This window comes from Amycolatopsis sp. NPDC004079, from assembly GCF_040610415.1.
Taxonomy (GTDB): Bacteria; Actinomycetota; Actinomycetes; order Mycobacteriales; family Pseudonocardiaceae; genus Amycolatopsis; species Amycolatopsis halotolerans.
The window spans coordinates 91,632-149,302 of the sequence record NZ_JBEXMH010000013.1; the positions used below are offsets into that span (position 1 = coordinate 91,632).

The 57,671-nt window shown below is 69.5% G+C and carries 46 protein-coding genes and 1 pseudogene (1 of these 47 only partly in view); 19 read left to right on the forward strand and 28 right to left on the reverse strand.

All coding sequences use genetic code 11. From position 1 onward, the window contains the following. Window positions 1-1,312 (forward strand): annotated as a pseudogene (locus ABZX37_RS16445) (hypothetical protein); the annotation flags it as partial. A gap of 4 nt (window positions 1,313-1,316) precedes the next feature. Here the strand turns inward: ABZX37_RS16445 and ilvA are convergent. Continuing rightward, window positions 1,317-2,522 (reverse strand): threonine ammonia-lyase, encoded by a 1,206-nt coding sequence (ilvA, locus tag ABZX37_RS16450; protein WP_354740213.1) that lies wholly within the window; start codon window positions 2,520-2,522, stop codon window positions 1,317-1,319. A gap of 95 nt (window positions 2,523-2,617) precedes the next feature. Between ilvA and ABZX37_RS16455 the strand changes: the two genes are divergently transcribed. Then, window positions 2,618-2,893: a hypothetical protein gene (locus tag ABZX37_RS16455; RefSeq protein WP_354740215.1), complete on the forward strand. Its 276-nt coding sequence runs from the start codon at window positions 2,618-2,620 to the stop codon at window positions 2,891-2,893. A 717-nt stretch (window positions 2,894-3,610) separates the two neighbouring features. Here ABZX37_RS16455 and ABZX37_RS16460 read toward each other — a convergent pair. From ABZX37_RS16460 to ABZX37_RS16485, 6 genes are all read right to left on the reverse strand, one after another. Further along, window positions 3,611-4,768: a cystathionine gamma-synthase gene (locus tag ABZX37_RS16460; protein WP_354740217.1), complete on the reverse strand. Its 1,158-nt coding sequence runs from the start codon at window positions 4,766-4,768 to the stop codon at window positions 3,611-3,613. Between the two features lie 103 nt (window positions 4,769-4,871). Continuing rightward, window positions 4,872-5,537: a hypothetical protein gene (locus ABZX37_RS16465; RefSeq protein ID WP_354740219.1), complete on the reverse strand. Its 666-nt coding sequence runs from the start codon at window positions 5,535-5,537 to the stop codon at window positions 4,872-4,874. An 85-nt stretch (window positions 5,538-5,622) separates the two neighbouring features. Further along, the gene (locus tag ABZX37_RS16470) at window positions 5,623-6,168 is read right to left on the reverse strand and encodes a hypothetical protein (RefSeq protein ID WP_354740221.1); all 546 of its coding nucleotides are present in this window, start codon (window positions 6,166-6,168) and stop codon (window positions 5,623-5,625) included. A gap of 227 nt (window positions 6,169-6,395) precedes the next feature. Next, entirely contained in the window at window positions 6,396-7,838 is a 1,443-nt protein-coding gene (locus ABZX37_RS16475; RefSeq protein WP_354740223.1) for a hypothetical protein, read from the reverse strand. A gap of 115 nt (window positions 7,839-7,953) precedes the next feature. Beyond that, a complete protein-coding gene (locus tag ABZX37_RS16480) occupies window positions 7,954-9,324 on the reverse strand; it encodes a cystathionine beta-synthase (RefSeq protein WP_354740225.1) in 1,371 nt (456 codons plus the stop codon). A 33-nt stretch (window positions 9,325-9,357) separates the two neighbouring features. Further along, a complete protein-coding gene (locus ABZX37_RS16485) occupies window positions 9,358-10,260 on the reverse strand; it encodes a pentapeptide repeat-containing protein (protein WP_354740227.1) in 903 nt (300 codons plus the stop codon). A 120-nt stretch (window positions 10,261-10,380) separates the two neighbouring features. Between ABZX37_RS16485 and ABZX37_RS16490 the strand changes: the two genes are divergently transcribed. Beyond that, entirely contained in the window at window positions 10,381-11,601 is a 1,221-nt protein-coding gene (locus tag ABZX37_RS16490) for an acetyl-CoA C-acetyltransferase (RefSeq protein WP_354740229.1), read from the forward strand. Between the two features lie 176 nt (window positions 11,602-11,777). Here the strand turns inward: ABZX37_RS16490 and ABZX37_RS16495 are convergent, their stop codons facing one another. From ABZX37_RS16495 to ABZX37_RS16510, 4 genes are all read right to left on the reverse strand, one after another. Further along, on the reverse strand, window positions 11,778-13,310 hold the full coding sequence (locus ABZX37_RS16495) for a DHA2 family efflux MFS transporter permease subunit (RefSeq protein ID WP_354740231.1): 1,533 nt from the start codon (window positions 13,308-13,310) through the stop codon (window positions 11,778-11,780). Window positions 13,311-13,495: 185 nt separating this feature from the next. Further along, window positions 13,496-14,770 carry a YeeE/YedE family protein gene (locus tag ABZX37_RS16500; protein WP_354740233.1) on the reverse strand — a complete coding sequence of 425 codons (1,275 nt, stop codon included), beginning with the start codon at window positions 14,768-14,770 and terminating at the stop codon, window positions 13,496-13,498. A gap of 156 nt (window positions 14,771-14,926) precedes the next feature. After that, a complete protein-coding gene (locus ABZX37_RS16505; protein ID WP_354740235.1) occupies window positions 14,927-15,544 on the reverse strand; it encodes a hypothetical protein in 618 nt (205 codons plus the stop codon). 147 nt (window positions 15,545-15,691) lie between these two features. Next, entirely contained in the window at window positions 15,692-16,552 is an 861-nt protein-coding gene (locus tag ABZX37_RS16510) for a Bax inhibitor-1/YccA family protein (RefSeq protein ID WP_037816748.1), read from the reverse strand. A gap of 320 nt (window positions 16,553-16,872) precedes the next feature. Here ABZX37_RS16510 and ABZX37_RS16515 point away from each other — a divergent pair, with 320 nt between their 5' ends. From ABZX37_RS16515 to ABZX37_RS16530, 4 genes are all read left to right on the forward strand, one after another. Further along, window positions 16,873-18,369 (forward strand): SpaA isopeptide-forming pilin-related protein, encoded by a 1,497-nt coding sequence (locus ABZX37_RS16515; RefSeq protein WP_354740237.1) that lies wholly within the window; start codon window positions 16,873-16,875, stop codon window positions 18,367-18,369. Between the two features lie 18 nt (window positions 18,370-18,387). Next, complete coding sequence (locus tag ABZX37_RS16520; RefSeq protein WP_354740239.1) at window positions 18,388-19,101, forward strand: class F sortase; 714 nt, start codon at window positions 18,388-18,390, stop codon at window positions 19,099-19,101. Between the two features lie 217 nt (window positions 19,102-19,318). After that, window positions 19,319-21,310, forward strand: a complete 1,992-nt coding sequence (locus ABZX37_RS16525) for an SDR family oxidoreductase (protein ID WP_354740241.1) — start codon at window positions 19,319-19,321, stop codon at window positions 21,308-21,310. Window positions 21,311-21,430: 120 nt separating this feature from the next. Beyond that, window positions 21,431-22,615, forward strand: a complete 1,185-nt coding sequence (locus ABZX37_RS16530) for a cell division protein DivIVA (RefSeq protein ID WP_354740243.1) — start codon at window positions 21,431-21,433, stop codon at window positions 22,613-22,615. A gap of 490 nt (window positions 22,616-23,105) precedes the next feature. On the opposite strand, the gene ABZX37_RS16535 is transcribed toward ABZX37_RS16530, so the two are convergent. From ABZX37_RS16535 to ABZX37_RS16550, 4 genes are all read right to left on the reverse strand, one after another. After that, on the reverse strand, window positions 23,106-24,428 hold the full coding sequence (locus tag ABZX37_RS16535) for an amidase family protein (RefSeq protein ID WP_354740245.1): 1,323 nt from the start codon (window positions 24,426-24,428) through the stop codon (window positions 23,106-23,108). A 10-nt stretch (window positions 24,429-24,438) separates the two neighbouring features. Next, window positions 24,439-25,074, reverse strand: a complete 636-nt coding sequence (locus ABZX37_RS16540; protein WP_344279883.1) for a response regulator transcription factor — start codon at window positions 25,072-25,074, stop codon at window positions 24,439-24,441. A gap of 102 nt (window positions 25,075-25,176) precedes the next feature. Then, window positions 25,177-25,440, reverse strand: a complete 264-nt coding sequence (locus ABZX37_RS16545; RefSeq protein ID WP_354740247.1) for a WXG100 family type VII secretion target — start codon at window positions 25,438-25,440, stop codon at window positions 25,177-25,179. After that, entirely contained in the window at window positions 25,437-25,721 is a 285-nt protein-coding gene (locus ABZX37_RS16550) for a WXG100 family type VII secretion target (RefSeq protein ID WP_354740249.1), read from the reverse strand. The genes ABZX37_RS16545 and ABZX37_RS16550 overlap by 4 nt, the downstream gene beginning before the upstream one ends. Window positions 25,722-26,040: 319 nt before the next feature. Here ABZX37_RS16550 and ABZX37_RS16555 point away from each other — a divergent pair, with 319 nt between their 5' ends. From ABZX37_RS16555 to ABZX37_RS16565, 3 genes are all read left to right on the forward strand, one after another. Further along, window positions 26,041-29,280 (forward strand): BTAD domain-containing putative transcriptional regulator, encoded by a 3,240-nt coding sequence (locus ABZX37_RS16555; protein WP_354740251.1) that lies wholly within the window; start codon window positions 26,041-26,043, stop codon window positions 29,278-29,280. A gap of 63 nt (window positions 29,281-29,343) precedes the next feature. After that, window positions 29,344-32,964, forward strand: coding sequence for a BTAD domain-containing putative transcriptional regulator (locus ABZX37_RS16560; RefSeq protein ID WP_354740253.1), 3,621 nt, complete (start codon window positions 29,344-29,346; stop codon window positions 32,962-32,964). Between the two features lie 69 nt (window positions 32,965-33,033). Continuing rightward, complete coding sequence (locus ABZX37_RS16565) at window positions 33,034-34,110, forward strand: lipase (RefSeq protein ID WP_354740255.1); 1,077 nt, start codon at window positions 33,034-33,036, stop codon at window positions 34,108-34,110. A 1-nt stretch (window position 34,111) separates the two neighbouring features. Here the strand turns inward: ABZX37_RS16565 and ABZX37_RS16570 are convergent, their stop codons facing one another. From ABZX37_RS16570 to ABZX37_RS16585, 4 genes are read right to left on the reverse strand one after another with little or no spacing between them, the layout of a single operon-like run. After that, entirely contained in the window at window positions 34,112-34,936 is an 825-nt protein-coding gene (locus ABZX37_RS16570; RefSeq protein WP_354740366.1) for a carbohydrate ABC transporter permease, read from the reverse strand. Further along, window positions 34,936-35,820 (reverse strand): sugar ABC transporter permease, encoded by an 885-nt coding sequence (locus ABZX37_RS16575; RefSeq protein WP_354740257.1) that lies wholly within the window; start codon window positions 35,818-35,820, stop codon window positions 34,936-34,938. Before ABZX37_RS16575 ends, ABZX37_RS16570 begins: the two co-directional genes overlap by 1 nt. 5 nt (window positions 35,821-35,825) lie before the next feature. After that, the gene (locus tag ABZX37_RS16580) at window positions 35,826-37,091 is read right to left on the reverse strand and encodes an extracellular solute-binding protein (protein WP_354740259.1); all 1,266 of its coding nucleotides are present in this window, start codon (window positions 37,089-37,091) and stop codon (window positions 35,826-35,828) included. A gap of 14 nt (window positions 37,092-37,105) precedes the next feature. Next, on the reverse strand, window positions 37,106-37,699 hold the full coding sequence (locus tag ABZX37_RS16585) for a LuxR C-terminal-related transcriptional regulator (protein ID WP_344279903.1): 594 nt from the start codon (window positions 37,697-37,699) through the stop codon (window positions 37,106-37,108). Between the two features lie 401 nt (window positions 37,700-38,100). Between ABZX37_RS16585 and ABZX37_RS16590 the strand changes: the two genes are divergently transcribed. Both ABZX37_RS16590 and ABZX37_RS16595 read left to right on the forward strand, forming a co-directional pair. Next, window positions 38,101-39,072, forward strand: coding sequence for a glycoside hydrolase family 3 N-terminal domain-containing protein (locus tag ABZX37_RS16590; RefSeq protein ID WP_354740261.1), 972 nt, complete (start codon window positions 38,101-38,103; stop codon window positions 39,070-39,072). Window positions 39,073-39,274: 202 nt separating this feature from the next. Further along, window positions 39,275-39,400, forward strand: coding sequence for a hypothetical protein (locus ABZX37_RS16595; RefSeq protein ID WP_354740263.1), 126 nt, complete (start codon window positions 39,275-39,277; stop codon window positions 39,398-39,400). Window positions 39,401-39,457: 57 nt separating this feature from the next. On the opposite strand, the gene ABZX37_RS16600 is transcribed toward ABZX37_RS16595, so the two are convergent. Next, window positions 39,458-40,879 (reverse strand): tetratricopeptide repeat protein, encoded by a 1,422-nt coding sequence (locus tag ABZX37_RS16600; protein WP_354740265.1) that lies wholly within the window; start codon window positions 40,877-40,879, stop codon window positions 39,458-39,460. Between the two features lie 99 nt (window positions 40,880-40,978). Between ABZX37_RS16600 and ABZX37_RS16605 the strand changes: the two genes are divergently transcribed. Beyond that, window positions 40,979-41,890, forward strand: coding sequence for a ferulic acid esterase (locus tag ABZX37_RS16605; RefSeq protein ID WP_354740267.1), 912 nt, complete (start codon window positions 40,979-40,981; stop codon window positions 41,888-41,890). Window positions 41,891-42,290: 400 nt separating this feature from the next. Here the strand turns inward: ABZX37_RS16605 and ABZX37_RS16610 are convergent, their stop codons facing one another. Further along, complete coding sequence (locus tag ABZX37_RS16610; RefSeq protein ID WP_354740269.1) at window positions 42,291-43,451, reverse strand: NAD(P)/FAD-dependent oxidoreductase; 1,161 nt, start codon at window positions 43,449-43,451, stop codon at window positions 42,291-42,293. Window positions 43,452-43,660: 209 nt separating this feature from the next. Here ABZX37_RS16610 and ABZX37_RS16615 point away from each other — a divergent pair, with 209 nt between their 5' ends. Then, window positions 43,661-45,025 carry a cytosine permease gene (locus ABZX37_RS16615; protein WP_354740271.1) on the forward strand — a complete coding sequence of 455 codons (1,365 nt, stop codon included), beginning with the start codon at window positions 43,661-43,663 and terminating at the stop codon, window positions 45,023-45,025. Here ABZX37_RS16615 and ABZX37_RS16620 read toward each other — a convergent pair. The 5 genes from ABZX37_RS16620 to ABZX37_RS16640 form a co-directional block, all read right to left on the reverse strand. Next, the gene (locus ABZX37_RS16620) at window positions 44,994-45,869 is read right to left on the reverse strand and encodes a hypothetical protein (RefSeq protein ID WP_354740273.1); all 876 of its coding nucleotides are present in this window, start codon (window positions 45,867-45,869) and stop codon (window positions 44,994-44,996) included. The genes ABZX37_RS16615 and ABZX37_RS16620 overlap by 32 nt on opposite strands. Next, window positions 45,866-48,355, reverse strand: a complete 2,490-nt coding sequence (locus ABZX37_RS16625) for an Hsp70 family protein (RefSeq protein ID WP_354740275.1) — start codon at window positions 48,353-48,355, stop codon at window positions 45,866-45,868. The genes ABZX37_RS16620 and ABZX37_RS16625 overlap by 4 nt, the downstream gene beginning before the upstream one ends. After that, window positions 48,348-48,839 carry a hypothetical protein gene (locus tag ABZX37_RS16630; protein WP_354740277.1) on the reverse strand — a complete coding sequence of 164 codons (492 nt, stop codon included), beginning with the start codon at window positions 48,837-48,839 and terminating at the stop codon, window positions 48,348-48,350. The genes ABZX37_RS16625 and ABZX37_RS16630 overlap by 8 nt, the downstream gene beginning before the upstream one ends. Then, complete coding sequence (locus tag ABZX37_RS16635; protein ID WP_354740279.1) at window positions 48,839-50,179, reverse strand: hypothetical protein; 1,341 nt, start codon at window positions 50,177-50,179, stop codon at window positions 48,839-48,841. The genes ABZX37_RS16630 and ABZX37_RS16635 overlap by 1 nt, the downstream gene beginning before the upstream one ends. A 68-nt stretch (window positions 50,180-50,247) precedes the next feature. Further along, window positions 50,248-51,276, reverse strand: coding sequence for a LacI family DNA-binding transcriptional regulator (locus ABZX37_RS16640; protein WP_354740368.1), 1,029 nt, complete (start codon window positions 51,274-51,276; stop codon window positions 50,248-50,250). Window positions 51,277-51,430: 154 nt separating this feature from the next. Here ABZX37_RS16640 and ABZX37_RS16645 point away from each other — a divergent pair, with 154 nt between their 5' ends. The 5 genes from ABZX37_RS16645 to ABZX37_RS16665 all read left to right on the forward strand — a co-directional run bounded on the left by ABZX37_RS16645 (window position 51,431) and on the right by ABZX37_RS16665 (window position 56,317). Then, complete coding sequence (locus ABZX37_RS16645; protein WP_354740280.1) at window positions 51,431-52,729, forward strand: extracellular solute-binding protein; 1,299 nt, start codon at window positions 51,431-51,433, stop codon at window positions 52,727-52,729. Between the two features lie 2 nt (window positions 52,730-52,731). After that, window positions 52,732-53,712: a sugar ABC transporter permease gene (locus ABZX37_RS16650; protein WP_354740282.1), complete on the forward strand. Its 981-nt coding sequence runs from the start codon at window positions 52,732-52,734 to the stop codon at window positions 53,710-53,712. Then, on the forward strand, window positions 53,709-54,563 hold the full coding sequence (locus ABZX37_RS16655) for a carbohydrate ABC transporter permease (RefSeq protein ID WP_354740284.1): 855 nt from the start codon (window positions 53,709-53,711) through the stop codon (window positions 54,561-54,563). Before ABZX37_RS16650 ends, ABZX37_RS16655 begins: the two co-directional genes overlap by 4 nt. Before the next feature lie 2 nt (window positions 54,564-54,565). Continuing rightward, entirely contained in the window at window positions 54,566-55,948 is a 1,383-nt protein-coding gene (locus ABZX37_RS16660; protein ID WP_354740286.1) for a GH1 family beta-glucosidase, read from the forward strand. Between the two features lie 135 nt (window positions 55,949-56,083). After that, window positions 56,084-56,317 (forward strand): hypothetical protein, encoded by a 234-nt coding sequence (locus ABZX37_RS16665; protein WP_354740288.1) that lies wholly within the window; start codon window positions 56,084-56,086, stop codon window positions 56,315-56,317. Between the two features lie 115 nt (window positions 56,318-56,432). Here ABZX37_RS16665 and ABZX37_RS16670 read toward each other — a convergent pair whose 3' ends face one another. After that, entirely contained in the window at window positions 56,433-56,660 is a 228-nt protein-coding gene (locus ABZX37_RS16670) for a hypothetical protein (RefSeq protein WP_354740290.1), read from the reverse strand. 269 nt (window positions 56,661-56,929) lie between these two features. Further along, window positions 56,930-57,671 carry the 3' portion of an ion transporter gene (locus tag ABZX37_RS16675; protein ID WP_354740292.1) on the reverse strand. Its footprint extends 107 nt past the window's final position, so only the last 742 of its 849 coding nucleotides appear in the window; its start codon lies beyond the right edge, outside the window — the gene reads right to left on this strand; it ends in the stop codon at window positions 56,930-56,932.

A 57,671-nucleotide genomic window follows, 5' to 3' on the forward strand; every position in this document is an offset into this window, starting at 1 on the left:
CGTGGACGAGCCGAGCACGTCTCTACCGCTTCCCAGTGCCGAACGGGCCGCGGACGCTGTCCCCGGACTCTCCGTGGACGAGCCGAGCACGTCTCTACCGCTTCCCAGTGCCGAACGGGCCGCGGACGCTGTCCCCGGACTCTCCGTGGACGAGCCGAGCACGTCTCCACCGCTGCCCGGTGCAGGCCAGGCCGCGGACACTGCGCAGCCTGTTCCTGCGCTTCCCACGGACGAAGCCGTCACGCCTCCCGCGCTGCCCGGTGCGGAACAGCCTGCAGAGCCCGCGCAATCTGTTCCCGCGCTTCCCGTCGACGCGCCCAGCACGCCTGCTCCGGAGCAGGCCGTCTCCCCGTCCCTCGCGGAAACAGCCGCTGCTATCCCGGCATCCGCTGGAGACGAGGCGCAGTCCGAGCCCAGCGAAGTCGCGGCGGCCGAGATCGCTGCCGAAACTTCCGATCCGGAAGTCGTTGCCTCCCAAGGGAAACCGGCAGGCGAGCTGCGCACTCCGCGCGTCTACGACGGGTTCGACGAGGCGGGGAATCCGGTCGTCGAGCGAGAAGCGTTGTCGCCCGAGGAGCGCGAACGAGTGCTCGGCTATCTCGACAGCGCGCCGGTCATCCTGGCTTCTCGCAGCAACGACACCGACGCCTTCGATCCGTCCCGCACGGACGCTGTTCCGCTGAACTTCCGGACCGACGGCAGCTGGGTGTGGCCCGGCGCGGTCGGCTATTACCTGCGTGAGCACGGGATTTCGCCGGATCCGGAGCTGGTCGAGCACATCCGGGCGGCCGGATACACCGTGCCGGAGGTGGACGAAGCGACGCGGGACCGGATGCTGGCGGCGATGACCAGCCCGCCCGCCGAGGAGAGCCGTCCGGAACCGCAGAGTGCGCCGCGGGATCCCGACGAGCTGTTGAGCGAGATCGCGACGGCACTCGCAGCGACGGCTCCGCAGGGATGGCAGCAGATCGTGTTCGACTTCATGACGCTGGGCAGGCACGCGAACCTCGCGTGCGGCGCGCGAATGGCCGACGGCAGCACGCAGCAGGTGCCCGTCGCGCGGGAGTTGTCGAAGCCGTTGGCTCAGCTGCGGCGCAGCAAGTACGTCCAGGGCCGGGGCACGTGGTACACGCTCTCGCTGGTCATCGACGCACCGTCGAGTTACCAGGCCAGCTTCGACGAGGACGACGAACCGGCCTTCCACACGCCGCCCCGGCCCGAGGACTACGCGCTGGACCAGGAGCTGTACCCGCGCGACGAGGACTACCTCCCGCTGTGGTTCAGCCTCCGGCTGCCGGAGAGTCCACAGTAGACACTCAGTCGACGATCGTGAACCCGGCGTCGGCGAGGGCGGCTTCGACGTCCTTGCAGTGCTCCGGGCCGCGGGTTTCCAGGGCGAGGGCGACGTCGACCTCGCCGAGCGCCAGGCTGCCGGAGATGCGGGAGTGCTCGACGTCGAGGACGTTCGCGCCCAGCTCCTTCACGCACGACAGCACCGAAACCAGCGAGCCCGGACGGTCCGGCACACGCAGGTGCAGCTTCAGATAGCGGCCGCCGGCGGTCATGCCGTGCTGGATGATCTGTTGCAGCAGAACGGGATCCACGTTGCCGCCGGAGAGGATCGCCACCACCGGCGGTTCGAAGGCACCGGGGTGCTGCAGAAGCGCGGCCACGGAAGCGGCACCGGCCGGTTCCACGACCAGCTTTCGTCGTTCCAGGCACAGCAATACCGCGCGCGACAAGGATTCCTCGGTGACCGTCACGACGTCGTCGACCAGCGACTGGACGTGCGCGTAACTGATCTTGCCCGGCTCGCCGACCGCGATGCCGTCCGCCATCGTGTGCACCTCGCGCAGCCGGACCGGCGCGCCGGTCTCCAGCGAGGACGGATACGCGGCGGCGTCTTCGGCCTGGACGCCGATCACGCGGATCTCCGGATGCAGCGCCTTCACCGCCGCTCCGACGCCGCCGACCAGCCCGCCGCCGCCCGTGGGGACGAGGATCGTTTTCACGCCCGGCACCTGTTCGAGGATCTCCAGTCCGACGGTGCCCTGACCAGCGATGACGTCGGCGTGGTCGAACGGGTGGATGAAGACCGCGCCGGTGCGCTCCGAGAACGCGATGGCCTCGGCGAGGGTTTCGTCGACGACGGCACCGTGGAGGTGAACCTCCGCGCCGTAACCGCGGGTCGCGGCGAGTTTCGGCAGCGGAGCGCGCAGCGGCATGAAGACGGTCGAGGAGATGCCGAGCAGCGACGACGCCAGCGCGACCCCCTGCGCGTGGTTGCCGGCACTGGCCGCGACGACGCCGCGCGCGCGTTCCTCGGCGGTCAGGCCGTGGATGCGGGTGTAGGCGCCGCGGATCTTGAAAGAGCCGGTGCGCTGCAGGTTCTCGCACTTGAGGTACACCGGGCCGCCGTGCAGCCGGCGCAGGTCGCGGGCATGCTCCATCGGCGTGACGCGGGTGATGCCCTCGAGAAGCTTCCGAGCTTCCTGAATGCGCTCGACGCTGACCAGTTCCATGGCGCCGATGATGCCACCGACGGACGGCCGGGGTGCGCCGCCCGCCGGACCGGTACCCTGATAACGGCAGCCACACATGATCAGGGAGTGCGACCATGGCACGCGCGCAGCACGGGACCACCGCCCGGGCCGAGTCCCGAGCCCAGTCCCGCACCGGTCTGCTGCCGCTCGCCGCGGGCATTCTCTCCGCGGTGGCCCTCACCGGAGCCGCCTTCGCGACAGTCGAAGCGGCCGCCTGCACCGGCCCCGCCCAGTACATCCGGCACGACAACCACATCGAACTGGTCGGCGGCTGCGTGAACGGCACCGAACTCCCGGCTACGCCCGGGACCCGGCAGGCCAATGCGATGCGGGAGAACAGCAAGCCCTGACTCTGGCCGCGGCGCTGGTTTTGGCTCGGTGGTGCTGGGGTTAGGCGAGATGGGGAAGTTGTTCGCAGGTTTCGCCGGAGCGCCTGGGAACGGGCAAGAACTCAGCGCGGCGGGCAGCGTTTGACCGAGGGGCTGAGCCGAAGCCACGCACCAGATTCCGCGCGACGGCCGCTTCGGCCATGGCAGGCTCCACCGAAAGCTCGCCTGGGATTCGCTGAGGCTACGAATCCAACAGAACCCGGCCGCCGGGGCGATGGGCTTTGACCGGGAAGACTTCGGCTGAAGCCACGCACCGGGTTGCGCGTGACGGGCCGTTTCAACCACGGCAAGCTCCGCCGAAACCCCCACACGGGATTCGCCGGGACGGCGAATTAGCGAGATTCCGCCGCCGAAGCGCCCGGAACGAGCAAGAACTGGGTACAGCAAACGGCTTTGACCAGGCAGACTGCGGCTGAAGCCACGCACCGGGTTGCGCGTGACGGACCACTTCGGTCATGGCAAGGTCCGCCGAAGGCTCACGCGGGATTCGCCGAGACAGCGGAGGCTGCCGCGGTCGCCGCGGGACGAACGATAACTCGGGCCGTGCGAGCAGCTTTGGGCCAAGCAACCTCATCTGAAGTCGCGCGCTGGACCCCGGATTCGGCTGCCATACGACGAACCCCAACTAGGAACGGGGCACCAGAAACCAGCCCGGTGCCCCGCCCAGAGAGGAAAAGATCAGCCCAGCGCCTGCGTAAGGTCGGCCACCAGATCGCGCCCATCCTCGATGCCCACCGAAAGCCGGATCAGGTCTTCCGGGACCTCAAGGGTCGAGCCAGCCGTCGAGGCGTGCGTCATCTTCCCGGGGTGCTCGATCAGGCTTTCGATCCCGCCGAGCGACTCCGCCAGCACGAACAGCTTCGTGCGGGACGCGACTTCCAGTGCGGCTTCCTCGCCGCCTGCCACGCGGAAGGACACCATTCCGCCGAAGCGGCGCATTTGCTTCGCCGCTGCTTCGTGGCCGGGGTGTTCCGGGAGGCCGGGGTAATAGACCTTGGTGACCTTCGGGTGCTTCGCCAACGTGCGGGCGACCAAGTCCGCGTTGTCGCTGTGCCGTTCCATCCGCAGGGCCAGCGTCTTGAGACCGCGCAGCGTCAACCAGGCGTCGAACGGGCCGGGGACGGCACCGGCGGCGTTGCGCAGGTAGAAGAGCTGCTCGCGCAGTTCGTCCTCATTGGTGACGACCGCACCGCCGACGACGTCTGAGTGGCCGCCCAGGTATTTGGTGGTCGAGTGCACCACGATGTCCGCGCCGAGGGCCAGCGGGGTTTGCAGGTACGGCGTCGCGAAGGTGTTGTCCACGACCAGCCTCGCACCCGCGTCGTGGGCGGCACCCGCGAGCGCGGCGATGTCGGCGATGCCCAGCAGCGGGTTGGTCGGCGACTCGCACCAGATCAGCTTGGTTTCCGGGCGCATCGCGGCCCGTACGTCGTCAATGCGGCTCAGGTCGGCGACCGTGTGCTCGACGCCCCACAGGCTGAGCACCTTGTCGATCAGCCGGAACGTGCCGCCGTACGCGTCGTTGCCCAGGACCAGGTGGTCACCGGGGCGCAGGACTGTGCGCAGCACCGCGTCGGACGCTGCCATGCCGGACGCGAACGCCAGCGTGTGCCGGGCCCCTTCGAGCGAGGCGAGGGCTTCCTCCAGCGCGGTCCGCGTGGGGTTCGCGGTGCGCGAGTACTCGTAGCCGCCGTCGCGGGTGCCGCCTACGCCGTCCTGCGCGTACGTGGACGTTTGGTAAATCGGCACGATGACGGCACCCGTGCGGGGATCGGGCTGCTGCCCGGCGTGGATCGCGCGTGTTTCAAAACCCAGGACGGAGTAGTCGTCGGCCATGGTTCCCAGGGTACGGGGCACCCCCGACAATCCCATCAGCTGGGAGGCAACTCACCATGCGGGAGAGGCTGCCGGTACAAAATCGCACCGGCAGCCCCGCGGGTCACCAGCCCTGCTGCTGCGGCGGCGGGTACGCGCCCTGCTGCGCGGGTGCGCCCGGACGGTAGTTGACCCAATCGGCGGTCGGCTTCACGATCGCCAGCACCAGGGTCGCGATCGGCGGGATCAGCCCGACCAGCGTAAAGCCGACGCCCCGCCCGAACAGCCGCGCGCTGTCTTCGTATCCCGCGGCCGCGGCTCCGGCGAGGACGACGCTCAGGACGTTGAACGCGATCACCAATCCGCAACCGACGATCGTGCACAGCCGAGCGGCGGGCTTGTGCAGGAACAACCCGATGCCGCCGAAGAACAGCAGGCCGACCAGCAGCACGTTCACGACGAGCGACAAGTAGAGCTGCCAGACCGTGATGTGCAGCGTCGACAGCGCGATGACCAGGCCGACAACCGCGATGATCGCGAAAACGCCGCCGAGGATCGCGAGGATCCCCGCGATGATCGCGGTCGCGCCGTTCGGCTTCTGCTGGTACACGCCAGGCCCGCCGGGGTAGGCCGGGTACGGCTGGCCCGCGGCAGGCGGAGCGAACGGCTGCTGCGGCGCGCCCGGGTACGGCTGGGCCGGCGTCGGCTGGCTCGCCGGGTACGGCTGCCCGGGGAACGGGCCGCTCTGCGGCTGCTGGGGCTGGCCCTGCGGGTTCTGGGGGTAGGTCACGGGGAGTCCTCGGTATATCTGTTCCCGCCGGGCGGCGGGTGGAATGCCTGTATGGTGCCAGGCCCGTCCCGTTTTCGGGGCGGAATTACCACTGTCGCGAGGGTGACGAAGCAGGCACCGCGGGTACGCGATAACGCAGGTAGCCGAAGGTCCGCGGCAACCCCGCCAGCACGAGCACCAGCAGCACCGCGGCCGTCAGCGCGACGCGGTCGAGCGCGGCGAAACTTTCGAAGCGCAGCAGCGTCCGGAAGTATTCGACGTACGCCGGGGAACCGCCGAGCGCGGGCTCCAGCAGAAGCGCGCCGAGTGCGAGCAGCGCGCCCGCGATAAGCAGTACCGCGCCTGCCGTCGCACGGAAAAAGGTCGCGATGGCACCGATCAGCAACAACAGCGAAGCGCCTAGGTACGCGGCGAGATCGGCGAGCGTCAACGGCGAGAGGTCGCCGAGGCTGAACCCGGACGGAATGTCGAGGAACAGCCTTGCCGGAAGATAGCCGGACGTCACGGCGGCGATCAGCCCGAACAGTCCGGCGGCGATCGCGGTGCTCCCGTTCGGCCGGTACGGCACCGGATCCGCCACGGGGGATTCCCGTTCCCGCTGCCGTGCCGGAAGTCCGTGCAGGCCGCTCACGGGAGGTCCCCCTCGGGCTGGGAAGGCGATTCGGACGGCGCTCACCCTAGCCCGGAAATGCGCGGTTGGGGACCGGCACGAGCGCATGGGCGCCGCAATTCCCCCGGCTGCCGGAACGACTGGGAAAAGGCCACCACCTTTCCCGGAATCCCGCGAAAAACGGACCGGAAACGACGAAGGGCGCCGCCGTCGTGAGACGGAGGCGCCCTTCGCGGAAATTCAGCGGCTCACCACTGCTGCGGCGGCTGCTGGCCCGGCTGGCCGTAACCGGGGGGAGGCTGCTGCCCGCCCGGCGGCGGGTACTGGCCCGGCTGGCCGAAACCGCCCGGCTGCTGCGGCGGCTGGCCGTAACCCGGCTGCTGGCCCGGCTGGCCGTAGCCAGGAGGCGGCTGCTGCCCGAAGCCCGGCTGCGGGTTCGCGCCGCTGCCCGGGTTCGGCCCGCCCGGCTGCGGGAAGCCCCCGCTGCCCGGGTTGGGTCCGCCCGGGGGCGGGAAGCCGCCCGGCTGCGGCTGGCCGAAGCCCGGCTGTCCGCCGCCGAAGCCGCCCGGCTGCTGCGGTCCGCCGGGGCCCGCCGGTCCGCCGGGGCCGCCCGAGGACGAGCCGAGGCCGACGTACTGCGAGGTCGCCGGGATGATCGCGACCACGCCGACGATCAGGATGATGATGCCGAGGATCAGCGTCAGCATGCCGCCGCCGCTCGTCGCGCTGGAACCCGCGCCGCCGTACTTGTCGGCGAAGGAGCTGCTGACCGACGTCCCGGACTTCGCCAGGATCGAGAACAGCAGCAACAGCACGCCGCCGACCAGCACCGCGATCGGAGCGAGCTTGCGCATCACGGCCGCCCGCGAGGCCATCGCCAGCGCGACGCCGCCCGCGAGCGCGACCACCGCGCCGACCAGGATCATGATCACGTACAGCCAGAGCGTGCCCGGCGAAGCGAGACCGGCCTCGTCGAACAGCTTCTGGTACCGGCTCGAGCTGTCGTACAGCTTCGAGTAGTCGCTGGTGTCGCTCATGTAGCTGAACGAGACGATCAGCGCGATCAGGCCGAGCACCGCGACGACGCCGCCGGCGATGTAGCCGTACAGCGCGTTGCCGCCGCCGCTCGCGGGCGCGGCGGGCGCGCCGAACGGAGCGGGCTGGCCGAAGCCCGGCTGACCCGGCTGCCCGGGCTGGCCGAACGCGCCCTGCGGCGGAGCGCCGAAGCCGCCCTGGTCGTACCCGCCCGGCTGGCCGAAGCCCTGCGGCGGCTGACCCGGCTGCCCGGGCTGACCCGGCTGGCCGAAGCCCTGCGGGGCGCCGAACCCGGCGACCGCGGCCGGGTTGTCCGCGGCGCTCGGCGGCGGGGCGTACGGGATGTTCTGCGGCTGCTGGCTCGGCGGGACGAGCTGCGTCGACTCGGCGTTGCCCTCGGCGCTCACGGGGTTGACCACCTGGGTGGCGTTCGCGTCGGCCGGCTGTCCCGGCTGCACGACCTGCGTCGGTTCCGGGGTGTCGCCGAACGCGCCGCCGCCGTGGGAAGGCTGCGGCGGCTGGCCCGGCTGGACCACCTGGGTCGGCTCCGACGCGCCGAAGGGACTGTCCTGCTGCGGTGTAGGACCACTCGACGGGCCCTGCGGCGGCTGCTGTCCGCCGTCCCAGGGCTGGTTCGGTGGCTGCGGAGCACTCATGTGGGTCTTGAACCCCCTTGACGAGGACGCGAAAAAGTTCTATTCGGCCGTAACGCTATCGGATGCCCGGCCGGGACGCGCGAAGACGCCCCGACCGGCAGCCGTGAGGTTAGCCCTATCGGCCCGCGAGGAACGCGAGCAAATCGTGCCTGGTGACGACGCCCGCCGGCTTGCCGTCGATCAGCACCAGCGCGCCGTCGGCCCCTTCGAGCGCCTTCATCGCGGCGCTCACCTGCTCGCCGGCCCCGATCGTCGGCAGCGGCGGCGACATGTGCGTCTCCAGCCGGTCGGCGAGCTGGGCCTTGCCGGTGAACAGCGCGTCGAGCAGGTCGCGCTCGTTGACCGCGCCGACCACCTCGGCGGCCATGACCGGCGGTTCGGCGCTGACCACGGGCATCTGGCTCACGCCGAATTCCGACAGGATGGCCACCGCCTCGGCGACCGTCTCGTTCGGGTGCGAGTGCACGAGGCTGGGCAGCGCGCCGGACTTGCGGGTCAGCACGTCGCCGACGGTCGCGCCGGAGGAGTCCGGCGGAAGGAAGCCGTAGGACGACATCCAGGCGTCGTTGAAGACCTTGGTGAGGTAGCCGCGGCCGCCGTCGGGCAGCAGCACGACCACGACGTCGTCCTCGGTCAGTCCCTCGGCCAGCTTCAGCGCGGCGGCTACCGCCATCCCGCACGAGCCGCCGACCAGCAGGCCTTCCTCGGTCGCGAGCCGGCGCGTGGTCTCGAACGAATGCGCGTCGCTGATCGGGATGATCCGGTCCGCGACGTTCCGGTCGTAGGTCTCCGGCCAGAAGTCCTCGCCGACGCCTTCGACCAGGTACGGCCGCCCGCTGCCGCCGGAGTACACCGAGCCCTCGGGATCAGCCCCGACGACCTGGACGCGGCCGTCGCTGACCTCCTTCAGGAACTTGCCGGTGCCGGAGATCGTGCCGCCGGTGCCGACGCCCGCGACGAAGTGCGTGATCTTGCCGTCGGTCTGCTTCCAGATCTCCGGGCCGGTGGAGTGGTAGTGGCTGGCCGGGTTCTCCGGGTTGGCGTACTGATTGGGCTTCCACGCGCCCTCGATCTCGCGGACGAGCCGGTCGGACACGTTGTAATAGGAGTCGGGGTGCTCGGGCGCGACCGCGGTGGGGCACACGACGACGCGGGCGCCGTACGCGCGCAGCACGTTGCGCTTGTCCTCGCTCACCTTGTCCGGGCAGACGAACACGCACTGGTAGCCCTTGCGCTGGGCGACCATGGCGAGCCCGACCCCGGTGTTGCCCGAGGTGGGCTCCACGATCGTGCCGCCGGGGCGCAGCTCTCCGGAGGCCTCGGCGGCCTCGATCATCCGCAGCGCGATCCGGTCCTTCACGCTGCCGCCCGGGTTGACGTACTCGACCTTGGCGAGCACGAGCGGCTTGAGCCCCTTGGCCAGCGAGTTCAGCTTGACCAGCGGGGTGTTGCCGACGAGGTCCACGATGTGTTCTGCGTACTCCACGCGACCAGCCTAAACAGACGGGTGCCGGACCGGCTAGCGCGGGACCAGGCGGAGCCAGCCGTCGTCGCCGGGTTCCTCCGCCCATCCGGCGGGCCAGCCGCGGCGGTATCCGGGCTTCGCGAGGGCTCCGGCGAGCCGGACTCGCGCGTCCTCCGCGAATTCCGCGTGCTGTTCGAACTTCGCGCCGCGGAATGCGTCGCGTTCGCCGCCGATGACTACGCCGCGAAAGTCCGCGCGTTTCTCGAACGTCGCATCGGTGAAATCCGCTTTGGTGCGGAATTCGGTGTAACAAAACTTCGATTCTTCGGTGAACGTGGTTTCGTGGCAGACGATGGAACGGATCCGGCAGTAGGTCAGCGTCAGCTCGACGAGCCGCGCGCCGGAGAAGTCGAGGTCGATGTCCGGCCAGTACGACCCGGCCGGCTCCTCGCCGCCGCCCGGGCGCAGGTGCAGCATCAGGATCCGCTGCGCGGCCTTGCGCACCTGCACCTCTTCGGCCGTGCCGTCCAACGGCATTCGCAGGTACGCGCAGACGACGTTGACGATGGTCTGCCGCTGGTCCGCGTGGTCCTGGGCGAGTCGTTCGAGCGCGTACAACCCGGCCAGCCGGACCGGGGCCTTGTCGCTGCCGAGCTGGTCGGCGGCCTTGCCGTACATGTCGGTGATCCGGCGCTGGGTGGCGTCGTGGTCCTTCTGTTCCAGATCCAGTTCCGCGGACCGCTGCCGCCGCGCGGCGAGCAGGAGCGCGGCCGCGCCGCCGGTCCCGACGACGATGCTCGAGGCCGTGCGCAACGCGTCGAGCCGCGACGAATCCGCCGGGGTGCCGCCGCCGAGCAGCCACAGCAGCAACGCCGCCGCGACCGCCGCGAGCAGCACGATGCCGGTCCCCCACCACGCGATCGTGCGCGTGGACAACACCCGGTTGCGCTCTGTCACGACGGAAATCCTCCCACGGGCGCAGGGTGGTGCATGTCGCCTTCGGCTTTCGGACGGACGCCGGAGGCGGCAAGATGGTGAGCAACCGCTTAGTGCCGCCGACCCGAGGATGTGTCTGTCATGCCCGAAGCCGTCATCGTCTCCACCGCCCGCTCCCCGATCGGCCGCGCGGGGAAGGGCTCGCTGGTCGGGATGCGCCCCGACGACCTCGCCGTGCAGATGGTGCGCGCGGCGCTGGACAAGGTGCCTCAGCTGGACCCGGCCGACATCGACGACCTGATGCTCGGCTGCGGCCTTCCCGGCGGCGAGTCCGGCTTCAACATGGGCCGCGCGGTGGCCGTCGAGCTCGGCTACGACCACCTGCCCGGCTGCACGATCACCCGGTACTGCTCCTCCAGCTTGCAGACCACCCGGATGGCGCTGCACGCGATCAAGGCGGGCGAGGGCGACGTCTTCATCTCCGCGGGCGTCGAGGCCGTGTCGCGGTTCGCCAACGGCAGCTCCGACTCCTGGCCGGACACGCACAACCCGCTGTTCGCCGACGCTGAGGCGCGCACCAAGGCGACCGCCGAGTCCGGTGCGGACAGCTGGCAGGACCCGCGCGAGAACGGGCAGCTCCCGGACGTCTACATCGCGATGGGCCAGACCGCGGAGAACCTGGCGCGGCTCAAGGGCGTCACCCGCGAGGAGATGGACGAGTTCGGCGTCCGGTCGCAGAACCTCGCCGAGAAGGCCATCGCGGACGGCTTCTGGGCCAAGGACATCACGCCGGTCACACTGCCCGACGGCACGGTCGTGTCGAAGGACGACGGCCCGCGCGCGGGCGTCACGATCGAAGGCGTGTCCGGGCTGAAGCCGGTCTTCCGCCCCGACGGCCGGATCACCGCCGGCAACTGCTGCCCGCTCAACGACGGCGCGGCGGCTGTCGTGATCATGTCCGACACGAAGGCGCGCGAGCTTGGCCTGACGCCGCTGGCGCGCGTCGTGTCCACCGGCGTCACCGGGCTGTCGCCGGAGATCATGGGCTACGGCCCGGTCGAGGCGTCGAAGCAGGCACTGTCCCGCGCCGGACTGTCCATTTCGGACATCGATCTCGTCGAGATCAACGAGGCGTTCGCCGCGCAGGTCATCCCGTCCTACCGCGACCTCGGCATCGACCTCGACCGGCTGAACGTCAACGGCGGCGCGATCGCGGTCGGGCACCCGTTCGGCATGACCGGCGCGCGGATCACCTCGACGCTGATCAACTCCCTGCAGCACCACGACAAGCAGTTCGGCCTCGAGACGATGTGCGTCGGCGGCGGACAGGGCATGGCGATGGTTCTGGAGCGGCTTTCCTGAATCCCCGGCCCGGCCCGGCCTGGCTCAGCTCCCGGGAAAGTCCGTGAGGGGAACCCTGAAGGACTCTGATTCCCTCAGGGTTCCCCTCACGGACCTCGGGGGCGCAATTCCGCCTGAGCAATGAGAAAGGGCCGCCCGCGAGCGCAACGCGGACGGCCCTTTCCTCAGGTGAAGCGTCAGTGCATCAGCACCGGCGGGGCGACCTCGCCGGATTCCGGCTCCGTCGGCACGACGCGCTTCTTCGGCAGGAAGAACGCGGGCACCAGGCACAGCGCCAGCAGGATCGTGCCCCACAGGAACGTCGTCGCGAACGACTCGCCCGCGAGGCCGGCCGCGGCGTCGTGGGTGGCCGGGTTCATCGTCGCCGCGGTGGCGACGAGTTGGCCCTGGCTCGTCGGGACGCCGAACTTCCCGGCGAGCAGCGCCGCCAGGATGATCGACATCACCGCGGACCCGATCGCGCCCGCGGTCTGCTGCAGGATGTTCGTCGCGGTCGAGGCCTTCGCCATGTCCTTGGACTGCAACGTCTGCAGCGCGGCCGAGGTGATCGGCATCATCGTGCAGCCGAGGCCGAGCCCGACGACGAACAGCGCGGCGAGCAGCAGCGGGTACGACGTGGTCGCGGTGACCTGGGTGAACGCCACCATGCCGACGACGATCAGCACCAGGCCGGGCACCACGATCTTGCGCGGCGCGATCTTGTCCGCCAGCCGTCCGGCGACCGGCATCGACACCACCGCGCCGAGGCTCTGCGGCACCAGCAGCAGACCGGCGTGCAGCGCGGTTTCGCCGCGCACCAGCACGAAATACGTGGGCAGCAACAGCATCGCGCCGAAGAATCCGATGCAGAACACGGCCATCGTGATCATCGCGACCGAGAACGACCGGTTGCGGAACAGCTTCAGGTCGATCAGCGGATGCTCCACCGTCCGGGCGCGGAGAACGAACGCGACCAGCAGCACGAGCCCCGCCAGCGCGGGCAGCCACACCTCGAGCGCGGTGACGGTACCGGTCGACGGGATCCGCGAGACCCCGAAGATCAGCGCCGCCAGGCCAGGCGACACCATCAGCATGCCGAGGAAGTCGAAGCGGCCGGACGGTTCCGGGTCGTCCTTCGGCAGCAGCTTCAGCGCGAGCACGAAGGCGATCAGGCCGATCGGGACGTTGATGTAGAAGATCCAGCGCCAGCTCACCGAGTCGACCAGCCAGCCGCCGAGGATCGGGCCGCACATCGGGCCGAGCAGCATCGGCACGCCGAGTACCGACATCACCCGGCCGATCCGCTGCGGGCCCGCGGTGCGGGTCAGGATCGTCATGCCCGCGGGCATCAGCATGCCGCCGCCGAGGCCCTGCACGACGCGGAACGCGATCAGCGATTCGACGTTCCAGGCGAGCCCGGCCAGCATCGAGCCGACCAGGAAGGTGCCGATCGCCAGCAGGTACAGCCGTTTGGTGCCGAACCGGTCGGACGCCCATCCGGTGACCGGGATGACCGTCGCCAGCGCCAGCATGTAGCCGGTCGCGACCCACTGGATGGTGTCGAAGGACGTGGTGAACTGAATGGTGAGTTTCTGAAGCGCGACGTTGACCACGGTGGTGTCGAGGATCGCCATGATGGCGCCGAGCACCACCACGGAAGCGACCTTCAGCACTCCCCGGTCGAGTTTGTCACCGGCATCCGGCGCGGCCGGAGTCGCTGGTGCGGACATGCGGAACCCCATCTGTTAGTGGTGAAGCGCAAGCCCGCGACGCGACAATACGACGGCGGTTCCCCCTTGCGCGCGCTCCAGACTAGCCGAACGGCAAGCGGCTCCACAGCCTTTTTCGCTGGCGGAAGAGATACGTGGGGACTTTTCGCGCAGTCACGATGACCTGCGAAAAGCCCCCACGGGGTTCAGCAGATACTGTCCGTGCGCACCGGGTTGCCCAAACCGAACAACGGCCGCAGTTTCAGCCCGATCCAGGTGCCGAAAAGCGCGAACACGCCCCATAGCCAGCCGTGCAGGCTGCCGACGGAAATGCCGCCGAGGTACGCGCCGATGTTGCAGCCGTTCGCCAGCCGCGCGCCGACGCCCATCAGGATCCCGCCGAGAATCGCGGCGACGGCGGTGCGCCACGGGATCGAGCTGTGGATCTTCCACGCGCCCGCGGCCGCCGCGGCGACGAACGCGCCGATCATGATGCCGATGTCGGTGAGGCTCGTCTTGTCCTGCCAGATCGGCTTGGACAGCGACGTCGCGTTCGCCTTCAGCTGCCAGAACTCCCATTGCTCCGGGTGCAGCCCGAACACCTGGAGAATTTTCGCGCCCCACAGGCTGAACGCGCTCGTAACGCCCCAGATCCCGCCGGAAACCAGGTACACCGCGCCGGCCAGCACGCCGAGCACGACGGCACCGGCGAGGATCGGCCAGGAGCCGCGGAAGATCCGGGCGAACCCGCGCGCGGTCGGCACGGTGTCGACCGGCGGCGGCACGCGGCGCTTCTGCACGAGCCGGGTCGCGAAGACGATCGCGACGAGCACCGCGATCGTGATCGCCCACGAGCCGAACCAGCCGACGTGGTCCGACAGCAGGAATCCGGAAACCTGCGGCCAGCCGGTGAAAAGCGGGTAGCCCCACGTGTAGAGGACCGATCCGGTGATGAAACCGCCGAGGGTCAGCACGATCGTCGACTGGCCCGCCCCGACCGCGAACAGCGTCCCGGACGCGCACGCGCCGCCGAGTTGCATGCCGATCGCGAACAGCGTGGCCCCGACGAACAGCGCGAGCCCGATCGGCCCGACGTTCGCCACCGGCACCGGCTTGCTGCCGAAGAGCCCCGCGCCGGTGCCGCAGATGAGGGCGACGAGCGTCGCGGCCGTGCCGAGCAGGAGGGTGTGCGCGCGAAGGCCCTGTCCGTTGCCGACGGCGATCAGCTGCCGCCAGGCGGACGTGAACCCGAAGCGGGAGTGGAAAAGGGCGAGGCCGAGCAGCAGCCCGAGCACGAGCAGGACCCCGAATTTCGCACCGTGCGCGGCCCAGACGTAGGCGGTCAGCCCGACCGCGAGCACCGCGGCGGCGGCGAGCGGGACGATCTTGACCGGCTCCTCCGGTTTCGGTGCCGGAGCCTCGCAGGAGGTCGGGAAATCGAGCAGTTTTCGCTCGTCGACAGGGGAATCGGTGGTCGCCACCACGTCTCCTGGGGGTGTCGGGGATGAACGGGTCCCGCCCGGCGGCGGGCGGCGATCCACGTTAGGTCCCGGTGAGCCCTGGACGCAGCCTGTCCCACGGAGTGCGACGAACGGCCGAAACCGGGCGTCCGGACGGCCCCTTTGTACCGCCCCGGCTCAGCTCTTGATGCAGATGGCTTCCTCGGGGTCGGAGTACCAGCGGGCGCTGGTCGAACCACTGCCCTCGCACGCCGAACGGTCCTTCGCGCCGGGTACCAGCTTGACGATTTCCGCGTTCTTCTGCGGATCGGTGCACGGCACCTTCTGGTAGGTCGTCGTGGCGGTCTGGAGCCCGGAGAGGCAATCCCCCTGCTGCACATTGGGAACGAGGCAGAGCACGCGGCGGTTCTTGCCGCCGGTGGTGTAGCGGTAGTAGTCGCCGTGCGGGCAGGTTCCGCTCCGGCTGGCGCGGACGACGGCGACCTTGACGTTCGCTCCGGGGTCGGCGCAGTCGACGGTTTTCGTCGTCGTGGTCGAGCCGGACTTCTCGATGTGCATGCAGTCGCTGGCGTGGGTGTTGCTGGTCGAGTTGCCGAACGCGAAGAACCCGATGGCGACCCCAGCCGCCACGACCACCACCGCGACGGCGACGAGCACCACGGTCCTGGTCGGGAAGTTTCGCTTCGGGCTCTGCCGCGGCGGCATCCCGCCCGGACCGTAGTGCTGCTGGAACGGCGACGGCCCGTTCTGGCCGTAGCCCGGCTGCGGTCCGTGCCCGTGCGGCGGGACGCTCACGTGATACCTCGCAAACCCGAAAGAAACATTCCGACCGGGCACATCCAACACGACGGTCGCGGGGGCTCGCAGAGGTTCGGGGCAGAAAAACAGAAAAGGCGCTCCGCGTAACGCGGAGCGCCCCTTCCCGGCAACCTGTGCGAGAAGCTAGTCGCGCAGGTAAGACAGCAGACGCAGGATCTCGAGGTACAGCCACACCAGCGTGGTCATCAGGCCGAAGGCGGCGTACCAGGCCCACTTCGAGGGCATGCCGGCGCGGATCATCTTGTCGGCCTGGTCGAAGTCGAGCAGGAAGCTGAACGCGGCGATGCCGATGACCACCAGGCTGAAGACGATGGCCAGCGGGCTGCCGTCGCGCAGCGGGTTGAAGCCGAAGAACAGCGCGGTGACGAGGTTGACCAGCATCAGGATGGCCACGCCCGCGACCGCGCCGACGATCCACTTGGTGAGCTTCGGCGTGACCTTCACCGCACCGGTCTTGTAGACGACCAGCATGGCGACGAACACGCCCGCGGTGCCGATGAGCGCCTGCAGGGCGATGCCCGGCAGGAACACCTCGAACAGGCCGCTGAGCGCACCGAGGAACAGGCCCTCGGCACCGGAGTAGACGAGCGTGAGGGGACCGCTCGGCTTCTGCTTGAAGATGATCACCAGAGACACGACGAGGCCCACCACGAGCCCGCCGATCAGCGCGCCGAGGAGCGGACCGCTCGGCGAAAGCCTGCCGAGGGAATCGCGGACGAGCTGGGACTGCGCCCAGATCGCCGTGAGCACGCCGACGACGAGCGCGACGCCGAGCGACATGCCGGTCTTGATGACGACGTCGTCGACCGTCATCGGACGGTCGGCGGAGGCGGTACCCATCTGGCCAGGGCCGTAACCCGGGACGCCGCCTTGGCCCTGCGGCTGGCCGTAGGGCTGGTCGAAGCCGACGTTCGGCCCGTACTGCCCGGTCGCGGCCGCGCCGCGCGGGAGATTGCGGAACGCCGGGTTGCTGCTGGAACGCACCTGTCCTCCTGGACTTTATGGCACCTTGCATCGGGTTCAACGACCGCGGCGGCTCGCTGGTTCCCGTTCGGGTAAAGCCAATTTTACTCATCACCCGCACGGGTGGGGCGACCCCCGTTACGGCCACCGTAGGCGATGAAGGTCACGACCGTTCACCGCAGGTCACCCGATGGTCTCTAGACAACTCCCATGGTGACCCGCGAACCTTCACATCGCGTGTCCGGGAAGTGACCGAACGCGTGTCGGGGAGTTGTTCGATCAGGTGAACTGCGAGAACGCCGTTCAAGCGTCGGCAGGCACGTCGAAGGAGCCAACACACCATGGGGTGGATCTCACGCCCGCGCGCTCGCTGGCGCGCGGCCACCGGGCTGGTCGCGACCGCACTGCTCGGCGCACTCTCCGTAACCGCAATGGGGGCGACCCCGGCCGCTGCCGCTGTTGAACAAAGCGTCGGGCAGAAAATCTTCATCGACCCGCCGACCAACAAGCATTACGACTGGCTTGGCTCGTACAAGGTGGGCGGCAAGAACGTGTTCTGCGTCAGCTTCCACCTGAAGGCACCGGACAGTACCGAGGAATACCAGCCGGGCCAGGAGCTGCTGACGAAGTGGGGCGAGAAGCTGAAGCCCGACGTCGCAGCCAACATCTCGTATCTTCTGCTGCGCTACGGCAACACCACGAACAACGATGAGGCCGCCGCGCTGGCTCATCTGCTCCACTCGTGGACCGCCCCGTCGCGCAAGCCCGGCGACACCGACCCGAGCCTGCCCAAGAAGGACGTCGCCTATCCCGAGGCCGACTACCTCACGTACCTCACAAATGCTTCCAAGACCGCAGCCGACGACGTGGCCAAGATGAAGGCCGAGGCCGTGGCGAACCGCGGGCCGTGGACGGCCTCGGTCACCGCGCCGAAGGGCGACCAGCACCTCGGCCAGCCCGCGGCCTGGACGGTCACGGTCAAGAATTCCCAGGGCAAAGGCATCCCGGACGTTCCGGTGAAGCTGACCGCCACCGACGGGACTGTCGGCCAACCGGACAAGCAGACGGACACGGAGAAGGCTTCGGACTCTTCCTCCGGCAATTCCGCGCCGCAGGCCGCGCAGAAAGACACGACGCTGAAGACTGATGCGAACGGCACGGTCACGGTGAAGGTCACGCCGACCGGCGATCAGCCGAAACTCGCCGCGTCGTTGTCCGCGCCCGCGGACACGCCGAAGGTGCAGAACCCGGTCAACACCAAGGACGGAATCCAGAACGTCGTCGGCACCGGCGGCGAGAAGCAACTGACCGCCCAAGGCGTCGTCGCCGTCGCAAAGCCGGGCAAGGTGCAGGTCACCAAGACCGATGCCAAGACCGGCAAGGGCATCGGCGGCGCGACCCTGCGGATCACCGGCAAGGACCGCAAGACCGCGGCCACCAGTCAGGACGGCAAGGCGCTCAACGGGCCCGACGGCCAGCCCGCCGTGGTCACCACCAGCGGCGACAACGGGACCGCGACCGTCGAGAATCTGCTGGCACCGCAAGAGGTTTGCGTGGTCGAGGTGAACGCGCCGCCGGGCTACACCAACGCGTTCGACCCGAACAACCCGCCCGCCGCGTGCGGATCGCTGACGCCGGGCGGCACACTCGCACTGACGGTGGCCAATACGCCGAACGAAGTGCCGCACGCGATTCCCGCCGGCGACCTGCCGGTGACGATGGCCAAGGGCACGGTCGAGACGAGTTTCTCCACGGGCGGCATCGCGGGTCTCGCGGCGCTGGTGCTCGTCGGTTCGGCGCTGGTCGGGTTCGCCGCTCGGCGGTCGGCCCGGCGGTAATCGAAAGCAGCAAGGGCAATGATCGGAAAAGGACGGCTGATCGGCGGGTTCGTGCTGGGCGCGGCAAGCGTGCTGGCAGTGGAACTCGCGACGGTCGTGATCAGTTCGCCGCCGACGACGGCAGTGGCCGGGAGCGCGTTCCCGGCCGCTGCCGCCGTACCGGCTGCTTCCCCGCAGCAAGTGGCTCCCGCGCCGCCGCCGTCGAGCAGTGCGGCGCCGCCTAGCAGTTCGGCGGCAGCACCACCGCCGCCTGCCGCGCCCGCGGAGCATCGGCAAGCGCCGGAACCGGGACCGCAGGCGCCGGGCACGATCCGGCTGCCTGGCGGCGGGACGGCGGCGATGGTGCGGCAGGACCTCGGGCCGGGCAACACGCTTCCGGTGCCTTCGGACATCGGTCAGGCGGCGTGGTGGGGCGCGGATCTGGAAGCGGTCAGCGGCGCGAGCGTGTTCGCGGGCCACGTGAACTGGCGCGGCGCGACCGGCCCGTTCTCGGAACTGTGGAGCGAGCGCATCGGCGGCGTGGTGACGATCGTGGACCGCACGGGCAAGACGAGCCGGTACCGGATTTCCCAGCTGGTCACCGTGCACAAGAACGACCTGCCCAGCCGCGCCGACGATCTCTTCGGGCAGGCCGGCCCGCATCGGGTGGTCCTGGTGACCTGCGGCGGACGCTGGATCGGCGGGAGCGACGGGTACGAGGAGAACCGCGTGGTGATCGCGGACCCGGCGTGAGGGGTCCCCTCGTGCCCCGCTGAAACCGCGCGAGGGGTCCATTCGCGCAGTTTCTGGCCAGCCCTCCGCCCGCGGAAATCCGCCGCCACCTGCGGCACCCCGTGCGGAAGCTAAGTTACTTGCGAGTAACCTCACCCTGCCGCGTTGTGGTCAGGGCGGCGTCCATGCAGCAGAATGCCCATGGGTCCAGGCGGCGGCACGGCGGAGGGTGATGGAGATGGCGACGTTCTTGGTGACAGGCGCGACCGGGTTGATCGGGCGCCAGGTCACCCGGCAGCTGCTCACCCGGCCGGACGTGGAGCGGGTCGCGCTCGTGGTGCGCGCGTCGTCGCGGGAGAAGCTGGCCGCGCTCGTCGACGGGTGGCCGCATCCGGACCGCGTGACGCTCGTGACCGGCGACCTCGGCGAACCGCTGATGGGAGTGTCCGACGCGGACCGGGAGGCGCTGCGCGGCGTCGACCACGTCATCCACCTCGCCGCGCTCTACGACATCACCGCCGACGACGAAACGAGCGTCCGGGCCAATGTGGACGGTACGCAGAACGTCCTCGACCTCGCCGCGGACCTGAACGCCGGCTGCCTGCACCACGTCTCGTCGGTCGCCGTCGCGGGCGACCACGAAGGACTGTTCACCGAGGACATGTTCGACGTCGGCCAGCGGCTGATCACGCCTTACCACCGCACGAAATTCGAGGCCGAGAAGCTCGTCCGGGACCAGCACGAGGTGCCGTGGCGGGTGTACCGGCCCGCGGTCGTGGTCGGCGATTCGCAGACCGGCGAGATGGACAAGATCGACGGCCCGTACTACCTCTTCCCCGCGATCAGCAGGCTCGCCGGGCTGCCCGACGTCCCGTCCGCGGGCCCGGATCTGGGCGACACCAACGTGGTTCCGGTGGACTACGTCGCGAAGGCCTTGCTGGAACTGGTCACCACGCCGGGTCTCGACGGCCGCGCTTTCCATCTCGTGAACCCCGAGCCGCAGCCGGTGGTGTCGGTCTACAACGCGTTCGCCCGCGCCGCCGGGGCACCGACGATCACGGTGCAACTCGGCGACAAGGTGTCGAAGGGAATCGTCGGGCTGGTCAAGCTCAGCGAGCACATTCCCGGGTTCACCATTGCCCGCGACGCGGTGCTGGAGCGGCTCGGCATTCCGCCGGTGCTGCTGGAAACGATGGCGTTCCCGTCGGTGTTCGCTTCGGCGGAAACGCGGAAGGCATTGGCCGGAAGCGGCGTCGAGGTGCCCCGGCTCGAGGAATACGCCCCGACGCTGTGGCGCTACTGGCGCGAACACCTCGACCCGTTCCGCGCGCGCAAGCACGGTCCGCGCGGCGAACTGGACGGCCGCCGGGTGATCATCACCGGCGCGTCGTCGGGCATCGGACGGGCCACCGCGCTGAAGGTCGCCGCGGCGGGCGGGGTGCCGCTGCTGGTCGCGCGGCGGCAGCACGAACTGGAGGAAGTGCGCGACGAGATCATCGCGGCGGGCGGCACCGCGTCGGTGTACCCGGCGGACCTCACCGACGAGGATTCGGTGCGCAAGGCCGTGGACGCGATGCTTTCCGAGCACGGCCGGATCGACATGCTCGTGAACAACGCCGGACGGTCGATCCGGCGCTCGATCAAGCTGTCGTACGACCGGATGCACGACTACGAGCGCGCGATGGCGATCAACTACTTCGGAGCGGTGCGGCTGATCCTGGCGGTCCTCCCGCACATGTCGGAGCGGAAATTCGGGCACATCGTGAACGTTTCCTCGATCGGCGTGCAGGGAATAGCGCCGCGCTTTTCCGCCTATGCCGCGTCGAAGGCCGCGCTGGACTACTTCTCGCGGATCGCGGCGACCGAAACGCACGGCGACGGGATCACCTTCACCACGATCCACATGCCGCTCGTGCGCACGCCGATGATCCGGCCGACGAAGATCTACGACGCCTTCCCCACGAAATCGCCGGAGCAGGCGGCGGACATGGTGCTGAAAGCGCTGGTGCAGCGGCCGAAGCACATCGGCACCCCGGCGGGCCAGGCGATCGGGCTGACCTACACGCTCGCGCCGGGGCTCACCGACGCGATCGCGTACCAGGGTTTCCGGATTTTCCCGGACTCCGCGGCGGCGGGCGGCAGCGGGAAACTGAAGATCGGGCGGGGCGAGAAACACCTGTCCCGCGCGGCGATGGCGCTGGCCCGGCTGTCGCGCGGGTTCCACTGGTAGTGACGGCTTCGCGCGGCGGGTGAGGCCGTTCAGGCGAGATCGCCACGAAGAATCGACCCGGGGCGGTGATTCACCACTCCTGGCGGCACGCACGCCAGGTGCGCGGGTACGGTCGTGGGCATGGTTCCCGAGCGAGACAACGGCCTCCTCCCGCTGCGGCGCGAGTACACCGAAGCCTGGCGCGGCTTCGACCGCACCGAGGTGCGGCAGTACCTCGACCACCTCGAGGGTCAGCTGCACCGGCTGATCACCGACCGCGACGCGGCTGCCACGCAGGTCGCCACGCTGTCGCGCGAACTCGAGGCGGCGCGCGGCGAGGTGTCGAAGCTGCGGTCCCGGGTCGAGGAGCTGCTGAAGCCGCCGGAGCGGCTCGAGGACCTGGACGAGCGGATGCAGCGCACCGTCTCGCTCGCGCACGCGCGGGCCGACGAGATCACCAAGCGCGCGCAGGTGGCGGCCGAGAAGCACTGGGCGTCGTCGACCGAGGCGTCCACGAAGCTGCGCGAGCGGTACCACCGCTTGGTCGAGGAGCTGGACAAGCAGGCCGAAGCGCTGCACTCGGAGCACGAGGCCGCGCTGAAGGAAACCCGCGCCGAAGTGCAGCGGCTGACAGTCGAGGCGGCGCAGCGCCGGGAACTCCTCGACAACGAGGCCGAGCGCAAGCGCCGCAAGATCGAGCGCGATTTCGACTCGAAGATCACCGCCGAGCGCACCGCGCACGAAAAGATGATCACCGACCAGCGCACGGCCAGCAAGAACCAGGCCGAACGCCGGATCTCGGAAGCCACCGCGGAGGCGACCCGCCGCGTCGAGGAGGCGACGGCGGAGGCCAAGCGCCGTCTCGACGAGGCGACCACGCAGGCGGCCCAGCGCACCACCGCGGCCACGCGGAAGGTCGAGCGGCTCGCGGAGATCCGCGAACAGGCCCGCAAGAACCTGGCGATGGCGGACGAGGTGCTCGGCCGGAGCGAGGGTCTGCTGACCGCGCTGCCGTCGGAATCGGTGCTGCCTGCCGCCTCGAAGCTGGTTGGCGGCGACGACCCGGCCAAGCCGGACCCGTCTCCCGCGCCGGTCGAGTCGAAGACTGCTCCGTCTCCCGCGCCTAAGCCGAAGGCTGAGAACGGTTCCGCCGCGAAGGCCCCTGCGGGGAACGGCTCGTCCGCGAATGGCGGTGCCGGAAAGGGCGGTTCGGCGAACGGCGGGTCGACGGAAAGCGCGGCCGGAAACGGCGCGAAGACCGGCAACGGCTCGACGGGGAACGGCGCGAAGTCTCAGCCGCAGACGGCGGGCAAGCCGAGCAGCTGACCTGCGGATCGCAGTGAGCCCGTCGGCCCGGAAGCGGTCCGGCGGGCATTCGCGGCGGCTATAAGACTTCTACGCGCGGCTCCGGAAAGGGCACGTCAGCGGGCAAGCCGAACACCGCCGCGCCCAGCCAGCCGGGAACCTGCTCGGCGACCTGCGGCTCGGGAAAGCACGTTGGCGAGCAGCGTGTCCGCCGACTGCTCGACTGGCAAGTGCGCGACCGCGACATTTCGCTCCGAACAGCGGCGGGCGATCCAGGCCGCGAGCCGCTCGGTTGTGGGGCCAAGTCCGTGAGGGCCACCTTCACGGACTCTGATTCCCGGTGCCAGGAACTTAAGCCGCGCGACCTCGGCCCGCTGACCGTCCACAAAGGACGCCAATAGTGCCGGAATGCCCGATTTGCCGCCAGGTGACCGCGTCTTGAAGTCCGTGAAGGACTCCTTGAGGGAATCAGATTCCTTCAAGGAGTCCTTCACGGCATGCAGGCGGAGCCTCAGACTGTCCGCGGCCAGGGGTTCGCTGACTCCAGCTCCGCCGCCAGTCCCAGCAGCACCGGCTCCCCGCCGGGGCGAGCGACCAGTTGCACGCACATCGCCAGGTCGTGGACAGGATGCCGGGCGACCGGAACCGACAGCGCCGGGTATCCGGCCAGGTTCCACGGGCCGGTGAAGGACGCCACCCTCGACGACGGGACCGCGTTCGCCAGCCAGGATTCCCGGTGCCAGCGGCGGGCTTTCACCGGCAAGGTCGCCAAAGTCGGCGTCACCAGGACGTCGTGCGACTCGAAGAACCGCGCCGCGATCGCTTGCCATTCGTCGCGGGCCCGGTCGGTGACCAGGCGCGAGGTCAGGCGGCCCAGGCGGACGTGCACGCGGGTTCGGGGTTGCAGGCGCGAGAGGTCGAACGAACCCGAGACCTGCTCGGCCGGGCCGGCGAACCAGCGGGCGACCAGGCCGCCCAGGGCGCGGAGCGGGTAGGCGGGGGTCGCGGAATCGACCGAGTGGCCGGATGCGCGCAGGAGGTCGGCTGCCTGGTCGACGGTGGCGCGCAGAGGGCGCGGCAGCGGGGCCCGGGTGAACGGGACCTGGGTCGAGGTCGCGATTCGTTGCGCGCCGGGAGTCGCGAGCGTGGCCCAGTCTGGGCGGTCGGCCAGGACTGACATCAGGAGAGCGGCGTCGGCGGCAGTGGTGGCGAGCGGGCCGTGGGTGGAGAGGCCGAACCAGCCGGGAGTGTCTTCGCGGACCACGTCGCGGCCGGGTTTCAGGCCGACGATTCCGCACATTCCGGCGGGCAGCCGGATGGAACCCAACCCGTCGGTGCCGTGGGCGATCGGGACCAGACCGGCCGCGACCGCGGCGGCGCTTCCGCCGGAGGAGCCGCCTGCGGTGAAGGACGGGTTGCGCGGGTTGCGGGCGATGCCGTCGGGATCGTCGCTGGTCGGGAAGATGCACAGCTCCGGCACGCGGGTGAGGCCGACGATCACCGCGCCGGCCGCGCGCAGGCGGGAGGCGATCAGGCCGTCGGCGTCGGCGAGGGTGCGGGGGCCTGCTTCGGAGCCCCAGCCCATGTACTCGCCAGCGACCTCGGTGACGTCCTTCACCGCGACGGGGACACCGGCCAGTGGCAGCGAAGCCAGGTCCGGGCGGGCCGCGACTTCGGCGGCTTCAGCTCGTGCCTCGGCAAAGCGCACGCGGCGGAAAGCGCCGACGACGCCGTCCGCTGCCGCGATCCGGGCGAGTGCTTCTTCGGTCACCTGGACCGGGTCCAGCTCCCCTGCCCGCACTCCGCGAGCGATTTCTACCGCCGTCTGCGCCATGATCAGAACATTAGATCGCGCCGGCGCGCAGGGCATAGGCCACGGCGTGCGCGCGGTTGTTCAGACCGCATCGGGTCATCAAGCCGTAGAGCACGTTCTTGACCGTCCGCTCCGAATAGCAGAGCTTCGTCGCGATCTCCTCGGTTCCGTAGCCCTCGGCGACCAGCCGCAGCACGTCGCATTCGCGCGAGGCCAGGCCGGACAGCGTGAGGCCGTTCGGCTCCAGCACGTCGCGGCGCATCCGCTGGACCTGCGCGAGCAGCGCGCCCTGCAGCCGCGGCGGCAGCGTCGCCGTGCCGTCCCCCGCGGCCAGCACCGCCGCGACCAGTTCGCCGCCGCCGGTTTCGCGGCGCGGCAGGATCGCGACGACGCCGCATTCGACGGCCGTCATCAGGTCGCTCTCGCGGAAATGGTCGACGACGATCACCAGGTGCGGCCCGGTCAGCTGCTCGGACTGCCTGCCGAGCTCCCGCACCTGCGACAGCACCCGGTCGGTGACGTGTTCCTCCATCACGAGGACCACGTCCGCCTGGCTCGCCGCGTCCTGGCCGAGCAGGACCAGCTCCGGGCGCGAACCCAGCAGGCTCGCGGCTCCGGCCCGGGTGATCGGGTCCGAGGCGAGAACTGCGACCTTGACGAGCTTCACGACTACCCCCTCCACATTGCCTGCACGCAGTGTGGAGGGCGAGACTTCACGTTTTCTGGCGCGCTCGTGAAGGCCGATGAAGATAACCGGGGTTCTCGCAGCTCAGCCGCCTCTTTTCGGGTCTTCGGCGGAGATCTCGCGGAAGGCCTCGGCGGCTCGGTCGAGGCATTCGGGCATCCGGTCCAGCGCGGTCGACCACTCCCGTTTGGCCTCCCGGTAGCGGGCCCGCGCCGCCGACGGCCAGCTTGCCACCTCGGGCTCCACTGTGGACTCCAGTTCGGCGAGCACCGCGCCGAGGTCGCCGGTGGTCCGGCGGATCCGGGACAGCACCTCGGCGGCCTGATCGAAGCCGGGATCGCCGCTCATCGACGGTCGGCGCACCGCAAGCGCTCGTTTGAGCACTCAGCGGCCGAGGACGCGGCCGTACCGCGCGCGACGTCCACGAGATCTGCCAGACTGCCCAGAATGCGATCGAACTGCTGCTCCCAATCGTTCATCGCCTGGCCGAACCGGACCGCCGCCTCGCCGCGCCACGACGCCTGCAGCGCCGCCATTTCGCTGTTCACCGTGCCGAAACAGGCGTTCGCGGCGTCGATCGCCGCGGCGAACGGCACCGCCTGTTCCGGCAGGCCCGGGACCGGGTCCACGCCTCCTCCTCACCGTCCGCACGTCAAGACCGCGATCGAGCGCGCGGGTTCCTCATCGAGGCTGCCGCAGGGATTCCGGTTCGGAAACCGGGGAGCGGGCCGGATGCCCCTTTGTCGCGGGAGGTGTGCCTGCCGGACCGCCCGGCCGGTTTGCCCGGCGTTCACCGCGGGGCCGCCCCCTCGACTCTGTCCACCGGACAATTCGCTGGACAAGACCGGCAAAAGCAACCCGGGGCGGTCCCGCCACGTCACCTTTTCGGCGTAAGCTCACCAGTGGCATCCGGCGTGTGACGATCCGTCAGCGCGTGAAGGGAGACCGATGTCGGCATCCGGCGGCGTCCCGGCGCCGGAAATCCAGCTGCTCGGACCGGTACGAGCCTGGCTCGGCGACCGGCAGCTCGACCTCGGTTCTGCTCATCGGCGCACGGTCTTCGCCGTACTGGCCTTCTCCCCGAACCGCACGGTCTCCCGCGAAGTGCTCATCGACGCGGTGTGGGGCGACGCGCCCCCGGCCAGCGCGCAGGGGAGCATCTACACCTATATCTCCGGTCTGCGCCGCGTCCTCGAACCGGGCCGCCGCAAAGGCGCCGAATCGCGGCTGATCGCCTCCACCGGGTCCGGCTACTCGCTCTGCGTCGAACCGGAGCAGATCGACGTCCACCGCTTCAGCGCGCTGCGCGATCTAGGCAACCGGCTGCTCGCCGAGGGACGCCGGGCCGAGGCGCGAAGCGTGCTCGACGAAGCTCTCGCGGAGTGGGACGGCACACCGCTGCAATGCCTGTCCGGTCATTACGCCAGCGCGCAGCGGGTGCGGCTGGAGGAGCTCCGGCTGGCGACCGTCGAACGCCGGGCCGAGCTGGCGATGGACTCGGGCGAATCCGCCGGGCTCGTCACGCAGCTCGGCGAACTCGCCGCGGACCACCCGTTCCGCGAGCCGCTGCACGGTCTGCTCATGCGAGCGCTCGACCAAGCGGGACGGCATCACGAGGCGCTCACCGTTTACACCGAGCTGCGCGAGCGGCTGGTCGAAGCGTCCGGGACCGAGCCGGGGCCAGCGCTGCGGGAGCTTTACGAGAAGCTGCTGGCCGTTGACGAGGCGGTCGCGCCCGCGCCGGTCACGAAGGTCCCGCGCTTCCCGTTGCCGGTGCTGCCTCCGCGCCCGGCGACGTTTGTCGGGCGCGAGAACGAGCTTCAGCTGCTCAGCGAGGCCGTCGCCGGTCTCGGCGGCGGCCTCGGCCGTTCGGTGTGGGTCAAGGGAGAACCGGGGATCGGCCGGACCGCGCTGCTGGCCGAAACCGTCGCGCTGGCGCACGAAACCGGCTACACCGCGCTGTTCGCCGCCGCCGATTCGCTCGACCAGGGCTTTGCTCTCCGGCCGCTGCTGGACGCGCTCGGCGTGCATCCGCGCGCCTCGGATCTGCGTCGCGCGGAACTGGCGGTGGCGCTCGCCGAGAACCCGGAACTGGACCCGGTCCAGGGCATTCTCGGACTGGTCCGGCAACTCTGCGCGGACGGTCCGCTCGCGCTCGTGGTCGACGATCTGCAGTGGGCTGACGAAACGACGCTGCAGGTGTGGCAGCACCTCGCCCGCGAAACCCGGCGGCTGCCGCTGTTGCTCGTCGGAGCGAGCCGTCCGCTCCCTCGCTGGGCCGCGCTCGAAGCGCTGGCCGCGGATCTGTCGTCTGGAGCGACGTCGCTGCTGCGGCTGGAGCCGTTGCGGGACAGCGAGATCCGGAAGATTTCGGCCGACCTCACGGGCGCGCCGCCGAACCGGATGTTCTCGCTGCTGCTCAGCCACGCCGCCGGTAATCCGCGCTACGCCACGGAAATCGTCGAAACGCTGCTCGCCAACTCGATGATCCTGCTCGACGGCGCGCACGCGATCGTCGACGGTTCCTCGTGCCGTTCGATCCCGTCGCCGCTCGGCTCGCGGATCACGCTGTACCTGATCTTCCTCTCCAGCTCCGCGCGGGACCTGCTGCGCTGGGCGGCTTTGCTGGGCAAGGAATTCTCGCTCGCCGACATCGCGATCGCCACCGAACGCGCGCCGACCGCGCTCGTCGCCGCGGTCGAGGAGGCGCTCACGGCGGGGGTGCTGGTCGAGTCCGGCGATCTGCTCGCGTTCCGGCATCCGTTGCTGCGCCGCGTGTTGTACGAAAAGACGCCGGCCGCGATGCGCGTCGCGCTGCACCGGCAGCTGGCCGAGGCGCTCGACGGAGCGGGGGCGGGCGCGGAACGCGTCGCCGAACAGCTCGCCGCCGCGCCCGCGCAGGTGGACCCGTGGGTCGCGAACTGGCTGGTCGAACACATCGGCACGGTCGCCGCGCAGTCGCCGCGGGTCGCGGTGGACCTGCTCAAACAGGTCGTCAAGCAGGCCGTGCTGCCCGCTGAGGCCCGCGAACCGCTCACCGCCACGCTCGCCCGGCTGCTGTTCTGGCTCGGCCGCGAACCGGAGGCGGAGGCGCGGTCGGTCGTGGCGCGCACCAAGGACAGCAGGCAGGCCGCGGAAATGCGCTGGATCCTCGCCTACATCTATTACCGCCGCGGCGAATTCGCCGAAGCCTCCTCGGAAGTCCGCCGCACGCTGGCCGATCCGAAGGTGCCGGAGATGTGGCGCGGGCGGCACGAAACGCTGCGTGTGACTATCGAACGGTTCGCCGTCGATCATCAAGCCGCAGCGCCGGATCTGTCCGAACTCGGCGTGCTGGACGGCCTCGACAACGACGCCGATCTGAGCACCGCGCGCAGGCTGGCCGCGACCCGCGCGGTGCCGGGTGAGATGCACCTGGCCGGCGCGGTGCATTACTACTGGCGCGGCCGTTGGGGCGAGGCGCTCTCCGAACTCGACACGGTGATCCGGGGTGGCGCGGAAACCGCGTCGTATGTGTTGCGCAGCCCGGGATCAGCGTTGCTCGTGCACGGCGTCGGCGCGTTGATCGCGAGCCACCGGGACGAGCCGGAGGAGGCCCGCGCGCATCTCGACGCGGCGGCCCGGCATCAGTTCCCGCACGGTCTCGAACCGAACGGCGGCGACTACCTGCTCGCCGCGCGCGCCCAGCTCGCCGAGCTGGAAGGCGACCCCGAAGCCGCCCTCGCCGCGCTGCTGCCGCTGTTGGAACAGAGCTACCCGCCCGCCGCGCGCCAGCAGTGGCTGCCGGACCTCGCGCGGCTCGCCATGCAGCTCGGCGACCAGCCGCACGCGTTCCGGGCGTTGCGGCTGATGGGCGACACCAGCGGGTACGACACTCCGCCGTCGCACACCGCGGCCTCCGCGCACTGCCGGGGCCTGGTCACCGCGGATCCGGACGCGATCCTCGGCGCCGCCACGCATTACGAGGCCGCCGGACGGATGCTCAAGCACGCGCGCGCCAGCGAGGACGCCGCGATCCTGCTCGCCGAGTACCGCCGTCTCGACGAGGCGCGCACGGCTTTCCTCGCGGCACTCACCAGCTACACCTCGGTCGGCGCGGCTTGGGACGTGCGGCGGGCCGAGACACGGATGCAGCCGTACGGCATCCGGCGGGCCAGTCCGGTCCGCGCGCGTGCGGCAGGAGAGTGAACCGGGGTGGACTCGCGTCCATGATCGACCGGTAAACTCGGTCAACACGGCGAATGGAACGGCATGCCAGGGGATGTGCGGGTGACGGTGCTCGGCCCGCTGCGCGCCTGGCGCGGGACGACCGAAATCTCGCTCGGACCCGCGCGGCAGCGGGCTGTCTTCGCCATGCTGGCGGTCGCCGCCGGACGGCCGGTGCCGCGCGCCGAGCTGATCGCGGGCGTGTGGGGCGAGTCGCCGCCGGCCAGTGTCGAGGGCAGCGTGCACACCTACATCTCCGGGCTGCGCCGCGCGCTGGAACCCGAACGCACCCGGTGGTCCGCCTCGACCGTGCTCGGGTCCGGCCCGGCGGGCTACACGCTCGACCTCGCGCCGGAAGCGCTGGACGCGGCGAAGTTCGAGCAGCACCGGGAAGACGGCAAACGCGAGGCCGAGGCCGGGGCGCACAACCGCGCGGTGGCCGAGTTCAGCGCCGCGCTCAAGCTCTGGCACGGCGAAGCGCTGTCCGGCGTGCCCGGCAATTTCGCCGAACGGCATCGCGCGTATCTGGCCGAGCTTCGGCTGGACACGCTGGACCGGGCTGCCCGCAGCAGGCTGGAAATGGGCGGCCACCAGGAGATCATCGCTGAGCTGACCGCGCTCACCGCCGAGTATCCGCTGCGCGAATCGTTGCGGGCCTCGCTGATGCTCGCGCTTTATCGCAGCGGTCGGCATTCCGACGCGCTCGACGTGTTCCGCGACGCGCGCGGCACGATCCGCGCGGAGCTGGGCGTCGAACCCGGGCCGGGGCTGCGCGAGCTGCACCAGCGCGTGCTCGCCGAGGATCCGGCGCTGGACCTGCGGCGACCGGCGATGCCCGAGCCGGTCGTGCGTGCGCCGCGGGATCCGTTGCTCGGCCGGGAAGCCGAGGTAAGCAAGCTGCACCACCTGCTCGACGGGGTCCGCGCGGGCCGGGGCAAGGCGGTGTGGATCGAGGGCGAGGCCGGGATCGGGAAGTCGGAGCTGCTGGCGCACGCGTTCGGCGACGCCGGTGGCCTGCAGGTCGCCTGGGTCACCGCGGACGAGCTGAGCATGCGGTTTCCGTTGCAGGTCATGCACGAATGCCTGGCGATCGACCCGCATTCGCCGGATCCGCGCCGCGCTCGCGTCGCGCTGAGCGGCGAGGAACCGGTGCGGCGCGTCGGCGACCCGGTGCTGGATTCGGTCGACCGGCTGCTGGCGCTCGTCGACGAACTGTGCGCCGAATCGCCGCTGCTGCTCGTGGTCGACGACCTGCAATGGGCGGACGAGCCGAGCGTGCTGGTGTGGCATCGGCTGTCCGCCGCCGCCCGGCAGCTGCCGTTGTTGCTGGTCGCCGCGACGCGACCGGCGCCGGAGCGGCCGGAGATGACCCAGCTGCGCCGTGGCGTCGAGACGCGCGACGGGGTCGTGCTCGACCTCGGCCCGCTCGGCGAGGACGACGTCCTGTGTCTCCTGCGGCGGCAGATCGGCGCGGACCCCGGGCCGCGGCTGCGGGACCTGACCGCGCGCGCCGGCGGCAATCCGTTGTACCTCAAGGAAATGCTGGACGCGCTGATGCACTCGGGCGCGGTCGAGCAGCGCGACGGGCTCGCCGACGTCCCGGATCCGCTGCGGTTCGAGCCGCCGGAATCGATCGTCGCGGCGGTCAACCGGCGGCTGGAGCTGCTGCCCGAGCAGACCCGGCAGGTGCTGGGCTGGGGCGCGATTCTCGGCATGGAGTTCGCGGTCGGCGACATCGCGGCGGTGCTCGGACAGCGGCCGTCGGACCTGCTCGGCCCGCTCGAAGCGGCAGTGACGGACAACATCCTGCTCGACACCGGAACCCAGCTCGCGTTCCGGCTTCCGTTGCTGCGTCAGACGTTGTACCACCACCTGCCGCCGGAGACCCGGGCCGCGCAGCATCGGCAGGCCGCCGAAGCGCTGGCCAAGATCGGCGCGCCGGTGAAGCGGGTCGCCGAGCAGCTCGTGGCCGTTCCGTCCACTGTGGACCCGTGGGTGCTGGACTGGCTCGTGGAGCACCAGAGCGCGGTGTCGAACCGGGCCCCGCTGATCGCCGTCGAGCTGCTGGAGCGCGCGCTCGCCGGGATCGAGGACGACGATCCGCGCCGCGAGCCGTTGCTGGTCGCGCTGGTGCGGGTGTTGTTCCGGCTCGAACGGAGTCCGGAAGACCTCGCGCTGCGGGCATTTGAGTTGTCTCGCGATCCGGACCACACGGCGGAGCTGCGCCACATCGTGTCCGCGATGCGGTTCCGCCGGGGCGACGCGCGGCTCGCGGTGGAGACGCTCGGGAACCCGGCGGAGGATCCGGGAGTCCCGGAGCTGTGGCGGGTCCGGGGTCGCCACCTGCTCGCGAACTACCGGCGCGGCGGTCTCGACGACCTCGATGTCGCGGAGGAGAACGCGCATCACGCCCGGGCCGAGGCGAACGGCGACGGCTACCTCACCGCGCACGCGCTGCAGACGTTGTGGCTGGTCGATTCCGTGCGACGGCACCACGCCAGCGCGCTGAAGCACGTGGACGAGGCGATCGCGGCCGTCGGCGACGACCACGAACTGGCCGATCTGCACCTGGACCTGCTGGACAACCGCGTCTTCACGCTGCAGAACCTCGACCGGCTGGACGACGCGAACCGCACGCTGCAGGAGGCCGCGGAGGTGACGCGGCGGCACAGCATGCCGAGCGGGCTGCAGGTTTCCGTCGCGGTGCACCGGTATTGGGAAGGCCGGTGGGACGAAGCGCTGGTCGAGCTGGACACGGTGACCGAGGACGGTCCGGCGATCACCTTCTTCGGCCTGCGCGAACCGGGTGCCGCAGCCTTGCTGCTGCACGGGGTCGCGGCGCTCATCGCGGCACGGCGGGGCGAACTCGCGCAGGCGGCCGCGCTGCTCGACGCCGCGGAGGAACACGCGCCCGCGACGAGTGCCGAGCGGGAGAGTTTCGACTTTTTGCTTGCCGCGCACGCGCTTGTCGCCTATCAACAGGGTGATCTGCAGAAGGCGATCACGGTGTTCGAGCCGATCTTGAACCCGACGTACGCGCAGATGATGTTGCGGCATCAGTGGTTGCCGCAGTTCGCGCAGATCGCGTTGGCGGCGGGAGACCGGGCGGCGGCGGAGCGGGCGCTGGCGGTGTGTGTCGAAGAGGCGGAGAAGGAGCTCGAACCGGCGCGGGCGTTCGCGGCCGCGGAATGGTGTCGCGGGTTGCTGGACGAGGATCCGGAGCCGGTCCTGCGGACGGTGGAGCATTTCCGCGCGGTGGGGCGGAAACCGGAGCTGGCCAGCGCGTTGGAGGACGCGGCGGTGCTGCTGGCTCGCGTTGGCCGCTTGGATGCCGCGCAGACCGCGTTCGATGAGGCAGCTTCGCTGTACACGGAGCTTTCGGCGGCGTGGAATCTGGAGCACGCGGAGACGCGGTTGCAGGCGGTCGGCGTGCAGCGCGGGGCTTCGCTGGCGTCGGCGCGGCCCGAGCACGGCTGGGAATCGCTGTCGACGCTGGAGGTCCGCATCGCGCGGCTCGTCGCCGCTGGCCGGTCCAATCCGGAGATCGCGACCGAGCTGCGCATTCCGCGCCGGACGGTCCAGGCGCACGTCGTGCGGTTGCTCGGGAAGCTGGACGCACCGTCGCGGAGCGAGCTGGCGACGACCGTGGCGCGACGGACGGGTTGACGAAAGTAGGGGGTCGCTGCAGACGGTCGGCAGGCGCGGGCATCCCGGGCAAACCGGCAGAGTTCCGGCATGCGCTTCCGAACCGTCCTCGCCGCCGCCCTCCTCGTCACCGCGCTGGGCTCCGCGCCCGCCTCAGCGGAAACCGCGGTCACCTTCGAACTTCCCACGCCGTCCGGCCCGCACGCAATCGGCGAACGCGACGTCCACCTCGTTGACCAGGCACGGAACCGGGAGCTGATGATCAGCGTCTGGTACCCGACCCGGCCCGGAGCCGGTCCGAAGGCGCGGTATCTGCCCGCCAAGGCCGCGCCGTACTTCGACCAGGGTGCGGCACCGGCGCTGGGGCTGCCGACCGGCAAGGTCGACTGGGCGGCCGTCGAGACGCACGCCCGGGCGAACGCGCCGGTTCAGGGACGGTGGCCGGTGGTCGTGTACTCGCCGGGCTGGGCGTCGCTGCGGGCGCTGGGCAGCGCGACCGCCGAGGATCTCGCCAGCCGCGGGTACATCGTGGTGACCATCGACCACACCGGCGAGGCGCCGTTCGTCGTGTTCCCTGACGGGCGGGTGGTGTTCTCTCAGGGGAGCAAGGACCTGGTCGCCGGGATGCGGACGCGGGTCGCGGATGTCCGGTTCGCACTTGACCAGCTGCCGGGCATCCCGGGGCTCGGGCAGTCGATGGACCTGAGCCGGGTCGGGGCGATCGGGCATTCGTTCGGCGGGGATACCGCTGCTGAGGTATCCACAGTGGACTCCCGGGTGGACGCGGCAGCCGATCTGGACGGTTGGCTCGCCTATGACGTGGATGGCAAGCAGCTCACTCGCGCGGGCGCGGAGGGGGTGTCGCGGCCGGTGTTGTTGATGGGGTCGTCCGGGAGCACCAGTGACGGGCAGGCGCGCAGCCATCGGACGTCGCCCGCGTGGAAGTCGTTGTGGGAGCACACTTCTTCTCCGAAGCAGGACATCACCTTGGCTACGGCGATGCACTACAGCTACACCGACGTCCAGTGGTTCCTGCCGAAGTTGGCGCAGCGGGTGCCGGTCGATCCTAAGGTGCAGCAGACGCGGATCGGGACTATCGATCCGCGGACGAGCATCGCGGTGCAGCGGTCCGCCATTGCCGGGTTCTTCGGGCGGTATGTCTCGTGAGTCAGGCCCGGGTCAGGCCGGTCGAAATGCTGCGCACCAGGTTTCGGCCGAGCAGCAGGAAGAGGACGATGACCGGCAGCACGCCCAGCGTCGCGCCGGTCAGCATCAGGGCGTAGTCGGTGAAGTAGCCGCTGGCCAGCTGGGACAGGACCACCTGCACGGTCGGCGTCTGCGCCGGGTCCAGGACGACCAGCGGCCAGAAGTAGTCGTTCCACGCGCCAAGGAAAGTCACCATCGCCAGAACAGTCGCTTGTGGACGGATCGCCGGGACTGCCACGTGCCAGAACGTGCGCAGCACCGACGCTCCGTCCACAGTGGCCGCGTCGACCAGGTCCTGGTCGATCGAACCCTCGCAGGCCTGGCGCATCCAGAACACGCCGAACGCGCTCACCAGCGCGGGCACGATCACCGCTTCGAGGCGGCCGTACCAGCCGAAATCGCTCACCACCAGGTAAAGCGGGACGACGCCCAGCTGTGCGGGCACCATCGCCGAGCCGACCACGAGGAGGAACAGCGTGTTGCGGCCGCGGAACCGGAGCCGGGCGAAGGAAAACCCGGCGAAACTGGACAGGACCACATTGGACACCATCACCGTCGTCGCGACGATCAGCGAATTGCCGATCGCCAGCCAGAAATCGACGGTGGTGAAGACGCGCTGGATGTTGTCGAAAAGGTGGCCGCCGGGCAGCAGCAGTGGCGAGGTCTCGCCGATAGCCGCGTTGTCCCGTGTGGACACTACGAAGGACCAGTACAGCGGGAACAACGACGAGGCGACCAGCCCCACCAGCACCGCGTATACCCAGCCCCCGGCCCGGCCCCGGCGGATCACGGCGCACCTACGAAGCGGCGTACGAGCCGGTAGTTGACGACCGCGAACACCAGGCAGATCAGGAACATCACCCAGGACAACGCCGCCGCGTATCCGGCGTCGAATTTGCCGAAGCCTTTTTCGTACAGGTACATCGTGAGCGTTTGGAATTGCCGGTCGTTGCCGCCCGCGCCGCCGTTGCCGGTGGCGTCGAACAGCTGCGGTTCGGCGAACAACTGGAGGCCGTTGACCGTGCCGGCGACTGCGGTGAACGCGATGGTCGGGCGGATGCCGGGCACGGTGATCGACCAGAACGACCGCCACCGCGAAGCTCCGTCGAGCGCGGCGGCCTCGTACAGATCCTGGGGCACTGCTTGCATCGCGGCCAGGTAGATGAGCGCGTTGTAGCCGGTCCAGCGCCACATCACCATGCTCGCCACCGCGAGGTGCGACGACCACTGGTGCGACTGCCAGGACACCGGCGGCACCCCGAACCAACCGAGCACCTCGTTGACCACGCCGTAGCCCGAGCTGTAAAGCTGCGCGAACACCAGCCCGACGGCGACCACGGACACCAGGTTCGGCAGCAGAAGCCCGGCCCGCCACCAGGTCGCCGCCCGCAGCGGCCGGTTCAGCAGGGCGGCGATGCCCAGCGCGAGGAAGAACTGCGGAATCGCGGCGAGCAGGAAGATGCTGACGGTGTTGAAAAGCGCGTTGTAGAACCGCGGGTCACCGAACAGCTCGACGTAATTGGAGAAGCCGAGGCCGCCTTCCGGACCGGAAAGCAAATCCCATCGGTGCAGCGAAACCCACGACGTGTACAGCAGCGGGAACGCGCCGAACACTCCAAAAAGGACAAAGAACGGCAGAATGAAGACGTAGGGGGTGAGCTTCCGGTCCACGACAGCTACTTGATCGCGTCGCGGCCCATCCGGACCGCATCGGCCCACGCCTGGTCGACGTTCTCCGAGCCGTCCTCGATCCGGCCGAGCGCGCGGCCGAATTCGGGACGCACGTCAGCGTCGTGCAGGCCGCGGTAATTCGGCCGCAGCCGGTCCGCCGACGCCGCGTAGATCTGGCCGACCGGCGCGTTCGAGAAATAGGGATCGGTGTGGGCGATGACCTGCGGATCCTGATACACGCCCGGTTCGCTCGGCAGGATTCCGTCGGAGAGGAAAAGCCGCTTCTGCTGCGCGGGCGCGGTCAGCCACTGCGCGAGATCGTAGGCTTCCTTCGGGTGCGCGCTCTGCTTCGGCACGGCGAGGAAGGAACCGCCCTGGTTGCCGCTGTTGCCCGGCACTGTCGTGACGTCCCATTTGCCGCTGACCGCGTCTCCGCCGGCTTCCTTGATCTGCGTGAGCATCCAAGCCGGACACGCGATGGTCGCGAAGCTGCCCTGTTTGATCGCGACGTTCCAAGCCTGCGTGTACGTCGTCGCGCCAGCCGTTTCGTGAGCCTGCGCGAGGCCGCCGGACAATTGGAAGGCGTTGCGCACGCTGGGGTTCTGGTCGGCGATGTAGGAATCGTCCTTGGCGGAGAAGTAGTTCTCCGGAGACTGGTTCAGCATCGCGGTGTAGACGGTGCCCGCCGAATCGGCGAACTTCACCTTCGGCAGCTTTTCGGTGAACCGGGCCGCGACATTCGCGTAGCCCCGCCAGTCCGGCATCAGCTCGGCGACGGCCTTGCGATCGGTCGGCAATCCGGCCTGCTGGAACAGGTCCCGGCGGTAGCACATCGCGAGGCTGCCCATGTCGGTGCCGAGCCCGAACACGTAATCGCCCGAGGTGCCCTGCGCCCACTTCCACGGCGCCCATTGCTGCTTCAGCTTGTCCGCGCCGAAGCCGGCCAGGTTGACGAATTTGTCCTTGGCCCGGATGTACTTCGGGATGTACTGCTCCTCGACCGCGACGACGTCGGCCGCGCCGCGCCCGGCAGCCAGCTGCGTGGCGAGGCTCTTGAAATGCGTGTCGAAATCGGTGACCCGGCTGCGGATCTCGACGTTCGGATGGTCTTTCTGGTACTGCTCGAAGAGCGGCGCGTAGCCGAACTCGCCGAATGTGGCCACGCTGAGCGTGATCTTCCCCGAGGACGCGGCGGAACCGCACGCGGCCGCCAGTAACAGGAATGCGGCGGCGAGCGCGGCAACGGCCGGGCGCCGGGTCAGCTTTCGCACGTGGTGAGCATCCTTTAAATCACTCCGGCGCGCAGCGCGTAGGCGACGGCGTGCGGACGGTTCCGCAGCTTGAGCCGGTTCGTCATGCCGTAGATCACGTTCTTCACGGTCCGCTCCGAGTAACAGAGCTTGTTCGCGATTTCCGCGGTGTCCCAGCCCTCGGCCATCAACCGCAGCACGTCGACCTCGCGCGGCGACAGGTTGGTGTGGTCGCCGCCGCGGCGCAGGGTCTCGGCCTGGTGCAGCAGATCCCGCATCGAGGTCTCGCGCCCGGAGGCGGCGGCCACGATGCTGCGCACCAGCTGGTCCCCGCCGATCGCGTCGCGCGGCAGCACCGCGGCGACGTGCCAGGCGGCCAGCTCGGCCAGGTCGTCGGCGTCCACATACCCGGCGACGAAGACGATGGCGGCGGGCGTTTCCGAGGCCGCGGCCCGCAGCGCCGCCTTCACCTCGCGAGTGACGCGGTTCGCGGCGAACACGAGCACCGCCGCTTCACCGCGCTGCTGGCCCGGCATCACCCGCACCTCGCGGCGCGTGCGCAAATGGTCGATGAGGCCCGCGAGGGTGATCGGGTCCGAAGCCCATGCCGCAACCTTGACCTGATTCATCGCTGCCTCCCCGGTGCAGAGCACTCGCCTGTCGTGTTCCTGCAGTGTGCCCACCGCGGCTTCACGAAATCTCTAGTCGGGACGCGCTCATTCTTCACAGCGTGAAGTTGGGCCCGCCGGTGGGGTTCGGTTACCGTCACGGAGACCCGTCCGGACATGCAGAGGAAATGATGAAGGCGCACGCACGACCCCGCTGGATCACCGCAGGCGCCGTCAGCGGGTTAACGCTCATATGTGCGCTTTCCGCGTGCTCCGGGGATCGTTCCGTTTCTGGAACAGCGACGCCCACTCCGCTCACAGCGCCGAGCGCGGGCAGTTCGCCGCAAGCCGCTCCACCTGCGTCAACCTCGCCTTCGCAGACTGTGCCGGGGCAACTGTCGTGCGCGTCGGCGGTGGCGGGGATGGATCCGCGGGCGCGAGTGGCGCAACTCGTGGTGCCGGGCGTCAACGCGGGCGATCCGGCGGGCGTCGCGGAGCTCGTGCGGACGCAGCAGGTCGGCGGGATCTTCGTGGGCGACAAAAAGACCACGCTGTTGCAAAATGGCGCGCTCGCCGGCGTCCAGCGAGCCGCGAAGATCCCGGTTTCGGTCGCGGTCGACGAGGAGGGCGGGCGCGTGCAGCGCATCGACGACCTCGACGGCTCGCTCCCGAGCGCCCGGCAGTTGGCGGCCTCGAAGACGCCGGACGAGGTGCGCGCGATCGGCGAGCAGCGCGGCAAGCAACTGCGCGCACGCGGGGTGACCGTCGACTACGCCCCGGACGCGGACGTGAGCGACGAACCCGACGACGCGGTGATCGGCGACCGTTCTTACAGCCCGGACCCGGAAAAGGTCCGGCAGTACGCGATGGCGTTCGCCGAGGGCCTGCGCGCGGGCGGGGTGCAGCCGGTGCTCAAGCATTTCCCGGGCCACGGCCACGGATCCGGCGATTCGCACCGCGGCACCGTCGTGACCCCGCCGCTCGACCAGCTGCGTCGGGTCGATCTGGTGCCATATCGCGACATTTCGGAGTACGGGCAGGTCGGGGTGATGGTGGGGCACCTGGAGGTCCCGGGGCTTACCGGGGACGAGCCCGCGTCGCTCGCGCCGGAGGCGTATCGCTTGCTGCGCAACGAGTTCCACTTCACCGGGCCGGTGATCACCGACGATCTGGGCGGGATGAAGGCGATCACGGACCGGTTCGCGTTGCCGGACGCGGTGCTGAAGTCGTTGCAGGCGGGGGCTGACCAGGCGTTGTTCTCGTCTGGGCACAACGACGTGGGGGCTGTGGTGGATCGACTTCAGCGGGCTCTGGAGAGCGGGGAGTTGTCCGCGGCGCAGGTGACGGCTTCGGTGGAACGGGTGTTGGCGGGCAAGGGGTTTTGCCGTCCTTGAGCTGGGGTTGGCGCCAGGTAGCGTCGGAGTGTGAAGCCGATTCTGCTGCTCGACGTGGACGGGCCGCTGAACCCTTTCGCGGCTGAGACCACGCCGCCTGGCTTCGCGATGGCGGAGGAAGGCCGCGCGCTGGGGCTGGCTCAATCCGGCGCACGGGATCTCGCTGCTTGCTCTCGCCGAGCGGACCGGTGCCGAGCTTGCATTGATCACGTCATGGGAAGACGAGGCCAACGCCGCCATCGGCCCGGCGCTCGGGTTGCCCGCGCAGCACCCGGACTGGAAATACGGTGCGGTCGGCCGCTTCGCGACGGGGCGGCCGTGGGCATAGGTCCAGCCCACCTCGCCGCAGTGAAAACCGCGCTCCGGCAAGGGTCCTGACCTCGGCTCAGTCCTCCTCCGCGAGGACTTGAGCCAAGGTGGCGGCGGCACTCACCGTCTGCGGATGGTCCTCCCCCAGCGCCCCTCGGCACCTCGGCAGCAGATCCTCCAGTACGGCAAGAGCCGCAGCGCGATTGCCGAGGCGGAGGTGGATCTGGACCAGGTTGCCGGTAGTCCGCAGGGTGCCCAAGGCATCGGGACCGAGCGCGCGGCGGCTCCGGGCCACGACGTCCTCCGTCTGGTCGCGCGCGCGTTCGTATTCGTCCAGCCCCATGTACGCCACGCACAGGTTGCTCGCGACGGTCAGCGCCAGCGGATCGTCCTCGCCCAGGACGCGGCTCACCCTGGGCAGGAGGTCGGTCAGCAGGTCGCGCGCCTCCGGGTAATCGTTGGTGCCCACCAGGCAACCCGCCAGGCGGTTGGCGACGGCGAGGGTGTCTGGGTGGTCTTCGCCGAGCGCGGCGGTCCATTCAGCGTGAATGAGCCGAGCCAGGGCAACACCGGGGCGGGCTTGGCCGGAGACGAAGAGGTAGCGCAGTACTCGGATGAGCAGTGCGCGGTGCTCCGGCGACTCGTGGCCGCGGAAGTCCGGCTCAGCGGCCGACATCCGGATGGCATTGGCGACCCTGCGGTATTCGGGCCACGATTCCTTCCGGTCGGGATCCAGGTCCACGGAGGTCGGAGCCTCCGAGAGAGGCGGCAGCACGGGATACGGCGGAGGCTGCGCGCGATCCCAGAGCGAAGCGGGGGCGCCGTCGAGCAGTCTGGCCGGGCAGCCCCGTTCGTGGAACAGGTCGCAGCCGGAGTTCAGCACCGAATGCGAGCGGCCCGAGAAGAGAGCGGGCACCGGATACGTCTGGAACGGCTCGCCCTGATTGTCGATGACGGTGGTGCCATGGCGGCCCGCGCAGGTCCAGTCCACTTCGAGGCGCCAGGCGACCTCGTGGGTGGTGGTGATCGGTTCGATCTCGAACTGCTCGATGTCTGTCGCGCTGACGGTGAACGGGAAATCCGGGCCCTGTGCGACCAGACGCGGCGACGGGGCGTCGAAGTCGGTCGTGAACGGGCGCGGTTTCAGCAGGCCGCCGATCCGGACTTGCAGGCAGGCCGGGCGCGGCGGGATCCGCGAGACCACCACGACCCGCGCGGATTGCAAGACGACGGCGCGGTTCGTCCGGGCTTCCACGGTGATGATGTGGACCGTCCCGCCGGGGACGGCGACCTGCGGCGGATCGGTGTCGAGCACCAGGTCAGCCATGGTTCCGCCGGGTTGCAGCCGGACCGAGGCGATGAGCGGGTCGGCCAGATCCGCCGGACTGTCGCCCGACCGGCCGACGTTGATGTCGCCGTGCACCGCCCCGGCCATGACGACTTTGTCGAACTGGCCGCCGGTGATGCGATTGGCAGAGGACTCTTCCGCGTCCGTCACCCACTCGAGCCTAGTCGTTAACTCAATGAACGAAAGGTTCGTCCGGGGCCGGTGCGGGGTGACTATGGTCGCGTTCGCCCGTCGATCGAGGAGGATCGGATGTCCGGACGTTTCCGTGCAGGCGTCGCCGTAGTGGCGGCGGTGATCGGGCTCGGGGTGCTTGCCGCGCCGGCATCGGCCGAACCGGTGCCGACGACCGGGTGCGGGCAGTCGGTCGTGGGCGCCGGCACCACGACGGTCGAGCATCTGACGTCCGGCGGCATCGATCGCGAGTACCGGATCTACGTGCCCGCGCGCTACAACCCGCACCGGCAGTACCCGGTCGTCCTCTCCTATCACGGGCACGGCCGCACGGCGGAGTACCAGGAAGAACTGTCCGGGTTCTCCGGCTCGGACGTGATCGCGGTGTACCCGCAGGGCGTCACGGGCACGGACGGCAAGTCCGCGTGGACCGGCGCGCCCTACTCGGCTCCCGTCGACGACGTCCAGTTCACTGGCGACCTGCTCACCTCACTGCAGCACCGGATGTGCGTGGACCCGGCGCGGATCTACGCGGCGGGCAAGTCGAACGGCGGCGGTTTCGTCGGCGTGCTGGCGTGCCGGATGGCCGACCGGATCGCCGCGTTCGCCCCGGTTTCCGGCGCGTTCTACCCCCAGGGCGGTGCCTGCCGTCCGAGCCGGAAGGTCGCGCTGCTCGACTTCCACGGCACGGCCGACACCACCATTCCGTACACCGGCAATCCCGAGAAGGGGCTACCGTCCATTCCGGACTGGCTGAACGGCTGGGCCGCGCGCGACCGGTGTTTCCCTTACCCGGTCTCGGTTTCTCCGGTGCGCGACGTGGTGAAGCAGTGGTGGCCCGGATGTTCGCTGGTGCACTACCGGGTGGAGGGGGCCGGACACGTCTGGCCGAGCACCCGCCCGAACAACGACTCCGACACCCCTGCCCCGATCGACGCCACCCCGGTGATTCTTCAGTTCTTCAAAGCGCACCGCCTCACCGGAGTCTGAGCTTCGGCAGCGGCTGGGCCGCGGGCTGCGAGGGGACCCCTGGGGGAATCAGGGTCAATGCCAGGAACTTAAGCCGCGCGACCCCGACTCACTGACAGTCCACAAAGGACTTAAGTGGCACCGAAATGGCCGATTCGTCGCCATGTGACCATGCCTTGAAGTCCGTGAGGGGACCCTTGAGGGAATCAGATTCCCTCAAGGGCCCCCTCACGGACCGCAACCCGGCTTCCGTTGCCGAGTTGCGGGGACACAGCGACGTGCGTTCAACCGGATCGAGCCAGCTGAGCTGGGAAACACGCCGGAATCGCGTCCGCATCACAGCCTTGAGTTCCTGGCATGGGGAATCAGATTCCCTCAGGGTTCCCCTCACGTACGTTCAACGGCGCGCACCGCACCAGCCTCAGCCGACCCGCGCCGCGGGTTCCCGCTTCTTGGCCAGCATCCGGCGGAATCCCTCCGCCACCACCTTCGCCGTGTCCTTGCCGTGGTCGGCGGTGATCCGCTTGACCATCTCCGCGGACTCGGCGGCGACCTCCTCGCTGCGCGCGAACATCCGTTCCTCGTGCAGGGCCAGTGCGGTCTCGACGTCGTCCGGATGCGCGGCAAGCAGTTCCGCGAGGTCGGAACCGTCGAGCATGGCCAGGTTCGCGCCTTCCCCGTTCGGGCCCTGCAGGTGTGCCGCGTCGCCGATCAGCGTCACGCCCGGGGTCCGCTCCCACCGGTGCACGCCTGGCAGCCGGTAGTGCCGACGCAGGATCGGCGGGGTGTCGCCGCCGGAGATCAGCTCGCGGATTTCCGGGGCCCAGCCGTCGAATTCGGCCTCGATCCGGGCGAGAGCGGCCGGGGGGTCGAGGCCCTCGAGTGCGTCGAACCATTCCTGCGGCTTGTTCAGCATCGCGTAGGTGTGCAGGGCGTCGCGTTCGCGGTGCACCATGATGCGCCGGTCCGGCCCGGGCGAACCCATTCCGCCGCCGCCCACGACCTTCGCGGCTGCCGGATGCCGGGTTTCGGCGTCGTAGAGGTAGGTCTCGACGAACGCGAGGCCCATGTACTCCGGCATCGCGTCGGACAGCAGCGGCCGCACCTTCGACCACGCGCCGTCCGCGCCGACCAGCAGCTTCGCGACGATCGAACCGCCGTCGGCGAAGGAAACCTCGTGGCCGTCGGCGACCGTGCGGACGCCGCTGACCTTCCGGCCCCACTGGACGGTTCCGTCCGGGAGCGAGTCGAGCAGCATCTGCCGCAGCTCGCCGCGCAGGAGTTCGGGACGGCCGCCGGTGCCGTCGTCGGGATGGTCGAGCAGGACGGTCCCGTCGGGATCGAGGATCCGCATCTGCTGGCGGCCTTCGAGGATCAGGTCGCGGAACTCGTCCACGAGATCGGCGGCCTCGACGGCGATCTGGCCGTTGTAATCGTGAATGTCGAGCAGTCCGCCCTGGGACCGCGACATCGGCGACGGCTCGGCCTCGTAGACCGTGGCCGGGATCCCGCGCAGGTGCAGGACCCGGGCGAGGGTCAGTCCGCCGAGGCCGGCGCCGATGATGGTGACTGGAGTCTGCATTGTTCTCCCCTGTGAGCTGGTGACCCCTGAAGACTGGCGGCGTCGGCTGGCACCGGCCGCACACTCCGCTGGCAGTCCGCTGCCAGGCGCTGACAGCTAGTCAGGGTCTGGGATCCGAGACAGAATCATCCGGCGGCTACTTGGCCGGAAGGCCCGCGCTGACGTTGAGTTCGTCCAGCGCATTCACCGGAGATCCGCAGGAGGGGCACGTGGCGGCCACATTGGAGCGACGCTCGATCGACCCGGTGCCCGAGTCCGAGCGGCACGGGCACCCGCGCAGCCTGTTCACCCTGTGGTTCGCCGCGAACACGCAGATCACCTCGGCGGTCACCGGCGCGCTGACGGTGCTGGTCGGCGTGCATCCGCTGTGGGCGATCGTCGCGGTCGTGCTCGGCAACGCGCTCGGCGGCGTTCCGATGGCGCTGCACGCCGCGCAGGGGCCGAAGCTCGGCATCCCGCAGATGATCCAGTCGCGCGCGCAGTTCGGCGTGTACGGCGCGGCGCTGCCGCTGGTGCTCGTCGTGGTGATGTACCTCGGCTACTTCGCGAGCGGTTCGCTGCTCGGCGGCCAGGCGGTCGCCCAGATCACGCACCTGCCGACAGACGCCGCGATCGCGGTCTACGCGCTCGCCTCGGCGCTGATCGCGATCGTCGGGTACCGGCTGATCCACCGGTTCGGCTGGCTCGCGTCCGCACTGTCCGTGGTCGTCTTCCTCTACCTGACGATCCGGCTGGTCAGCGGTCACGACCTCGGTGCCGTGCTCGCCGCGCCGCACCTGGACTTCCCGAAGTTCCTGCTGGCGATCTCGCTGACCGCGTCGTGGCAGCTCACCTTCGGCCCGTACGTCGCCGACACCTCGCGCTACCTGCCCTCGGCGACGTCGGTGCGCGCAACGTTCTGGTGGACGTACGGCGGCACGGTGCTGGGCGCGGTGTGGGCGATGTCGTTCGGCGCGATGGCGTACGCCATTGCCGGGAAGGCGTTCAAGGGCCACGAAGTCGCGTACGTCGTCGGCCTCGGCGGCGAAGCGTTGCTGATCCCGCTGCTGCTCGCCATCGCGCTCGGCAAGTTCACGGTGAACGTGCTGAACATCTACGGCGGCTACATGACCGTCGCGACCGCACTGACCGGCTTCGGCCGCCGCGCAGCGCTTTCGCAGGCCACGCGGATCGGCTACATCGCGGGTGTCGGCGTGGTCGGCGCGGTGATCGCCATCCTCGGCCGCGGGCAGTTCCTGTCGAACTTCGTGCTCTTCCTCGACTTTCTGCTGTACTTCCTCACGCCGTGGAGTTCGATCAACCTGGTCGACTTCTACCTGCTGCGCAAGGAGAAGTACGACCTGGAGGCGCTTTACGATCCGAATGGCCGTTATGGCCGGTGGGCTTGGCCCGCGCTGACTGCTTACGTGCTGGGGATCGCGGTGCAGATCCCGTTCGCCAATGTGGAAGGCATTTTCGTCGGCCCGATCGCGCCGCTGCTCGGTGGCGCGGACATCTCGTGGCTGCTTGGGCTGATCGTGCCCGGTGCGTTGTACATAGCGTTCATGCGTCGGTCGGCCGCACTTCGAGCGTGACAGTCCGGGCCGGGGTCGCGCCTTGGTCTGCGCTGGAGACAGCGAACGCGGTCAGTGGCAAGCCGCTCGCTCCGGCCAGTACCCGAGCCGCAGCGGACGCGCGGGCCAAGGAGACCGTCGAGCCGCCGCTTGACGGGCCGCCGGGGACAGCTACGCCGTGGCCGATCACGGTTACGCGCACGGAATGTCCTTTGAGGACATCCGCCCAATTCGTCAACGCTGTTTGCCCGGCTACGTTCGGCGTTGTCGCGTTAGGACTGAACAGGCTGCGGTCGAAGTTGATCGTGACAGCGTCGGTTCCTGCCTTAGTAGTCGCTCCTGGCGCGGTCAAGGACTTCGCCAGCTGGTTCAGGCGCTCCTGTCGCTCTTCGGCAGCAGTGGCATCGCGGGATTCCACGCTGTGCAGGCGATCCAGCTCAGCACGGAGACCGTCCTCCGGCTTGGCCGCCATGACCACCGGAGCAGTAGGCGGCTGACGCGTCGTCAGCACCACCCCGCCCGCGATCGCGCCGCTTACCAGCACCACAGCACCGGCGGTCAGCAGATACCGGCGGACCGGCCGCCGGCGCAACCGTCCGGAATGGACTTTCGCGATTACGCGACGTCCCGCCTCCGCAGCGGAATTGTCCGGCTGCAAAGCCAAAACGGCCGCCCAAGCCGCATCCGCCGCAGCGAGATCGCCTGACTGTGCGTGCACGCGAGCCAGCAGATCGAGCCGGGCGGGATCGCCAGCCGAATCCGGCTCCAGGAGCGCGACAGCCGCCTCGTAGTCGCCGCGACGGGCGAGGTCGGCTCCTTCGGCGAGGACGAGTTCCCGTTCCAGCGCCCGCGAAAGCCCGCTCATTCTCGCTCCCCCCGGAGAATCCCGCCGCCCGGCTGACCCGGCCGGTCGTCCGGCAGCAACCGGCGCAACCGGCGGTTGACGTCCGGCAGCGCGGGCCAGTTCGACGTCGCCACCGCGTGCTCGCCCTCGCGGATCAGCTCCCGCGCGCGGGCCGGGTCGGACATGGTGTCGCGCGAGGCCCGCAGCGCGTTGAACACCTCCAGGTGCAGCGAACCGTCCCGGCGCAGCAGCACAACCTGCAGGTCCAGCGCCCGATCGGACAGTCGCTCGCCCGCCTCGGTGTCGTGCGATTCGGCGACGGCCGCGTACCGGCGTTCGATCTCGGCGAGTTCGGTCCGGTCCTCGTCCGCGCCGACGCGGTCGACCAGCTCGCGACAGTGGTCGATCTGGTCCCGAAGGCGTTCCAGCACCTCGGGTACGCGCAGCTCCGCCTCGATGTCGTCGAGGTCGGCCTGCACGTCGCGCATCCGGCGTTCCGCGGCGACCGCGGCTCCCTCGTCGGCACCGCCGGAGCGCACCTCGTCCCGGACCGCCGCGACGCTGCCCTGTTCGTCGAGCCGGTGCAGCAGCCCGCGCGCCCGGTCCGAACGCGTCCTTACGACCTCCGTCCGCACCTGTTCGTGGCGCGCTTCCAGTTCGTTCAGCAGCCGCCGCAGCGTCTGCGGGTCCGGCACGTGCTGCTGTTTGAGGTCGATGACCGCCTCGAACTCGTTGTCCAGCAACGGAACCTCGGCCACCACGGACACCTGCCGCGAATCGTCCATCTCGAACGTCATCACGATCTCGCTGCCGCGCGGCAGGTCGAACCGCACGTCCCGCGCGTGGATCTCGATCACGCCCACCTGCTGGTTGCGCTCGCCGCGACGGCGTTCGCCTTCCGCGACCGGGATCCGGATCACCGCGGACGTGTTGCCGCGCCGCAGCGTCGCCGTCGTGAAGAACGTCTGCCGTTTCGCTGCTGGCAGCGGCGCGTTCTTCATCAGCATCGGGGTGAACGACCCGTCTGCCTCGGTCAGTCCGACCGTGTTGACCACGGTCTGGCCCATCATTTCGTTGAGCTGGTGCGTGATCGTGAGCGAGTCCGGCCGCACCGGAACGCGCGCGCCTGCCGGGTCGAGCAGTTCGATCTCGAACCGGTTCGTGCTCAGCTCGTCGAGCACCACGTCGACGGTGAAAGTGCCGTCGGCGGAAACGGAAACCTCGGACGTCCGGTAGACCGGCCTGCGCTGCGGGGCGCTGAGCGCGATCCGGAATCGGGCCCACTCGGCCGGGCCGTCGGTCGAACAACGGCCGGACACCGGCAGGGTCGGCAGGCTGGTGGTGGCCGGGTAGGACAGTTCGAGCGAGTACTCCCCACGCCTCGCCGGGCGTACTGTCCGCGGCCGCGCCACCGTTCCGGCGTAGGCGGCCGCACCGCGCGCCACCACGGTGCTCGGGTCCTGGCTGTGGTCGAGCGGAATGCCGAGCCCGGCTGACGGGTCCGCCAGCAGCTCGCGCAACCCGGGTGCGAGCGTCGGGCCGCCGACGAGCAGCAGCCGGTCGATGTCCGCCGGGCGCAGATTCGCCGACTCCAGCGCGGACCGGCACAACTGCACCGCGCGCAGGTAAAACGGTCGCGCCGCCTGATCGACTTCCTCGCGGCGCAGGACGTACTCGAACATCTCCTCCTGGCCGTCGCCTCGGTCGAGGTCGAGCATCACCTGGGTCTGTTCCGCTTGGGAGAGCTGGATTTTCGCCGTTTCGGCGGCGCTGCGCAGCCGGGCGAAGTTCCGCCGCCAGCGCGGATTCTCCCGAGCGAATTCGCTGAGGCCGAGCTGCCGTGCCGCCTCCGGCGCGAGTATCCGGTCCAGCACCGCTTGGTCGATGTTCCGGCCGCCGAGGTGAGTGTCGCCAGAGTGGTGCAGCACGCTCAATTCCCCCTCGACAGTGCTCACCACCGCGGAGTCGAACGTGCCGCCGCCGAAGTCGAACACCATCCAGTGCGCGCCTTTGCTTTCGTTCTGGAATCCGAACGCGAACGCCGCCGCGGTCGGTTCCTGCAGCAGCGGGCAATTCCCGGTGAACCCGGCCAGTTTCGCGGCTTCCTGCGTCGCCTCGGTCTGGTTGAGCAGGAACGCCGCGGGCACGGTGATCACCGCCGCGTCCGGCACTTCGCGCGGAGCAACGGAACTGCGCAGCGACCGCAGCACTTCCGCGGACAGTTCCACCGGCGTCATGCTGAACCCGGCTTTCGGGAATTCCCGCCGCGCGTCCGGCAATCCCATGGCCTGCTTGAATTCGATCTGCACACTGTCCGGATCGTCTTCGAGTCGACGCCGTGCCCCCGCTCCGACTTCGATCACGCCGCGTCGGCGACTCCACACCGCGGACGGCGTGTAATCCATCTGCGCGTTGTTCTTGATCACCGCCACCGCACCGTCCTCCAGCACCGCGATCGCGCTGTTCGTGGTGCCGAGGTCGATCCCGAAATCGATCGTGTCACGCATCCGTTTCCCCGTTCCCCCGGGCGGCCGGGCGCCCGACGATGACCTGTCCCATCTGGATCCGGCGGCCGGTCAGGTAAATCGACGGCCGCACGGTCTCCACCACCCGCTCGACGTCCAGGTCCGGTTCGTCCTGGAACAGCAGCACCTCGAGCGCCATCCCGGAGCCGAACGGGATCCGGTCGTGGTCCTGCACAGCCACCCCCGCCGCGTCGAGCGCGTCCTGGCTCGCGCTGAGGAACCGGCCCGCCTGCCGCGCCACCCGGTCCTGCGCCCCGGCGAGCTTGCGCCGCGCCCGCCACAACGCCGTCGCCGCCTCCGCCAAGTCCGATTCGGACAGTGGCGACGCATCGGTCAACACGGCGGAGAGTTGCTCCAGCGCGTCGCGAAGCCGAGCGCGCTCCTCCTCGCGCAGGCCTGGTTCGGCGATCCGGAACTCCTTGTGCTGCTTGCGCTGCCGCGCTTCTTCGCCACGCCGGTCCCCCATCACAAACCCCTCCGCACCCGAACGAACGGGGCGATGAACACCAGCACCGCCGCCACGACAACGGCCAGCCAATGAGGCACCTCAACCAGACTGAGCACCAGATAAACCCCCACGTCCAGCCCCAACAGAGCCGGATACCGCCCCGGGGTCGTCCAAGGCCGAGCCGCCACAAAGCAATTCATCAACGCACCGGCGACCGCGCCGGGAAAGACGAAGGCCAAAATCGCCTCCTGCGGGAGCTTCAGAACCAGGAACACCGCCGCCGCCACCGCGTGCAGCAACGCGCCGCAGATCCGAGCCGCCGACGGTTCCCGCTCCGGAGGACGGCTGGGCGCATACGCCGTGGCAGCGATCTCGTTGCGCGCCACGGCTTCCAACGTCTCCGGATCGCGACTGCACCGCCGAGCGAGCGCGAACACCTCCCGCACCAGTCCCGTCCCGCCTCCCGCGTCCGCCAGTGCGACCCCGATATTGTTCGCCACCACCGCGATCGACTCCGAAAGCGACGCCGTACGCCGGAATTCCGCCCTCGGCACGACCTCTTCGAGCCGGTCGAACAGCGGCTGGGTCTCCTCGACGGCCCGCCAAGCGGCGGCCTCGGCCCGGTTCCCGTCCAGATCGCCCCGCAAATCCTTGAGCAACGATTCGGCTCGTCGATACGTCCCGTCGGCGATGGCCGCACGCGCGTCCTCGGCCGCATGCCGATCAGCCGCGAACAACGCGAGATACCCGGTGAACCGTCGTGGCTCCGCCGACCGGGCGGCTACTTCGATCAACGGCGCGAGCAACGCGTCCGGCAAGGCAAGGCGCAAGCCGTCCACAGTGGATTCGTCCAGCCGCCGGTCGCCCAGCTTCCCGACGCGGTGGCGCAGATGCCGCCAGAACGATTCGCTCCGCAGCACCACTCCCCAGCAACGACCGGCCTCAGTCCACAATGGAGTCGGATGGTCGTCGGTGCGGTCAGCTTCCGCGTCAAGGGCTGCCGCGTAGGCGGCCACCGCGCTGTCGTGCTTCTGGTGCAACTGGAGCGGACACCCGCAGTCAGCGGGCAGGCCCCAGGTCCAGAAGACTTCGTCGACGAGCCGACGCTCGGTGTTGCCGAGTGCGTCGAAGGCCGCCCGTACCTCGTCGACGGTCACATCCGCTGGCACCCCGTCCGGGGCCGCGCCGCCGACTTCGAGCACCCCCAGGACTCGAAGGCGCCGCTCCCGCACCTCCCGCCGCGTCGCGGTCGCGGTGAGCCCGACGATCCGGAACGGGTTGCGCCGGTACAGCTCAGGCGTCGCCACCTCCCGCACCCGCGCCGCGGCGGTCCGGCCGCGCCCCTCGTTCGCTCCCATGCCGGGGAAGGTAAAACGAGGAGGCTGGGAGGGGTCCCGGAAAAGCCGGGCCAGCCGGAATTGCCCGGTTAGCTGGACTCGCGGACCACCAGCGACACCGGCAGGATCTGCGCGCCCGGCGCGACGTCCTCGCCGTCCAGCAGCCGCATCAGCGTCGAGACCATCGCGTGGACCTGCTCACGCGGGTCCTGATGCACCGAGGTCAACGGCGGTGTCATGGCCGGGGCCAGCGCGGCGTTGTCGTCGAAGCTGACCACCGCGACGTCGCCGGGCACGTCGCGGCCGGCGTCCGACAGCGTGCGCAGCGCGCCCACCGCCATCATGTCGCTGCCGACGAACACCGCGTCGAGACCAGGCACCCGCGCCAGCAGCGCGGCCATCGCTTTCGCGCCGCCGGCCAGGGTGAAGTCGGCCTCCTCGGACAGCCCGGCGGGGTCGATCCCGGCGTCCACGAGCGTCTTGCGCCAGCCGGCGAGCCGGTCGATCGGCGCGCCCTGGTCCTGTGGGCCCGCGATGGTCGCGATCCGGCGGCGGCCGGATTCCACCAGGTGCGTCACCGCCCGCCGGGCGCCGCCCTCGTTGTCGAAATCCACCAGGTGCACACCCCGGCGCAGATCGGCGGCCTGCCCGCCGAACACCGTGGGCAGCTTCAGCAACCGCAACGCCCGGGGCAGCGGATCGGCGCGGTGCGGGGCGAAGACGAGGACACCGTCGACGTGCCCGCCCTCGAGAAACCGCACGGTACGGCCAAGATCCTCGCGGGTGTCGCTGAAGAGCAACACCATCTGGCAGCCGACGTCCGCCAGTTCCCGGTAGCCCGCGCGCATCACCGCGGTCCGGTACGGGTCGTCGAGCAGCCGGGCTTCCGGCTCCGACAGCACCACCGCGATCGCGCCGGTCCGCCGGGTGACGAGCGAGCGCGCGGCCTGATTCGGCGAATACCCGAGGTCCCGTGCCGCGGCCAGCACCTTCTCGCGCGAGCGCGCGCTGACGTACGCGTCGTCGTTCAACGCGCGCGACGCGGTGGACCGCGAAACCCCGGCGAACGCCGCGACGTCCTCCAGCGTCGGCCGCTCGTCCTCGGACCGAGGCACCACTTCGCCCACCCCCTGACTGTCGGTCGGGCCAGCTTAACGGCGTCCGGCCGGGAGCGCTCCCGGATACTCCGGCCTTGACATCCCTCGTTACCTGCAACACACTCGGTCGGCATCTGGGAGCGCTCCCAGAATGACTTCCAAGGGGTTGACGACGGTGACAACGTTCCGGAAGGGCCTGGTGCTGGCACTGGGCATCACGATGACCGCGGTGGGCGCCGCGGCGTGCGGCGGAGGCGACGGCGACGTGCCCGCGGCGGCCGGGCCGAACGAGCACGTGGAGCTGACGCTCGCGACGTTCACGGAATTCGGCTACGAGGCGCTCATCCCGGAGTACGAGCGGCTGCACCCGAACATCAAGATCACCCACCGCAAAACCGGTCAGGGCGGCCCGTACGCCCAGGACATGATGACGAAGCTCGCCGCCGGCTCCGGGCTCGCCGACGTGCAGGCCGTCGAGGAAGGCCACCTGTCGGACATCCTCAGCAAGTCCTCGAAGTTCAACGACCTGAGCAAGATCGGGCCCTCGGAGGTTTCGCCGGACCGCTGGCTTTCGTGGAAATACGAGGCGGGCAAAGACAAAAACGGCAAGCTGATCGGCTACGGCACGGACATCGGCCCGCTCGCCATGTGCTACCGCAAGGACCTGCTCGCCGCGGCCGGGCTGCCCAGCGACCCGGAGGCGGTGAAACCGCTGTTCGCCACCTGGGACAGCTATTTCGCGGCCGGTGCCCAGTACACCGCCAAGACCGGCAAGGCGTGGTTCGATTCCGCGGCACAGAACTTCAACTCCATGGTCAACCAGCTGCCGGTCGGCTACCTCGACACTAGTGACAAGCTCACGCTGGACACCAACCAGGGCATCAAGGACGCCTGGGCGAAGGTGACTGACGCGGTCGCGAAAGGCGAATCGGCGAAGCTCACCGCGTTCAGCAACGAATGGAATTCCGGGTTCAAGCAGAGCGCGTTCGCCACTAAGGCCTGTCCGGCGTGGATGCTCGGCGTGATCAAGGAACAGGCCGGGCCGGACAACGCGGGCAAATGGGCCGTCACCGCAGCGTTTCCCGGAGGAGGCGGCAACTGGGGCGGTTCGTACCTGACGGTGCCGACGCAGAGCAAGCATCCGCGCGAGGCCGCTGAGCTGGCTGCCTGGCTCACTGCGCCGGAGCAGCAGATCAAGGCGTTCGAGGCCAAGGGCAACTTCCCGAGCCAGGCGAAGGCGTTGGAAAGCCCGCAGCTGCTGAACGCGACCGACGCGTACTTCGGCGGCGCGAAGATCGGCGAATTGTTTGCCGAGCAGGCGAAGAAGGTGGCGAAACCGCAGTACAAGGGCCCGAACGACGGTCAGATCCAGGAAAACGTGGCCAGCCCGGCGTTGCAGTCGGTGGAACAGGGCGCTTCTGCCGCGGACGGCTGGCAGCGGCTGGTCGACGGCGCGAAGAAACTCGCCCGCTGACGATGACTGTCACCGACAAGACCGCTCCGGAAAGCCGGGCCACGACGCGGCCGCACCCCGCGCCGCGGCCCGGCCTCCGCGACCGGCTGGCTCGCTGGGATGTCAAAGTCTCGCCGTATCTCTACGTGGCGCCGTTCTTCATCGTGTTCGCCATCGTGGGCATGTTCCCGTTGCTGTACACCGCGTACGTGTCGCTGTTCTCCTGGAAAGCCGGCGACGACAACCCGGACTTCATCGGGCTGGACAACTTCAAGGAACTGTTCGCGGACACGCAGTTCTGGCACGCGCTGGAAAACACGGTCAGCATATTTCTGCTGTCCAGCGTGCCGCAACTGATCATCGCGGTGCTGCTTGCCGCCGTGCTCACGCTGCGGCTGCGTGGCGCGACCAGTTGGCGCGTCGGGATTCTGCTGCCTTATGCGGCGAGCCTAGTGGCGCTCGGGATCATCTTCGCGAACCTGTTCGGCCCGCGATACGGACTCGTCAACGGAGTGCTCCAGACGCTCGGACTGTCCCCTGTGGACTGGCAGGCCAACCGGTTCGCCAGCCACGTCGCCATCGCGATCATGGTGAACTGGCGGTGGACCGGGTACAACGCGCTGATCGTTCTCGCTGCCATGCAAGCCATTCCGAAGGAATTGCACGAGGCCGCGCTGATCGACGGCGCGGGCACCGTGCGCCGCTTCACCCACGTGACGTTGCCGCTGCTCAAACCCACGCTCATCTTCGTCACTATCACCTCGACGATCGGCGGGCTGCAGATCTTCACCGAGCCCAAGCTTTTCGACGCGATGCCCGGATCGAACAACGGCGGTTCCACCCACCAGTTCCAGACCGTGACGCTGTATCTGTACCAGACCGCTTTCGAGAATTTCAATCTCGGCTACGCCTCCGCGATCGCATGGGTGCTCTTCCTGATCATCGTCGTGATCGCGCTGATCAACTACTTCGTCACCGGTCGGCTCGCGGGGAGGCGCGGATGAGCGTCCAATTGGGCCTGAGGGCGCGCGCGGCCCGGCTCGGCAAGCCGCGCAAAGCAACCTACGGCGTGCTGATCGTGTTCGTGCTCGGCTCGCTGTTCCCGTTCTACTGGTCGTTTCTCGTCGCCAGCCGCGACAACGGAATGCTCACCGAACGAATCCCGCCCCTGCTGCCAGGCGGCAACTTCTTCGCCAACGCGGCACGGGTTTTTGACACCGTGCCGTTCTGGCGGGCACTCGGCAACAGCATCATCGTGTCCGGAACAGTCACGCTCACCACAGTGCTCTTCTCGTCGCTGGCCGGGTTCGCCTTCGCCAAACTGCGCTTCCGCGGCCGCAACGGCTTGTTCGTTTTCATCGTCGTGACACTCGCGGTGCCGACCCAGCTCGGCATCATCCCGTTGTTCATCGCGATGTCGAAACTCGGCTGGGCGGGCGGGCTGCAGTCGGTGATCGTGCCGAATCTGGTCACCGCGTTCGGCGTGTTCTGGATGCGTCAGTACACAGTGGACGCATTGCCGTACGAGCTCATCGAAGCCGCCCGCATGGACGGGTGCAGCATGATCCGGATCTTCTGGAACGTGTGCCTGCCCGCCGTCCGTCCGGCGGCAGCGATCCTCGCCATGTTCACGTTCATGACGTCCTGGAACGATTTCCTGTGGCCGCTGGTGGTGCTCGACGCGGGCAATCCGACCGTCCAGGTGGCGTTGGAAAAGCTGCAGAGCGGCTACTACGTCGACTATTCGCTGGTGCTCGCGGGCACCACGCTGGCCACGATTCCGATCCTCATCGTCTTCCTCCTGCTCGGCCGCCAGATCGTGGCCGGGATCATGCAAGGCGCCGTGAAAGGGTGACCATGTCCGCACAGCCGATCCCCGACGTGTTCGCGTTCCCGGACGCGTTCGTCTGGGGCGCCGCCACGGCGGCCTTCCAGGTCGAGGGTTCGACCACAGTGGACGGACGCGAGGCGTCTGTCTGGGACACGTTCGCCGCGCGGCCGGGCGCGGTGACAGGCGGCGACACCGGCGACCCGGCCGCCGACCACTACCGCCGTTACGCCGGCGATGTCGCGCTGATGCGCTCGCTCGGGCTCACCGCGTACCGGTTTTCCCTTTCCTGGCCGCGAATCCGGCCGCACGGCAAGCCGGAGCCGCGCGGGCTGGGGTTCTACGACCGGCTCGTGGACCAGTTGCTGGCGGCGGGCATCCAGCCGTGGGCGACGCTGTATCACTGGGATCTTCCGCAGTCGCTGGAGGATCGCGGCGGCTGGACCGCGCGCGACACGGCCTACCGGTTCGCCGAGTACGCCGAGACCGTCGCGGCCCGGCTCGGCGATCGCGTGGCGAGTTGGTCGACGCTGAACGAACCGTGGTGCGCGGCGATGCTCGGCTACGGTTCGGGCGTCCACGCGCCCGGCCGGACGTCACCGGAGGGTGCGGTAGCCGCGGCGCATCACCTGCTGCTGGGGCACGGGCTGGCGATGGACGTGCTCCGGCAGCACACCAGCTCACCGTCCGGGATCACGCTGAATCTGTACCCAGTCGTCGCGGACTCGGACGACGCCAACGACACCGACGCCGTCCGCCGGATCGACGGGCTGCAGAACCGGTTGTTCCTCGACCCGCTGCTGCGCGGCGGCTATCCCGCCGACCTGCGCGAGGACCTGGCGCGGTTCGGCTTCGACGCTGTGGTGCGCGACGGCGACGAGGCGGTGGTCGGCAAGCCGATCGATTGGCTGGGCGTCAACTACTACCGCGGCTACCGGGTGGCCGGTTCGGCGCGGGCGGGAAGCACCCCGGCGGGCCGGGAATGGCCGGGAGCCGGGCAGGTGCACTTCGTCCCGGACCTGGCCGCGCCGCGCACGCATTCCGGCTGGGAAGTGCAACCCGCCGGGCTGACCGAATCGCTGCTGCAGGTGCATCGGGATTACCCGCCGGTACCCTTGTATGTCACCGAAAACGGCGCGGCGTATCCGGACGTGCTCCGCGACGGCGAGATCTCCGACGACGATCGTGTCGCCTTTCTCGACGCGCATCTGCGGGCCGCGCACGACGCGCTGGCCCACGGAGTGGATCTGCGCGGGTATTTCTACTGGTCGCTGCTCGACAATTTCGAATGGGCCGAGGGATACGCGAAACGCTTCGGCCTGGTGCACGTCGACTATCGCACCCAGCGGCGCACGCCGAAGCGCAGCGCGCGGTGGTATGCGGAGGTGATCGCGCGCAACGCGCTGAGGTGACCTACTCCCGGGTTTACTCGCGCCGCCAGGAAAGACTTTCTCCTCGGTTTTCGCGTCACGGCGCCCGGACGCCGCCGTCGGACCAGTGCCGGGGCCGCCTCGAACGGCCCCGCGAGCGGAGACTGGGAGTGTCCGATGACGGTGCGGAGCCGGGTGGCCGACGAGGTCACCACGTGGCTGACCGGGGAATTCGCGGGCCGGGTGCCCGCAGAGGCGGTCGAGGTGGTGGTGCGCGCGGCCGGGCGCGACCTCGACGGCAGAGTCGTCCCGGACGACCGCGGCGACCTGCTCTATCGGGTGGCGCGGGCCCGGCTGGTGCGGATGCTCTCCGCGCCTGAGAAGCCGCGCATCCCGCGGTCGCGCCGGTAAGCGCTCAGCATTCAGCCCCCGGACACGTGTTGTCCGGGGGCCAGAACTGCGTCTTGCCCGGTGGCCCGAAGTAACCGAGCGCGCGCCGACCGTGTTCAGCGCGGCCGGGGAGCGATTACGGGCCCGGCAGCACCCGGCTGCTCAACGGCGCGTGCGAGCGCTCCGGCGGCCACCAGACCTGCGCGGGCGGCGGGGGAACGTCATCGTCCGGAAGTTCGAGTGCGTCCGCGCCGCTCTGCCAGCGGTTCCAGTGCACGGAGCACAGCCCGCGCCACAAGGAATCCTCCGCACAGTCCCGCCGACGGCACTTTCGTACCTGCTGCCCGCTATCAATCACGTCCACGACTCCAAACCAGCGCTCAACCTCCCCGCCGGCTCCAGTCTGCCCCGGCACCGGCGGGAACGCCTCGTACTCGAGCCAACACAACCCTTGTGCAGCAACGGAACGAGAGATCTCACCCTACTCCAGGCACCTGTGCGCGCACCGCGCGACCACAGTGCACTCTTTCAGCGGTTGACGGTTCACCGCTTGTCCTTTGCGGGCGAATACTTTGTGCCGCAACGGAGAGTCAGCGCGCGACGGCGCACGGTAGGTGTGTCCACAATGGATGATCAACGGGCGGGGTGGTTGGCGTCGTATTCGTGCGCGGCGGTGCGCTGGGTACGAGTGCGCAGGAGGTGTTCGTCCGGGGAGTCGTCCACATCGGCCAGTCCCAGCGCGACGGCGCGGCGGATTTGTTCGCGGTTGTCGCGGACCACGGAGGAGAAGAAGTCGTCGATTCTCGGGTCCAGGAGGACTTCCAGGAGGACTCGGAAGGACGTGTCCACGGTGGCCCGGACGATTTCGTCGTGGAAGGGGAGCCTGCGCAGTTTGCCCAGTTGGGGGTCCTCGGAGATCTTTTCGGTGATGATGGCGCGCAGTTCGGTCTTGTTTTCGCTGAGGGATTTGGCGAGGTTTTCGGGGTAGTTGCCGGTTTCCAGAACCTTGACCACTTCGTCCAGGACGGCGATGGTCACTGGCTTTTTGATGGCGCGGACGATGGGTTCGGAGAGTTTGTCCACCAGGCGGTAGGTGAACTGTTCGCCCACGGCTCGGTCTGCTGCCCGACCGAGGCGGATGATCAGGAGGATTACGCCGAGGACGTGGTGGTTTTGGGTGAAGGCCGGGTGGGCGACGGGGATCATCGCGAAGATCTCGTACCAGGTTCGGGCCAGGAAGGCCGCTCGCCAGCCCTGTTTGCGCCAGCGGTGGAGGAGTTCCAGGAAGAAGATGGCGCAGATAGTGCAGTCCGCGATGAAGAACCAGTGGCTGACGTCCGGCGGGGGCGGGCTGATGAGGAGCCAGGCCAGCATT

Bases quoted from the DNA above. Each gene is read 5' to 3' on its own strand.
- ilvA (WP_354740213.1), bottom strand. From the start codon at position 2,522: ATGGAACTGGTCAGCGTCGAGCGCATTCAGGAAGCTCGGAAGCTTCTC.
- ABZX37_RS16455 (WP_354740215.1), top strand. From the start codon at position 2,618: ATGGCACGCGCGCAGCACGGGACCACCGCCCGGGCCGAGTCCCGAGCC.
- ABZX37_RS16460 (WP_354740217.1), bottom strand. From the start codon at position 4,768: ATGGCCGACGACTACTCCGTCCTGGGTTTTGAAACACGCGCGATCCAC.
- ABZX37_RS16475 (WP_354740223.1), bottom strand. From the start codon at position 7,838: ATGAGTGCTCCGCAGCCACCGAACCAGCCCTGGGACGGCGGACAGCAG.
- ABZX37_RS16490 (WP_354740229.1), top strand. From the start codon at position 10,381: ATGCCCGAAGCCGTCATCGTCTCCACCGCCCGCTCCCCGATCGGCCGC.
- ABZX37_RS16495 (WP_354740231.1), bottom strand. From the start codon at position 13,310: ATGTCCGCACCAGCGACTCCGGCCGCGCCGGATGCCGGTGACAAACTC.
- ABZX37_RS16515 (WP_354740237.1), top strand. From the start codon at position 16,873: ATGGGGTGGATCTCACGCCCGCGCGCTCGCTGGCGCGCGGCCACCGGG.
- ABZX37_RS16520 (WP_354740239.1), top strand. From the start codon at position 18,388: ATGATCGGAAAAGGACGGCTGATCGGCGGGTTCGTGCTGGGCGCGGCA.
- ABZX37_RS16525 (WP_354740241.1), top strand. From the start codon at position 19,319: ATGGCGACGTTCTTGGTGACAGGCGCGACCGGGTTGATCGGGCGCCAG.
- ABZX37_RS16530 (WP_354740243.1), top strand. From the start codon at position 21,431: ATGGTTCCCGAGCGAGACAACGGCCTCCTCCCGCTGCGGCGCGAGTAC.
- ABZX37_RS16535 (WP_354740245.1), bottom strand. From the start codon at position 24,428: ATGGCGCAGACGGCGGTAGAAATCGCTCGCGGAGTGCGGGCAGGGGAG.
- ABZX37_RS16545 (WP_354740247.1), bottom strand. From the start codon at position 25,440: ATGAGCGGCGATCCCGGCTTCGATCAGGCCGCCGAGGTGCTGTCCCGG.
- ABZX37_RS16555 (WP_354740251.1), top strand. From the start codon at position 26,041: ATGTCGGCATCCGGCGGCGTCCCGGCGCCGGAAATCCAGCTGCTCGGA.
- ABZX37_RS16560 (WP_354740253.1), top strand. From the start codon at position 29,344: ATGCCAGGGGATGTGCGGGTGACGGTGCTCGGCCCGCTGCGCGCCTGG.
- ABZX37_RS16565 (WP_354740255.1), top strand. From the start codon at position 33,034: ATGCGCTTCCGAACCGTCCTCGCCGCCGCCCTCCTCGTCACCGCGCTG.
- ABZX37_RS16585 (WP_344279903.1), bottom strand. From the start codon at position 37,699: ATGAATCAGGTCAAGGTTGCGGCATGGGCTTCGGACCCGATCACCCTC.
- ABZX37_RS16590 (WP_354740261.1), top strand. From the start codon at position 38,101: ATGGATCCGCGGGCGCGAGTGGCGCAACTCGTGGTGCCGGGCGTCAAC.
- ABZX37_RS16605 (WP_354740267.1), top strand. From the start codon at position 40,979: ATGTCCGGACGTTTCCGTGCAGGCGTCGCCGTAGTGGCGGCGGTGATC.
- ABZX37_RS16610 (WP_354740269.1), bottom strand. From the start codon at position 43,451: ATGCAGACTCCAGTCACCATCATCGGCGCCGGCCTCGGCGGACTGACC.
- ABZX37_RS16620 (WP_354740273.1), bottom strand. From the start codon at position 45,869: ATGAGCGGGCTTTCGCGGGCGCTGGAACGGGAACTCGTCCTCGCCGAA.
- ABZX37_RS16625 (WP_354740275.1), bottom strand. From the start codon at position 48,355: ATGCGTGACACGATCGATTTCGGGATCGACCTCGGCACCACGAACAGC.
- ABZX37_RS16630 (WP_354740277.1), bottom strand. From the start codon at position 48,839: ATGGGGGACCGGCGTGGCGAAGAAGCGCGGCAGCGCAAGCAGCACAAG.
- ABZX37_RS16635 (WP_354740279.1), bottom strand. From the start codon at position 50,179: ATGGGAGCGAACGAGGGGCGCGGCCGGACCGCCGCGGCGCGGGTGCGG.
- ABZX37_RS16650 (WP_354740282.1), top strand. From the start codon at position 52,732: ATGACTGTCACCGACAAGACCGCTCCGGAAAGCCGGGCCACGACGCGG.
- ABZX37_RS16655 (WP_354740284.1), top strand. From the start codon at position 53,709: ATGAGCGTCCAATTGGGCCTGAGGGCGCGCGCGGCCCGGCTCGGCAAG.
- ABZX37_RS16660 (WP_354740286.1), top strand. From the start codon at position 54,566: ATGTCCGCACAGCCGATCCCCGACGTGTTCGCGTTCCCGGACGCGTTC.
- ABZX37_RS16665 (WP_354740288.1), top strand. From the start codon at position 56,084: ATGACGGTGCGGAGCCGGGTGGCCGACGAGGTCACCACGTGGCTGACC.